General features: G+C 52.5%; 56 protein-coding genes and 1 pseudogene (1 of these 57 running past the window's edge). 29 read left to right on the top strand and 28 right to left on the bottom strand.

Annotated elements, in window-relative coordinates:
* Window positions 1-494 carry the 5' end (the start) of a SpoIID/LytB domain-containing protein gene (locus tag JW984_05720; protein ID MBN1572680.1) on the bottom strand. 727 nt of this gene lie to the left of the window's left edge, so 494 of the gene's 1,221 nt are visible here — the first part of the coding sequence; it begins with the start codon at window positions 492-494; its stop codon lies off the left edge, out of view.
* Window positions 495-790: 296 nt separating this feature from the next.
* Between JW984_05720 and JW984_05715 the strand changes: the two genes are divergently transcribed.
* The 3 genes from JW984_05715 to JW984_05705 all read left to right on the top strand — a co-directional run bounded on the left by JW984_05715 (window position 791) and on the right by JW984_05705 (window position 4,274).
* Window positions 791-1,228, top strand: a complete 438-nt coding sequence (locus tag JW984_05715) for a universal stress protein (GenBank protein MBN1572679.1) — start codon at window positions 791-793, stop codon at window positions 1,226-1,228.
* A 12-nt stretch (window positions 1,229-1,240) separates the two neighbouring features.
* Complete coding sequence (locus tag JW984_05710) at window positions 1,241-3,679, top strand: hypothetical protein (GenBank protein MBN1572678.1); 2,439 nt, start codon at window positions 1,241-1,243, stop codon at window positions 3,677-3,679.
* Between the two features lie 94 nt (window positions 3,680-3,773).
* The gene (locus tag JW984_05705) at window positions 3,774-4,274 is read left to right on the top strand and encodes a GNAT family N-acetyltransferase (GenBank protein ID MBN1572677.1); all 501 of its coding nucleotides are present in this window, start codon (window positions 3,774-3,776) and stop codon (window positions 4,272-4,274) included.
* A gap of 261 nt (window positions 4,275-4,535) precedes the next feature.
* On the opposite strand, the gene JW984_05700 is transcribed toward JW984_05705, so the two are convergent.
* Window positions 4,536-5,525 (bottom strand): helix-turn-helix domain-containing protein, encoded by a 990-nt coding sequence (locus JW984_05700; protein MBN1572676.1) that lies wholly within the window; start codon window positions 5,523-5,525, stop codon window positions 4,536-4,538.
* Window positions 5,526-5,555: 30 nt separating this feature from the next.
* Complete coding sequence (locus JW984_05695) at window positions 5,556-6,116, bottom strand: isoprenylcysteine carboxylmethyltransferase family protein (GenBank protein MBN1572675.1); 561 nt, start codon at window positions 6,114-6,116, stop codon at window positions 5,556-5,558.
* A 221-nt stretch (window positions 6,117-6,337) separates the two neighbouring features.
* Between JW984_05695 and JW984_05690 the strand changes: the two genes are divergently transcribed.
* Together JW984_05690 and JW984_05685 are read left to right on the top strand one after the other, a co-directional pair.
* Window positions 6,338-7,711, top strand: coding sequence for a CoA-binding protein (locus JW984_05690; protein MBN1572674.1), 1,374 nt, complete (start codon window positions 6,338-6,340; stop codon window positions 7,709-7,711).
* A 236-nt stretch (window positions 7,712-7,947) separates the two neighbouring features.
* Entirely contained in the window at window positions 7,948-9,186 is a 1,239-nt protein-coding gene (locus JW984_05685) for a DUF401 family protein (protein MBN1572673.1), read from the top strand.
* A 29-nt stretch (window positions 9,187-9,215) separates the two neighbouring features.
* Here JW984_05685 and JW984_05680 read toward each other — a convergent pair.
* From JW984_05680 to gltX, 3 genes and pseudogenes are all read right to left on the bottom strand, one after another.
* Window positions 9,216-9,955: pseudogene (locus JW984_05680) on the bottom strand (cytosolic protein).
* Between the two features lie 41 nt (window positions 9,956-9,996).
* Window positions 9,997-10,794: a site-specific DNA-methyltransferase gene (locus tag JW984_05675; protein ID MBN1572672.1), complete on the bottom strand. Its 798-nt coding sequence runs from the start codon at window positions 10,792-10,794 to the stop codon at window positions 9,997-9,999.
* Window positions 10,795-10,996: 202 nt separating this feature from the next.
* Window positions 10,997-12,415 (bottom strand): glutamate--tRNA ligase, encoded by a 1,419-nt coding sequence (gene gltX / locus JW984_05670; GenBank protein ID MBN1572671.1) that lies wholly within the window; start codon window positions 12,413-12,415, stop codon window positions 10,997-10,999.
* A 180-nt stretch (window positions 12,416-12,595) separates the two neighbouring features.
* Here gltX and JW984_05665 point away from each other — a divergent pair, with 180 nt between their 5' ends.
* The 5 genes from JW984_05665 to JW984_05645 all read left to right on the top strand — a co-directional run bounded on the left by JW984_05665 (window position 12,596) and on the right by JW984_05645 (window position 15,917).
* Window positions 12,596-12,817 (top strand): hypothetical protein, encoded by a 222-nt coding sequence (locus tag JW984_05665; protein MBN1572670.1) that lies wholly within the window; start codon window positions 12,596-12,598, stop codon window positions 12,815-12,817.
* Entirely contained in the window at window positions 12,801-13,130 is a 330-nt protein-coding gene (locus JW984_05660; protein ID MBN1572669.1) for a hypothetical protein, read from the top strand. Before JW984_05665 ends, JW984_05660 begins: the two co-directional genes overlap by 17 nt.
* Window positions 13,108-14,343 carry a terminase family protein gene (locus JW984_05655; protein MBN1572668.1) on the top strand — a complete coding sequence of 412 codons (1,236 nt, stop codon included), beginning with the start codon at window positions 13,108-13,110 and terminating at the stop codon, window positions 14,341-14,343. The genes JW984_05660 and JW984_05655 overlap by 23 nt, the downstream gene beginning before the upstream one ends.
* A gap of 76 nt (window positions 14,344-14,419) precedes the next feature.
* Window positions 14,420-14,623, top strand: coding sequence for a hypothetical protein (locus tag JW984_05650; protein MBN1572667.1), 204 nt, complete (start codon window positions 14,420-14,422; stop codon window positions 14,621-14,623).
* A 52-nt stretch (window positions 14,624-14,675) separates the two neighbouring features.
* Complete coding sequence (locus JW984_05645) at window positions 14,676-15,917, top strand: phage portal protein (protein MBN1572666.1); 1,242 nt, start codon at window positions 14,676-14,678, stop codon at window positions 15,915-15,917.
* A 101-nt stretch (window positions 15,918-16,018) separates the two neighbouring features.
* On the opposite strand, the gene JW984_05640 is transcribed toward JW984_05645, so the two are convergent.
* The 7 genes from JW984_05640 to JW984_05610 all read right to left on the bottom strand — a co-directional run bounded on the left by JW984_05640 (window position 16,019) and on the right by JW984_05610 (window position 23,359).
* Window positions 16,019-17,218 (bottom strand): PQQ-binding-like beta-propeller repeat protein, encoded by a 1,200-nt coding sequence (locus JW984_05640; protein ID MBN1572665.1) that lies wholly within the window; start codon window positions 17,216-17,218, stop codon window positions 16,019-16,021.
* Between the two features lie 9 nt (window positions 17,219-17,227).
* Window positions 17,228-18,283, bottom strand: a complete 1,056-nt coding sequence (locus JW984_05635; protein ID MBN1572664.1) for a DUF1611 domain-containing protein — start codon at window positions 18,281-18,283, stop codon at window positions 17,228-17,230.
* 60 nt (window positions 18,284-18,343) lie between these two features.
* Window positions 18,344-19,414 (bottom strand): PQQ-binding-like beta-propeller repeat protein, encoded by a 1,071-nt coding sequence (locus tag JW984_05630; GenBank protein MBN1572663.1) that lies wholly within the window; start codon window positions 19,412-19,414, stop codon window positions 18,344-18,346.
* A 264-nt stretch (window positions 19,415-19,678) separates the two neighbouring features.
* Window positions 19,679-20,614, bottom strand: a complete 936-nt coding sequence (locus tag JW984_05625) for an SPFH/Band 7/PHB domain protein (protein MBN1572662.1) — start codon at window positions 20,612-20,614, stop codon at window positions 19,679-19,681.
* Between the two features lie 39 nt (window positions 20,615-20,653).
* Window positions 20,654-21,106 (bottom strand): NfeD family protein, encoded by a 453-nt coding sequence (locus tag JW984_05620; GenBank protein ID MBN1572661.1) that lies wholly within the window; start codon window positions 21,104-21,106, stop codon window positions 20,654-20,656.
* A 63-nt stretch (window positions 21,107-21,169) separates the two neighbouring features.
* On the bottom strand, window positions 21,170-22,243 hold the full coding sequence (corA, locus tag JW984_05615) for a magnesium/cobalt transporter CorA (protein MBN1572660.1): 1,074 nt from the start codon (window positions 22,241-22,243) through the stop codon (window positions 21,170-21,172).
* A gap of 81 nt (window positions 22,244-22,324) precedes the next feature.
* The gene (locus JW984_05610; GenBank protein MBN1572659.1) at window positions 22,325-23,359 is read right to left on the bottom strand and encodes a WG repeat-containing protein; all 1,035 of its coding nucleotides are present in this window, start codon (window positions 23,357-23,359) and stop codon (window positions 22,325-22,327) included.
* 194 nt (window positions 23,360-23,553) lie between these two features.
* Between JW984_05610 and JW984_05605 the strand changes: the two genes are divergently transcribed.
* The 3 genes from JW984_05605 to JW984_05595 all read left to right on the top strand — a co-directional run bounded on the left by JW984_05605 (window position 23,554) and on the right by JW984_05595 (window position 26,599).
* Entirely contained in the window at window positions 23,554-24,756 is a 1,203-nt protein-coding gene (locus JW984_05605; GenBank protein ID MBN1572658.1) for an ornithine--oxo-acid transaminase, read from the top strand.
* Between the two features lie 214 nt (window positions 24,757-24,970).
* Complete coding sequence (locus JW984_05600; protein ID MBN1572657.1) at window positions 24,971-25,291, top strand: hypothetical protein; 321 nt, start codon at window positions 24,971-24,973, stop codon at window positions 25,289-25,291.
* Window positions 25,292-25,417: 126 nt separating this feature from the next.
* Window positions 25,418-26,599 (top strand): tetratricopeptide repeat protein, encoded by a 1,182-nt coding sequence (locus tag JW984_05595; GenBank protein MBN1572656.1) that lies wholly within the window; start codon window positions 25,418-25,420, stop codon window positions 26,597-26,599.
* Between the two features lie 23 nt (window positions 26,600-26,622).
* Here the strand turns inward: JW984_05595 and JW984_05590 are convergent, their stop codons facing one another.
* Window positions 26,623-27,606: a beta-fructosidase gene (locus JW984_05590; GenBank protein MBN1572655.1), complete on the bottom strand. Its 984-nt coding sequence runs from the start codon at window positions 27,604-27,606 to the stop codon at window positions 26,623-26,625.
* A 1-nt stretch (window position 27,607) separates the two neighbouring features.
* Window positions 27,608-28,186 (bottom strand): nitroreductase family protein, encoded by a 579-nt coding sequence (locus JW984_05585; protein ID MBN1572654.1) that lies wholly within the window; start codon window positions 28,184-28,186, stop codon window positions 27,608-27,610.
* Window positions 28,187-28,366: 180 nt separating this feature from the next.
* Between JW984_05585 and JW984_05580 the strand changes: the two genes are divergently transcribed.
* The 9 genes from JW984_05580 to JW984_05540 all read left to right on the top strand — a co-directional run bounded on the left by JW984_05580 (window position 28,367) and on the right by JW984_05540 (window position 33,844).
* Window positions 28,367-29,104 carry a hypothetical protein gene (locus tag JW984_05580; protein ID MBN1572653.1) on the top strand — a complete coding sequence of 246 codons (738 nt, stop codon included), beginning with the start codon at window positions 28,367-28,369 and terminating at the stop codon, window positions 29,102-29,104.
* 28 nt (window positions 29,105-29,132) lie between these two features.
* The gene (locus tag JW984_05575) at window positions 29,133-29,603 is read left to right on the top strand and encodes a hypothetical protein (protein ID MBN1572652.1); all 471 of its coding nucleotides are present in this window, start codon (window positions 29,133-29,135) and stop codon (window positions 29,601-29,603) included.
* 13 nt (window positions 29,604-29,616) lie between these two features.
* Window positions 29,617-30,603 (top strand): hypothetical protein, encoded by a 987-nt coding sequence (locus tag JW984_05570; protein ID MBN1572651.1) that lies wholly within the window; start codon window positions 29,617-29,619, stop codon window positions 30,601-30,603.
* Between the two features lie 61 nt (window positions 30,604-30,664).
* Window positions 30,665-30,985: a hypothetical protein gene (locus tag JW984_05565; GenBank protein ID MBN1572650.1), complete on the top strand. Its 321-nt coding sequence runs from the start codon at window positions 30,665-30,667 to the stop codon at window positions 30,983-30,985.
* A complete protein-coding gene (locus JW984_05560) occupies window positions 30,985-31,191 on the top strand; it encodes a hypothetical protein (GenBank protein MBN1572649.1) in 207 nt (68 codons plus the stop codon). Before JW984_05565 ends, JW984_05560 begins: the two co-directional genes overlap by 1 nt.
* A gap of 297 nt (window positions 31,192-31,488) precedes the next feature.
* Entirely contained in the window at window positions 31,489-32,091 is a 603-nt protein-coding gene (locus JW984_05555; GenBank protein MBN1572648.1) for a hypothetical protein, read from the top strand.
* Entirely contained in the window at window positions 32,088-32,960 is an 873-nt protein-coding gene (locus JW984_05550; protein MBN1572647.1) for a hypothetical protein, read from the top strand. The genes JW984_05555 and JW984_05550 overlap by 4 nt, the downstream gene beginning before the upstream one ends.
* Window positions 32,961-33,171: 211 nt before the next feature.
* The gene (locus JW984_05545) at window positions 33,172-33,411 is read left to right on the top strand and encodes a hypothetical protein (protein ID MBN1572646.1); all 240 of its coding nucleotides are present in this window, start codon (window positions 33,172-33,174) and stop codon (window positions 33,409-33,411) included.
* Between the two features lies 1 nt (window position 33,412).
* Complete coding sequence (locus JW984_05540) at window positions 33,413-33,844, top strand: hypothetical protein (GenBank protein ID MBN1572645.1); 432 nt, start codon at window positions 33,413-33,415, stop codon at window positions 33,842-33,844.
* A 326-nt stretch (window positions 33,845-34,170) separates the two neighbouring features.
* On the opposite strand, the gene JW984_05535 is transcribed toward JW984_05540, so the two are convergent.
* From JW984_05535 to JW984_05480, 12 genes are all read right to left on the bottom strand, one after another.
* Window positions 34,171-34,800 carry a hypothetical protein gene (locus JW984_05535; GenBank protein ID MBN1572644.1) on the bottom strand — a complete coding sequence of 210 codons (630 nt, stop codon included), beginning with the start codon at window positions 34,798-34,800 and terminating at the stop codon, window positions 34,171-34,173.
* Between the two features lie 158 nt (window positions 34,801-34,958).
* Window positions 34,959-36,194: a diaminopimelate decarboxylase gene (lysA, locus tag JW984_05530; GenBank protein ID MBN1572643.1), complete on the bottom strand. Its 1,236-nt coding sequence runs from the start codon at window positions 36,192-36,194 to the stop codon at window positions 34,959-34,961.
* On the bottom strand, window positions 36,191-36,658 hold the full coding sequence (locus JW984_05525) for a hypothetical protein (GenBank protein MBN1572642.1): 468 nt from the start codon (window positions 36,656-36,658) through the stop codon (window positions 36,191-36,193). The genes lysA and JW984_05525 overlap by 4 nt, the downstream gene beginning before the upstream one ends.
* A 363-nt stretch (window positions 36,659-37,021) precedes the next feature.
* Window positions 37,022-38,407: an argininosuccinate lyase gene (gene argH, locus JW984_05520; protein MBN1572641.1), complete on the bottom strand. Its 1,386-nt coding sequence runs from the start codon at window positions 38,405-38,407 to the stop codon at window positions 37,022-37,024.
* Window positions 38,408-38,710: 303 nt separating this feature from the next.
* Window positions 38,711-39,925, bottom strand: a complete 1,215-nt coding sequence (locus JW984_05515; protein ID MBN1572640.1) for an argininosuccinate synthase — start codon at window positions 39,923-39,925, stop codon at window positions 38,711-38,713.
* A complete protein-coding gene (gene argF, locus JW984_05510; GenBank protein MBN1572639.1) occupies window positions 39,915-40,871 on the bottom strand; it encodes an ornithine carbamoyltransferase in 957 nt (318 codons plus the stop codon). Before argF ends, JW984_05515 begins: the two co-directional genes overlap by 11 nt.
* Before the next feature lie 19 nt (window positions 40,872-40,890).
* Window positions 40,891-42,117 carry an aspartate aminotransferase family protein gene (locus JW984_05505; GenBank protein ID MBN1572638.1) on the bottom strand — a complete coding sequence of 409 codons (1,227 nt, stop codon included), beginning with the start codon at window positions 42,115-42,117 and terminating at the stop codon, window positions 40,891-40,893.
* Between the two features lie 148 nt (window positions 42,118-42,265).
* A complete protein-coding gene (gene argB / locus JW984_05500) occupies window positions 42,266-43,165 on the bottom strand; it encodes an acetylglutamate kinase (protein ID MBN1572637.1) in 900 nt (299 codons plus the stop codon).
* Between the two features lie 349 nt (window positions 43,166-43,514).
* Window positions 43,515-44,957, bottom strand: coding sequence for an ATP-dependent protease ATPase subunit HslU (gene hslU, locus JW984_05495; GenBank protein MBN1572636.1), 1,443 nt, complete (start codon window positions 44,955-44,957; stop codon window positions 43,515-43,517).
* Between the two features lie 305 nt (window positions 44,958-45,262).
* Window positions 45,263-45,847 (bottom strand): ATP-dependent protease subunit HslV, encoded by a 585-nt coding sequence (hslV, locus tag JW984_05490; protein ID MBN1572635.1) that lies wholly within the window; start codon window positions 45,845-45,847, stop codon window positions 45,263-45,265.
* A gap of 6 nt (window positions 45,848-45,853) precedes the next feature.
* Window positions 45,854-46,792, bottom strand: a complete 939-nt coding sequence (locus JW984_05485) for a tyrosine recombinase XerC (protein MBN1572634.1) — start codon at window positions 46,790-46,792, stop codon at window positions 45,854-45,856.
* Between the two features lie 256 nt (window positions 46,793-47,048).
* Window positions 47,049-49,640, bottom strand: a complete 2,592-nt coding sequence (locus tag JW984_05480) for an RND family transporter (GenBank protein ID MBN1572633.1) — start codon at window positions 49,638-49,640, stop codon at window positions 47,049-47,051.
* Between the two features lie 325 nt (window positions 49,641-49,965).
* Between JW984_05480 and JW984_05475 the strand changes: the two genes are divergently transcribed.
* The 3 genes from JW984_05475 (at window position 49,966) to JW984_05465 (ending at window position 53,406) form a co-directional block, all read left to right on the top strand.
* On the top strand, window positions 49,966-50,181 hold the full coding sequence (locus JW984_05475) for a DUF1858 domain-containing protein (protein ID MBN1572632.1): 216 nt from the start codon (window positions 49,966-49,968) through the stop codon (window positions 50,179-50,181).
* A 905-nt stretch (window positions 50,182-51,086) separates the two neighbouring features.
* Window positions 51,087-51,782 (top strand): glycosyltransferase family 2 protein, encoded by a 696-nt coding sequence (locus JW984_05470; protein MBN1572631.1) that lies wholly within the window; start codon window positions 51,087-51,089, stop codon window positions 51,780-51,782.
* Window positions 51,783-51,837: 55 nt separating this feature from the next.
* Window positions 51,838-53,406: a glycosyltransferase family 39 protein gene (locus JW984_05465; protein ID MBN1572630.1), complete on the top strand. Its 1,569-nt coding sequence runs from the start codon at window positions 51,838-51,840 to the stop codon at window positions 53,404-53,406.
* A gap of 339 nt (window positions 53,407-53,745) precedes the next feature.
* Here JW984_05465 and larE read toward each other — a convergent pair whose 3' ends face one another.
* Window positions 53,746-54,597 carry an ATP-dependent sacrificial sulfur transferase LarE gene (gene larE, locus JW984_05460; GenBank protein ID MBN1572629.1) on the bottom strand — a complete coding sequence of 284 codons (852 nt, stop codon included), beginning with the start codon at window positions 54,595-54,597 and terminating at the stop codon, window positions 53,746-53,748.
* Window positions 54,598-54,750: 153 nt separating this feature from the next.
* Between larE and JW984_05455 the strand changes: the two genes are divergently transcribed.
* The 4 genes from JW984_05455 to JW984_05440 all read left to right on the top strand — a co-directional run.
* Entirely contained in the window at window positions 54,751-55,296 is a 546-nt protein-coding gene (locus JW984_05455) for a redoxin domain-containing protein (GenBank protein MBN1572628.1), read from the top strand.
* 263 nt (window positions 55,297-55,559) lie between these two features.
* Window positions 55,560-56,171: a DedA family protein gene (locus JW984_05450; protein MBN1572627.1), complete on the top strand. Its 612-nt coding sequence runs from the start codon at window positions 55,560-55,562 to the stop codon at window positions 56,169-56,171.
* A gap of 19 nt (window positions 56,172-56,190) precedes the next feature.
* Window positions 56,191-57,219: a hypothetical protein gene (locus tag JW984_05445; protein ID MBN1572626.1), complete on the top strand. Its 1,029-nt coding sequence runs from the start codon at window positions 56,191-56,193 to the stop codon at window positions 57,217-57,219.
* Window positions 57,220-57,304: 85 nt separating this feature from the next.
* A partial coding sequence (locus JW984_05440) for a DUF3795 domain-containing protein (GenBank protein ID MBN1572625.1) occupies window positions 57,305-57,671 on the top strand: 367 nt, incomplete at its 3' end.

Raw genomic sequence — 57,671 nt, 5'->3', positions numbered from 1 at the left:
GGCTCCCGCGCGGAGATCTCGGAGGCCACCACCGAGTATAGGTAGTCCTCTACGGGAACGATGTTTATGACGGCGACCGTGACCCCGTCGTTGTAAATGCGAAGCCGCCCCCTGTAGCTGCGGGATTTCATTCCACCTCGGTCGGAGGCGATGGTCAGGGGCGCTCCGCCCTTCGACCTGATTTCGATCTCACCCGTCGTCTTGTGCTCCCCGTTTCCAAACTTCAAGGAAAGTCTTCCGCCTTCCGAAGCGGTGATAGGGAGCTTCTCGTTTTTGATTACAATCTCTCTTCTCTTAAAGGATACGGTTAGAGGGCCGTTTGAGGAAATGACCGCATCCCCCTCGATCCTCCCTTCGAGAATCCTGACCTTCAGCTCCCTCCCGCCGGGCTCGGCCCCGATAGTATCGATCCCCGCCCATACAGCGGAGACGACAAGAAGCAGGAAAATGAAAACCGCAATTCTCAGGCGTCCTTTGTTAATTCTCGCCTTCATGGTTTACCTTCAGCCGTGCAGAGTTTAGAGATCTTCTTAGTTCTCCGCTCTCGTATTAGTATTAAAGCGGATCGATCCAACGGTCAAGCCTCATACTATTCGATGAATAGTCAAGCTGTCAACAATTTATAGATCGGGGTGTTTTGGTTAAATCGCCGTCAAGCCCGTTAAATCTCCAAACACCTTTTATCTTGACCTTTTTATCTGGTGCTATATTATTATATACAAAGTAAAATCTATTGAGCGCTCATTTTACAATTTTAGCCGATTTATAATATCAAAAGGGGGAGTCAAAGATGTCCTTATATAAGAGAATCCTCGTTGCGGTAGACGGCTCGAGCTGCTCCAACAAGGCGGTCAAGCTCACCGTGGACATGTGCGGACAGTTCGGCGCAGAGATGCACACGATATTCGTAATTTCAGAGATCGTGGTCGACAACTTTAAGCGGCTGGGAAAGCTGGAGTCGAAGGAGGTTATAGAAAAGCTGAAGGGGGAGGGGAGGAAGTATTTCAGGGACGCCAAGGAGCAAGCCAAGGAGGCCGACGTTAAGGTCGTCGAGGTGTTGAAGGCCGGATTTCCGGCCGACGAGATCGTGACTTACGCAAAGAAGAGCAAGGTCGACCTGATTGTCATGGGGACGCACGGGAAGCGCGGCGCCACCCGCCCCCTCATCGGGAGCGTCGCGGACAGGGTCATTCACCTCGCACCGTGTCCCGTGATGGTGGTCCGTTAGGGAAAAACTCCGATGTCCCAACACCCCCTGATAAGACTCCTCTTAAAGAGGCTCTCGGCGGACGAGATTTTCAGTTTCTTTGAGGGGAGGGACGAGTATCCCATCCTGACGAAAAATATAGGACCGATGGTGGAAGAGAGGGGGGACGAGGGGGAGAGGGCCTTCGATCTTGCCGAAAAATACCTCAAGGATGCGGGCGTCTATTATTTGGAATATTATTACAAATTCACCTTTGACGCCGCCGAAGCCCTTGAGGACACACTGGCGGGCTACGATCCCGCCATACACCTAAGAGCCCGAAGAGTCGCATATTTTCTTTCCAAGTACCTTTTTTCCCACCCGGATCCCGAAAGACCCTTTTCCCCCGAAGGGAGAGGGGCGGATATTTTGGATAAGATAAAGGGGGCCAAGGGGGGCGTCCTTTACCTGCCGAGCTATAACTCCCATCTCGACAGCGTTGTGATAAACGTCTTTTTGGACTCACTGGGGCTGGGCCTTCCCTTTTCGGCCCTGGGGGACCTGTTAATCCCGAATCAGGAGATCGAGGAGGAGCTCAAAAATCTCAAGATAGTAAAGGTAACAAAGAAGCTCCTCTGGAGCCCGGCCAGAAAGGCCTACGAGGGAGTCCTCGCGGCATATCTGAGGGCGCTCCTCGAGATCGGGGCCTCCCTCGTGGTTCATGCGGAAGCCTCCCGCTACACCACCAGGAGCATCGACGGCTCCCTTCGGGCCGCGGTTCCGGACTGGATTGTGGAAGCCCTCTTGAAGACGGAGGGGGATGTCACCGTGGTTCCCCTCTCGCTTTCCCTCTCTCGAGTTCCGGAAGACCGCTCCCTCACCCACAGGAGCCCCTTGAGCGGATTTGTGACCTTAAGAGACAGGGCGGTGGATATCCCGGTGGGCGAGTATGTGAGGTTCGGGCGGGGATATTTCTCGAGGCTCTTGTCGGCCGTTTTCGATGGGATGGAGGGGGTCTACGGGAGGGCGTTTGTGACGATGGGGGAGCCGTTTAACGTTAAAGACCTCATAGGTGACCTGAAGGAGAGCGTGGCTCCGGGGGACGTCATAGGGAGGACGGTCCTCGAGGGGGTGGCGAAGAACAAGATGGTGCTCCCGACCCACCTGGTGGCGAAGTCCCTCTACGGCAGGGAGATCCTCTCGGTAAGGGAGCTGAAGCACTCCGCCGAGGAGGAGCTGGAACAGATAACGGAATTTTATCGGGAGAGGTACAAGAGGGACCCGTACCTCGATTCGACCTTCTCCTTGGGGATGGATAGGGTTATCGAGGAGGGGTTGAAGCCATTTTTGAAGAGAAAGATAGTCTCCTCCACGGCCGGATTCAGAAAGAGGTACTGGATAAGGGATTTGAAGCTGGGCCTCTTCTACGCAAATCAGGCCGACCACAGGGTATACCCCCTGAAGGCGGAGGAGAACGTGACCGTCATAAACGCCGGTGCCTTCGGATATACGCTTGCCGTTCATTTAGGGAGAAAATTCGACAATAATCCCGAGTACACAGATTACGGCCTGATCCTCTACGACGCAAGGCCCGGCCTTGTCGAGGCGATCGCGGAGGAGCGTCAGCACCCGACCTTCTTCAAGGGGTATACGCTTCCGAAGGTGGTTCACGTGGAGTCCGACCTGAAGTCTGCGGTGAGAAAGGCAGATCTCGTGCTGATCGTGACCCCGTCCCACTACTTCAGAAAGGCCATAACCGCCGTTTTGGACGCCAACCCCGACCCCTTCGATCTCCTGATCGCCACGAAGGGATTCGAGGTGGAGACGGCGCTCCTTCCCGTCGAGGTCGTCTGGGAGGAGCTGGAGAAGAGAGTCAGGAAGGACGACATAAGGCTTGCGGTGGTCTCCGGCGCGAACCTCGCCGATGAGATCATCAGCGGGCAGATAACCGCCACTCAGCTCGCCGCCGAAAACGAGGAGCTGGCGCTGAATCTCAAGGAGCTTTTGGAGACTCCCAACTTCATCGTTCACTTAAGCCGTGACCTCGTCGGCACGCAGCTCGCCGCCGCCATGAAGAACGTCTACGCCATCGCCTACGGCATCTCGGCGGGGTCGAAGGAGGTTTCCGTCAACTTCACCTCTACTCTCGTCACCAGAATATCTGCAGAGATAAAAACCCTCGCACTGGCAATGGGGGCGGACGAAGAAACTTTCGGCCCGGAGGGACAGGCGTGGATGGCCGACTTTCTGGCCACGGCCCAGGGGGGGAGGAACAGCCAGTTCGGGAGGTCACTGACCAAGTGGTCGGCACCCTTCGCCCTGAGGCGCTTCAAGGAGGAGAAGAAGAACGTGGAGGGCTACAGCGCTGTCGGGGCGGCGGTAAAGCTATCTGAGAAATACGATGTGAGGCTCCCCATCGTCGAGGTGCTGGCGGATATCCTCTACGAGGGGGGGGAGGTCGACCCGAGGCGGTTCTTGGAGAGCGGGAGGTAGCATGAATAATTTCGGGAATCGCTAAGTTGGCGGGCAATAAACCGGAAGACGAAGATTAATATTGAAATATGAAATAGGTGAAATGGGATGTAGTATGGGGCTTGAAAATTGCGAAATCCGGGGGGCGACGACAGATGACGTTTCCCTCATTACGTCGATCATCCGAAGGTCGTTTATAGACGTGGCGGACAGGTTCGGTCTGACCAAAGAAAACACCCCGACGCACCCGGCGTACATGACCGAGGAGAAGATAAGGGGGGCGATGGAAAAGGGGACCGCCTTTTTTATCTTGGAGGATGGGGATAACGCGATAGGTACCGTCGCCCTCGAGGAATCGGGGAAATCGCCGGGCGTCTTCTACGCCGAGAGGCTTTCCGTCCTTCCTGAATTCAGGAAAAGGGGCGCCGGGGGTCTCCTGCTCGGCCGCGCCGTCGATGAGGCGGTGGCGCTCGGGGCGCATCGGGTCGAGATCGGAATTATATCGGAGCAGGCCGAGCTTCAGCATTGGTACGAGGGGTGGGGCTTTCGGGTGAAGGGGAGAAAGAGGTTTGACCATCTGCCGTTTACGGTCACGTTCATGGAGATGGAGGTGTAGCTCGCGCCCTCTATGTTTTCTGGTTCTTCAAGGGTTTCGGTTAAAATTCGGGACGCAATCAACTTCTCACAAATCCTCGAATTCCTTTAAAACCGTTATCTTATCGGTGGGGGGAGGTCGGTGGGGGCGGTTGCCCCCTTATCGTCTATGAACAAAATTCTCCGCCCCGCCCGTCCGATATTAACTGCCCTGAAAGAGACTGGATACCCGTCACCCTTTCTTGCATTAAAGAGCAGCCCGTTTCATCACACCTGCCTTCAATTACACGGGAATGTCCTTCCCCTTGAAGAGCGCCACGGCAATTAGGGAGAACAGGGCGAAGTATCCCAACAGGATAAGGGGATTTGCCGCCGAGATCGAGCCGTGGATCAATATCTCGCCCGGCCTGTAGAAGTGGAAGAGGCTCAAGAACGGGAGATACTCCAGAAACGAGATCACCTTTATCAAAAGCTCCTCGTAGGCAAACATGGCAAACATTATCCCGATCGTGATGAAGAGGGTGTAGTTCTGCTGGGGGATAAAAACCGAGACGAGGAGCGAGACGGAGCCGAAGGCAAGGCAGAGGAGAAATCCGGAGAGGAAGGCGGCGGCGAGGATGTCGAGCCTCACCGGCATCCCGAGGATGACGAGCCCGATTATCGTGAAGGCGAACGTCAGGAGGGTCGCCAGCGCCAGTATAATCGCCGCGGCGATAAGCCTGATCAGGATTAACCCCGCCCTCGTTATCGGGCACGAAAGGAGGATGTCTATAGTGTTCTCCTCGATCTCCTTTGCGACGATCTTGGAGGCGATGATCGATGAGAAGACGCCGAAGTCTTGCCGAATCTTGCTTATCGCTTTACCCTTATTGCTGTCGATTTTACCAATATTGCCCTCGTAGAGGTTCCCCGTCCGGCGCCACCGGCTGGCGTTCATCTTGAAAAAATCCTTGAAGGCCCTGGCGAACGGAGCCGACCCGGAGAAGCCGCAGTCGAAGGCGATCTCGGTGATCGTCTTCTTAGGATTATTGATGAGCTGTACGGCCGCCTTCTCGACCCGGATCCTCTGTATGTGCCGGTTCAGGGTCTCGCCCATGATCGCCTTGAATATCCGGTGGAAGTGAAAGCGGGAGAAGTTAGCGACAGAGGCCAGCTTTTCGAGGGAGAGGTCCTTGTCGATATTAAGCTCGATGTAGTCGACAACGCGGTTTATCCGAGAGATGTACTCGTCTCGAAGGAATTTCGACCTGTCGTTGTCCTTGATTTTATCCATCCCCATAGCCTTCATAGATTAAATCGGGCCTCAGAAAAAGAGGAGATAGCGGGGAACCTCTTTCATGTATTTGCGGTATGAGTCGCCGTACGCCTCGAGGCAGAATCTCTCCTCCTCCAGGGTCGTTTTGTGCATCATTATCTGCACTATTACGGTGGCGGAAAGGATAATCCAGGAGGCTGCGGCGATCCCGATCCCGATCCATGCTACAAAGGAAAATACGTGGATCGGATTTCGGGAGATGCGGTACAGCCCATTTAAGGCGGGCTTGTCCATTGGCGCCTTGGCGAAATTAAACATCGAGACTACATAGGCGGCCATCCCGATAACGAAGACCGATAGCCCCGACCAGAACCAGACTGTGCCCGGCTTCACCGGCACAAATATCGCAAATACGATGGTCCCGAAAAAGAGGATCATCTGGATTGTCAAGAAAATCTTTTCAAATAGATTCTTTGACGGGTGCGTTGTCAGGCGCCTGGCGGCCTCCCTGGGGATTAACGCCATGACCGCCCCGTTGATCAAAAGGTACGCGGAGGAGAACCACCAGCCGTTTACAAGTCCCAGTCGAAGCTCCGGTATTAAATCCATAAGATACACCTCTTGTTTTTGTTTTGTTAGATAGTGTATAAATACCACTTAATCGATTTGGTATCAACGAAAAATTTTTGTCGTCTCTTTTCTATACAGTGAAAAATCTCAAAAAAATTATCACGTCCATCTTTCATTTCGATTCGATGTGTGATATACTATAACCTTTTATGTTGATCCGATATTGTGGATGTAATTGTTGAACAGGTTCAAGACTTGATATGAAAAGTTTTTTCGCCCCCGAGAGCGTTGCCGTGGTGGGGGCCACGGGAAACAAGATGAAGGGGGGCTACCATATTTTTAACAACCTTGTCTCCTACTACAACGACAGGGTATATCCGGTAAATCCAAACTACACCGAGATCGACGGCCACAAGGTCTACCCCTCCGTCTCGGAGCTTCCGGAAATCGTGGAACTCGTCATCATCTTCACACCGGCGGTAACCATTCCTGCGATCGTCGAGGAGAGCGCCTCTTTGGGCATAAAGCGGGTGCAGATCCAGGCGGCGGGCTTCGCCGAGACGGGAGACGATGGAAAGCTGCTCGCAGACCGGGTGATGAAGATCGCAAAAGAGAACGGCATTCGGATATGGGGCCCCAACTGCACCGGCTCCGTTAACTCCGACAATCTCTTCTTCGCCCCTTTCATGCCGGTTATGAACCTCGGCGAGAAATTGGTTAAAGGCAATGTCAGCATCGTAACCCAGACCGGGATGCTGGCGGCCGGCTTTTTGGTACAGGTCCTGGACAGCAACTACTTCGGCATAGACAAGGCGGCCGCCATCGGCAATAAGATGGACGTCGACGAGGTGGACATCCTGGAGTACCTGGCCGGGGAGGACACGACCGGGATCATCCTGATGTATCTGGAATCTATAAACCGGGGGAGGGAGTTCTTAGAGGTTGCGGAAAGGCTGAAGGGTAAAAAGGCGATCGTGCTTTTGAAGGGGGGTAGAAGCCCCGTGGCGGTAAACGCTGCCCTCTCCCACACCGGCTCCCTTGCGGGAGACGACGGGCTGATAGCAGGGGCGCTCAACCAGGCAGGCGTCGCCCGGGTGTGCGGCTTTATAGATATGATGAACGTGGGAAGGGCGCTGTCGCTACTGCCGACGTGGAACGGCGGGAAGAGGATCGGGATAATCACCATCAGCGGCGGCGCCGGGATCGTTACGGCAGACCTATTAAACGACAGGGGGATCGACGTGCCGGAGCTTACCCGTGAGACTACGGCAAGGCTCCAGGAGATATTCCCCCCGTGGATGCCCCCGAAAAATCCGGTGGATATCTGGCCCACCATGGAGATAAGGGGGATCAACGAGGCGTTGGAGATGGTGGTGCCCGTAGTTATGGCGGATGAAAATATCGATGCCGTGATACTCCTCCCCTTCGCCTCCCCGATAACGGAGAATATCGATACGGGGATTTTCGAAAGGGCGATGATGGAGACGAAAAAGCCCGTCTTGACCTGGATGTTCGGATTTATCCCCTCCTTTGAAAAGTTCAAGAGGAATTTCGAGGGGGCGGGGGTGCCGGTCTTCAAAGAGCTCAACCACATCGTCTCCGTCGTCTCTGCGCTGAGGGATTTGAACAGGTAAGGCGATATTATTTTATCATTCCCTTAGGAAACGGGAATCCAGTGAAATAGTATACTGTCATTCCCGCGCAAACGGGAATCCAGCCTGTCCCTGCGTATGCAGGGATTAATATTAATCTGGATTCCCAATCAGGTTGGGAATGACAGTATAATGGATTCCCAATGGCGTTGGGAATGACGATATAATGGATTCTCAATGATATTGGGAATGACAATATATGATGGAGTATTAACTGAATGGGAGTCTTAAGGTTTTCACTGGTGGCGTTTCTCTTGATCCTGTTGATCAAGAAGAAGTTCGATCTCGGGCTGTCTCTCATGATCGCGGCCGTCTGCCTGGGGCTCATGTACCAGATGGCGCCGGTAGATCTCGGCGTGGCACTGTTCAAATCTTCGATAAACGTCATGGGGCTTCTGCTTCTTACCGCCGTTATGATGATCATCTTCCTGTCGGAGCTGATGAAAAAGGCGGGGAGGATAAAGACCCTCGTATCGTCGCTAAGGTCGATGCTGGGGGACCCCAGGGGCGTGGTTACCCTGGTCCCGGCGATGATAGGACTTCTCCCGATAATCGGAGGCGCCATTATCTCGGCGCCTATGGTGGAGGAGGCCTCCGAGGAGCTGAAGCTCACCGCCCCCAGGAAGACCTTCCTCAACTACTGGTTCAGGCATCTCTGGGAGTATATCTTTCCTACCTACCCGGGCGTGATATTCTCGGCGGCGATCCTCGATATCGGCCTTCGGGACGTGGCGAAGGCGAACTTCCCCCTGACTATCGTGGCACTGGCCTCCGGCCTCTTCTTCGGCATGAGGGGGATCAAACACGATAAGGGATGGGACGGGGGGATAAGCGGAAAGCTAATATCCGACTTCATCATAAGCGCTCTTCCGCTGATTGTCGTCATCGCGGCCGTTCTCTCCATCAAGACCGAATCGGTCCTCGGCTCCCTCTTGGTCCTAAACATAAGCCTCGCGGTGGTCTTTACCTTCTCGGCCATCCTCTACCGTATCGGGCCGAAGGATATATGGGAGATAGTCAAGGCGAACTTCTCTATTAAGTTCGTCCTGATCGTGATCGGGATTTTGATCTTCAAGGGGATATTGGAGGCCACAGGCGCGGTTCAGGACATCTCATCAGACCTAAACACATTCGGCATCCCGGTATACCTCGTCCTTATCATCCTCCCCTTCATCATCGGGGTCTCCACCGGCCTCACGATGGCGTATGTGGGGATCACCTTTCCGATCCTCCTTCCCTTTTTCACGACGGGGGATTATGGGATGGTCGCCTTTATGCTGGCCTACGCCGGGGGTTACGCCGGTGTGATGTTGTCTCCCGTGCACATGTGCCTCGTCCTTACGGCGGAGTACTTCAAGGCGGACCTGGGGGCGGTCTACAGGGAGATAGTAAAGCCCGTGGCCGTTGTCTTGGGCTTTGCTTTGGCTACGTATCTGGTGGTTTTTTATGTGCTGTGAGGAGGAGGGGGGGGAGAAGAATTATAAAATCACGTCAGGTCGAGATTTCCGCTGTTGAACTCGACGAGTTTTTTCCAGTTGATCTCGCCGTTATCACAAAAATCCTTGATAAACTCCTCAGTGAATATATTTAAAACCCTATCCTTTTGCTTAACAAAGTCATCGTTATATTGCTTTGCCCTGTAACCCAGTGGCTCTACAATATCCGTATATAGGTTCTGGTTTTCGCTTATTAAATACCAGAAATTCTGGCCGACAACCTTCATATAACTCCTTACGAAACTTGTTTTTACTCGTCCGTAGCATATACCGAGAACGGCTTGAGTATTTATTTTTGTTTTGATTGCTTCAGAACTTGTAAAGCTTTTCTAAAATCTTCATCCTGTTTCCGATGTTGTGAGCTGTTTCCCCAATTGGACCCAGACTTTATGGAGACGAGATGATGAATATCATTATTGAAAAACTCCAAGTCCACACCGGTGGCGGCTGACTTCTGACCATCGCAGGTTTCACCTGCAATGAAAATAGCAAGTTCCTCAAGGAAGTCACCGAAAAGCTTTTCTTCGGAGGAGGATAGAAAGGCATCAAGAGTGCTTTTTATAAGTTCGGAAGCGATTCCGATATTCTTCGCTTTAAACAGGTAGGGATTTTTCTTCCTCAATATGCTTTTTAAGTTTAAAGATTGTAGCGATTTGATTTTGTTGTTGTGGAATATAACAATATTATCGTTAACAAATTCATTAACCTTTTCCAGAGAAAATTTTTTCATAGCAGTCTGCTCTGCTTCAATTCATTTTTGCCCAGCTCCTCCTAAGCCAGCCTGCAGTACTCCTCGTCGATATCGATCCCTATGTATGATCTCCCCAGCCTCTTTGCGGCGACCGCCGTGGAGCCGGAGCCCAGAAACGGGTCCAATACGACGTCGCCCACTTCAGTGAACAGCTTGATAAACCATTCGGGAAGGGCGTAAGGGAAGGTTGCGCTGTGGCTTCTGTTGGCGCACTCGGTGGCGAGGTGGAGGACGTTTGTGGGATAGGCCATCTCCCTCCCGACCCAATTGGAGATGTTCTTCCCGAAGCCGCTTTCCACCTTTGATTCATCCCTTGTTTTGTCCGTCTCGCTAAGATTGTTCAGTCTCGTCTTCGCCCAATCCCCCATGGGGACCATGACCTCTTCCTGAAACATCTTGAACTGCTTATTTTTGTTGAACTGGAGAAGTCTCTCCCAGGCGTCCCTGAAGCGGTTGGGCCATTTGCCGGGGAAACAGTTCTTCTTGTGCCAGATGTATTCCTCCGTCCAGAGCCATCCCTGCTTCCTCATCTTGAGGATGAGCTCGATCACGTAGGTGTGCCGTTCGCCGTTTGCGACACGCTCCTTGATATTCAAGATGAAGGTCCCCGTTTCGGTCAGCACCCTTAGGAAATCCTCCGACTTGGGCAGAAACCATTCCACATATCTGTCGGGATGAACGCCCCCGTAGGTGTTCCTCCTGCTGTCGGCGTAGGGGGGCGAGGTGACGATCAGATCGACGCTGTTGTCGGGAAAGGAGCGAAGGACTTCCTCGCAGTCACCGCAGATTATCGTGTTTCTTGGCAGGGTCGGCTTCATTGGTTATATATCCAACTATTTTTGGGCGAATTATTTTTGGCGTATTATAACATTAAAGACTCTGTTTCGGCAAGGGATTTAGATCAGAGGGGAAAGACAGTTATATCGTCCATGTTTTCTAATGTCATCAAATGGTTTTAATAGATCGTCTTTCACTTTACCGGCCCATAAATTGATGATATGCCTCCTCAATCACGATCCCCTACCTCCCCTCGCCATACTGTCCCTCGATATAGTCGACCGCCCTATTAATCCGCTTTACGACGCGCTCTTTTCCGATGACGTAAATTATCTCGTAGATGCCGGGGCTGACCGTGCCTCCGGTGAGCGCGACCCTGACCGGCTGGGCGACCTTCCCTAGCTTCAGCCCGGTTTCCTCTAAGAGCTTCGTGAAGACGCCCTCGATGTTGTCTGTGTTCCAATCCACCAGGGAGTCGAGCCTCCCCGTCAAGAGCCTGAACGGCTCAACTACTTCCACGGTTAAGAACTTTTTGGCCGCCGTCTCTTCGTACTCGATGTTGTCATTGAGGTAGAACTCGCTCATGGCCGCCATCTCAACGAGCGTCTTAGCCCGCTCCTGGAGGGTCTCTACGGCGGACGCCAGCCATGTAATATCATCGATCTTGTAGCCGGTCTTTTCTATGAAGGGGGTCAGCTCCCCCGCGAGCTTTTTGGGGTCGGCGGTTTTTATGTAGTGGGAGTTCAGCCACTCCATCTTCTCGAAATTAAATATCCCCGCAGATTTCCCGACGTTTGCGATATCGAACTTCTCGATAAGCTCATCTCTCGAAAATATCTCCTGGTCGCCGTGGCTCCAGCCGAGCCTTACGAGGTAGTTGACGACCGCTTCGGCGAGGTACCCGGCGTCCCTGTACTCGGTCACCGAGAGCGCCCCGTGCCTCTTGGAGAGCTTCTTCTGGTCAGAGCCAAAGATCATCGGGACGTGGGCGTACTTCGGAATCGTGAGTCCCAGCGCCTCGAACATGACGATCTGCCTCGGGGTGTTGTTTACGTGGTCGTCTCCCCTTATGACGTGGGTCATCCCCATGTCCGCATCGTCGATAACCACGGTGAGGTTGTATGTGGGCGTGCCGTTCGTCCTTCGGATGATCAGGTCGTCCAGCTCGCCGTTGTCAAAGCTTATCTTCCCCTTAATCAGGTCGTTGAACTCGGTAACGTCGGTCAGCGGAGTCTTGAATCTGATAACGTGCGGCTCGTTCCGCTCCGGGAACTCCTTGTCCCGGCACGTCCCGTCGTACTTAGGCTTCTCCCCGCGCTTCAGGGCCTCCTCCCGCTTTCGCTCCAGCTCCTCGACGGTGCAGTAGCAGCGGTAGGCGTTTCCCGTCTCGAGGAGTTTCTCGATCCCCTCACGGTAGCGGTCGTCCCGCTCGCTCTGGTAAAAGGGCCCCTCGTCCCAGTCGAGGCCGAGCCACTCCATGCTCCTCAGTATCGCGTCTCTGTACTCGTCCTTGGAGCGCTCCCGGTCGGTGTCCTCGATCCTCAAGATAAACTTCCCGTTTGTGTGTCTGGCGTAGAGCCAGTTGAACAGCGCGGTCCTCGCCCCGCCTATGTGGAGGTAGCCGGTGGGGGCGGGAGCGAATCTCGTCCTTGTCGAAGTCATTTAAATTTTTATCCTCTCCTCTTTTCAAAAGATATTTATCGGTAACACAGGGGCGCCGATTTGTCAACTTCGTTTCGCCCTCAAAAAAAATTTTTCCGAACCTTTTAGGCGTTCATAAAACTAATACCGGTAAAGATTTGAATGTAGAATTGCAGTAAAAAATCGAGGAGGGAAATGGAAATGAAGAACGCGGTTTTGTCGGAACAGGAGTTCACCATCGATTACGAGCGGGCGTTGATGACCCTGCCCGATCACCAGCTCTGGATATGGCTTATGTATCGACAGGGATACACACAGGAGTATATCGGGGCAAAGCTGGGGGTCACTCAGTCGGATGTAGCGTATCATTTGGGCAAGACATCTGTCTATCTGAGGAGATGGATAAATGACGAAGAGGAATGAAGAGAAGATGGTCAAAAGGGGAAAAAAGGGGGGTGAGAAAAGGGGAGATTTACACGAAGGCGATCTGTTGCCGGAGGATAAGGCCGTCTCCGGGAAAATGGACGAAAACGGGGCCGATATAAATGAAGACAACGACGATAACGGAAGGGGCGTCCTCAAGACCATCGTGAGGCAGGCGAAGAAGGGGGAGGCGAAACAGCAGGAGCTGTATCTCAAGTACATCGACGTATTCAGCAAGACCGGAAAAGATGAGGAGGACGAGGAGGTCGTTTACGAGACGGAGTTTGTAGATGACAAAGACAAAAAGAATTAAGCTCCTCCTTTATCCACCCCACCCGGGGCAGAAGGAGCTTCACGCATCCAGCGCCAGGTTTCGCGTGGCGGCCTGCGGGAGGCGCTGGGGAAAGACGGTCGCCGCAACGAACGAAATCGTGAAGCACGCCTGGGAGGCGCCGAGGACCCTCTGTTTCTGGGTGGCCCCGGTCTACAGGCAGAGCATGATCGCCTTTGACCTCGTCAGGAAGAGCCTGCCGAAGGGGGCGGTCGCAAAAATCCTTACAAGCGAGATGCGGGTTGCCTTAAGAAACGGCTCGGTTATTGAGTTCAGGTCGGCGGAGATCCCAAGAAACCTGAGGGGGTTCGGGATATATTTCCTCGTCCTGGACGAGTGCGCCTTTCTCCCGAAGCTGGTCTGGGAGGACGTCATGCGCCCCGCGCTCTCCGACAGGGAGGGGAGGGCGCTCTTCATCAGCACGCCGAAGGGGAGGAACTGGTTTTACAGCCTCTTCACGCGGGGAAGGGACGCCGAGGATACGAACTGGGAGTCGTTCACGTTTCCCACATCGGGAAATCCCTTCATCAAGGGGGAGGAGATCGAGGAGGCGAAAAAAGACCTCTCCGACCAGAGGTTTCGCCAGGAGTATCTCGCCGAGTTCATCGACGACGCCTCGATGGTCTTCCCGGGCGTGGGGGAGATAATCAGGGGCGGGCTCCAGGAGCCGGTCGCCAAGAGGAGCTACTTCGCCGGCCTCGATATAGCGAGGCACACCGATTACACCGTCCTGACGATCCTGAATTCCACCGGCTCCCTCGTCTACTTCGACAGGTTCAACAAGTGCTCCTGGAGTATGATAAAGGGGAGGGTCGTCGCCGCCCTCAAGAGGTACAACAACGCCGTCGTATGGGTCGACTCCACAGGCGTCGGCGACCCGTTTCTGGAAAACCTGAGGAGGAGCGGGATCGACGCCCGGGGCTACGCGTTCACCAGGCTCTCCAAAGGGCCTTTGATAGAGAACCTGATCCTCGGGATAGAGGAGGGGAGAATAATGATTCCCCACATCGAGGTCCTTGTGGATGAGCTTATGATGTTCGAGAAAAAGATTACCGAGACCGGATACGTTACCTACTCGGCCCCGTCCGGCCACCACGACGACTGCGTCGTATCGCTGGCCCTGGCGCTCTGGGGGATGAGGGGGATCCACGTCTCCCAGGCCGACTTCGACGGGTCAGGATTCAGGCGGTTTTAGGTATTTAATTTTAGGTGTTTGGTTTTAGTTGTTTGATAAAGGGAAATGTTGGTTATTGAACGGGAGGATATGAACCATGTTTGCCAAGGTGAAGTTTACGGACGGCGAGACGAGAACCTATGCTAAGGTGTGGAGGATCAAGATCGTCGGCGATTTTATCGTCATAAGGAGGATGGGGAGAAGGAGCGTGACGGTGCCCGGACGGGAGATCAGGTGGGTACAGCTCGGGAAGGAGAAGAGGATCGATCAGAAGGACTTTGTCAAGGGGGTCACCCTCTGATCGAGTCTGATCGATCTGATCAAAGGTAAAAACAATTTACGGGGAGTGAAAGATGAAAAGAGAGAATCAAAGGCTCCAGAGCGACTTTTACGAGGGGAACGCCGACGCCATCTTCAGGCACTTCATCGCCCGGCGGGTTTCAGGGGGCGTTCGCGCGGACGAGCGAATATCGATAAACGACTTCTACTTTCAGAACGACATCAGGGTCATTCAGGACACGAGGGTAAGCTTCATGCCGAAGACTTTCGACGTCTTTGTGTCGAGAAGGGAGGAGAGTGGGCCGAACGAGCCGATCACCAATAGGGTAAGGGAGTGGCTCGACTCCAGAAACTTCGGCGGCGGGAGGACTTTTTGGGAGGCCTTTCCGGGACTCTGTCTCACACAGGAGAATTGCGGCACCGTGTTCCTCAAGCTCTTTGTGAAAGACGGGGGGGTCTCGGTGCAGAAGATGTACTCCGACGACGTGGACGTGATTGTGGACGAGAAGAACTACCTCGATGTTTTGAAGTACGTCTTTTCGTGGGGGGAGAGGATCGATCTCGAGGGGGGCGGCAGCAGGGTTGTGAAGATGACAGAGGAGATCAACGATAAATCCTTCACCATAACCGCCGACGGGAGGCTGGTGAAGTCCGAGGAGCACCGCTTTGGGTTCGTGCCGGTGGTGAGGATTCTTCGGGAGGAGGTGGAGGGGAGCCCCTACGGTCGCTCCGGGATCGAGGATTTGATCGAGGCACAGCAGAACGTCAACATGGCGCTGACCAAGAGGGCATGGGCGACCAAGTACAACAGCTTCCGGGTCTGGGCGCCGAAGGAGGCGGGCTACATAGAGTCGGGGACGACGATCAGGATATCGCCCGGGGCGCTCTCCCCCATACCGATCGAGGCGGTGGGGGGGGACGTCGACCTCTCGGCGGTGGAGAGGGAGCTGGACGACGCGTTGGACCACCTCTACAGGCTTGGGAGCGTGTCGAGGCGGCTCAAGGACGACATGCTAAGGGCGTCGACTTCGGCGAAGGCGCTGAACTCGATGCTGGAGTGGCTGAAGCGCTACACCGAGAGGAAGCTCGTCTACATGAGGCGCGGCCTCGAGGAGATGATCCTGAAGTACCTCAAGATCGCATACAATAGGGACGACTTTAAGGTAACAATCAGCTTTCCCTCGCTCGACAGGGAGGACCCGGAGCACACGCTCAACCGCGCCCGGTTTTTGGCGGAGCGGGGGATGGAGGCCGAGGCGTTGAAAGAGATCGGCTTCGAGAAAGAAATTGCAGAAGAGGGGGCGGTAAAAAAGTAGATGCTGAAGGGGCGTCCGGCCTCCCGGGGGGTTTTTTTTGGGGGGGGTCGGGCGTCCTGGGATTGATTTTTTAACTAATCGATATAAACATTTTTAAAAAGCTACTTTTTTATTTTCAGGGCATATACATAACCATCCTCGGTTACGAAATAGATAACACCATCATCGACAATAATATTGGAAGTTATTGAATATTCTGTACTATACTTCCAGATTAACTCACCACTATTGGCATCTACAACATAAAGATTTTTATCCCTGCTTCCCACGTAGACAATACCATCAACTACAGAGAAAGAATAAAAAATAACTCCTCCCGTCTCAAAGCGCCATTTCAACTCGCCGGTATCGGCATCAATGGCATAAAGACAATTATCAAAACTCCCCACATAGGCCACACCATCAACCACAGTAGGAGTTGCAGCTATATAACTTCCAGTTTTAAAACGCCATTTCAACTCACCATTATTTGTATCAATAGCGAAAAAATATTTTCTTCCATCTTTGATGTAGAGAACATCATTATCAACAATGCTGGAGGAGACATTAAAACTGCCCATTTTAACGTACCACCTTTGTTCACCGCCGTATGTGTCTATTGCATAAAGATAACCATCCAAACTCCCTACATAGACAACGCCTTTAACTACAGAAGGGAAAACACTTAAAGGTTTTCGTACCTTGAATCTCCTTTTTAATTCACGGTTATTAGCGTCAATGACAAATAGATGATTTTCACTTACAATGTATAACACGCCATCAACAACTGCTGGAGTGGAAGAAGTTATTGCATCTTCTGTCTTAAAGTACCACAATGACTCACCACTATTAGCATCCACAGCATAAAGGTAATAATTCGCACCTATAATATAGATTATACCGTTAACTATTGCAGGTGAATAGTAATGCATTCCAGAAACTCCCAAACAAAAACGCCACTTCAGCTTACCACTTGTAGCATTTATGGCATAAAGGTAGTGTTTAACTTGTGCCCCACGTCTTGATCCTACTACATAGACCACATCATTAACCACCTTGGGGGAGTCGAATGAAATCTCATCTTCATAAAATTCCCACTTTAACTTACCTGTTTCTTTATCTATAGCGTAAATATAGTACGGACTGTTTCCCACATAGATTACGCCATTCATTACTACAGGATAACAATTAATAAATAAACTGGCGACTTTATTACGCCACTTTAATTTGACGGGACTTTTTATATTTGTGATTCTGTCACATCCAAAAAATAGTGGTGTAACCAAAGATAGCGCAATTACTGCTAAAAGTAACTTCTTCATCTCAGCTCCTCACCCAACCATCTTGACTATCGCCCGAATCAACCCCTCAACGCCCTCCGGGCTTCTGACCGGGTCGAAGGCAGGGAGGTCGGTGGCGGCGTGAAGCTCCCTCAAGACTCCGTCTATCTCCTCGTCTGTGTACTCCCCGCCCTTGACAGATACGCCGATTACCGGGCAGTCGAGGAGAAACTCTATGCACCTTATCTCATCCGTAACGGAGGGGAAGTATTCGATAGGGGCGCTCAGGATTGCGGCGTCCGGAGCCGACGCCTCGGCGATGGTTACGGCCACCACGCCGCCGCACCTGCCGGGGGCGGTAAGCGGGTCGGCCCGAAAGCCGGACTGGGAGGAGACCAGGATGACGTCCGGCTTCAGGGTCTTGTCCAGGTGGATAAGGGCGTTTTTTATCGCGGGGGCGGAGCGCCACATCGGCATGACGTGGGGAACCATCATGTAGTCGGCGCCGGTCAGAAGGCCGTACGGCTCCGTGGCGAGCTCGGCTGCTTTTATCCCCGCATTGTTGAGGCGTGCGCGGACGAGCTTTGTTGTGGTGAACTTCCCGCAGCGCCTCCCGGTCCCTAAGAGCGTCACGACCTTTGCCTTAATTTTTAGGTCCGGGTACGGCCCGAAGATGTCCACCTCGCCCATCGCCCGGGCGTGGTCGGACGCGCTCCAGTATTTCACGCCCTTTTCCGATATGGCCTTGTGCAATTCCGGCTCCGTATCGATGGTGGGGAGCTTTGCCATGTTGTAGATGTTCTTTCCCTTTTTGACCGCCGCGAGGAGAATATCGCGCCACAGCCTGTAGTCGTCCTTAGCTTCAAAGACCTCCCGCGTCCATAGGAACGTGTCGGAGTCGGTGTCAAGCGCCTCGTCCACATTATCGGTGAAGACGAGGTTCGGATTCAGGTCGGTGAAGCGCTTCCTTTCTTCCATCGGCAGGTCGAACTCGGCGAGGAGCACCGTCTCGATGACGACCCTGGAGTATTTCAGCAGGTTGTAGAGGGCCTTGTCGCTACCCGGCCGGTAGACCAGAACGGCCCTTTTCGGCTCAAAATGATTCACAATAAATTTCCTTCGATGACAAATATTTTCTATTTTAAAGCAGCGCCTTTCCAAAAAGCATCACTGCAGATCCAACGCGTAGAAGTATCCGTCTCCGCTTCCGAAATATATCACGCCGTCCGCAATCGCCGGTGATGAGTTGACCACGCCTCCGGTCTCGAACTGCCACTTCAATCCGCCGTTTTTAAGCTTCACGGCAAAGAGGTGATGATAATAGCTCCCGAAGTAGACCACCCCATTAAGCACGGCGGGGATCGTATTTATCGGCATACTGCTGAGCGTCTCCCCCGCATAGTACTTCCACTTGAGCCTTCCGGTCTCGATATCGAGGGCGTAGCAGTAGTTGTCGTCCCCGCCGAAGATTATCGTGTCGCCCGAGATGACCGGGGCCGTGCTTGGGCCGGTGCTGTTTGAGAAAAAATCGGTGAACTCCCACTTGACGGCCAGCGTATCGATCTTTACCGCGAAGACCGAGCTGAACCCGCCGAAGTAAACAATCCCGTCTTTTGCAACGGCAAATGTGGAGACGTACCTTTCGAGGGGGAGCTTCCAGAGCGCCTCCCCCGTCGACGGGTCGAGGGCGTAGAGGCAGTTATCGAGTCCCGCCACGTAGAGGACGCCGTCGGAGACCGACAGGGTATCCGGAAGCCACTTCCCCCTTTCCAGGTCGAAAAGCTTTCTGCCGGTGGCTACTTCAAGGGCGTAGACGTCGCCTGCGGAGGACTGGAAGAAGAGGGCGTCGCCCGAGACGGCGGGGGAGAAGAGCTGCTCGGCGCCCGTTTCGAACTTCCATAGGACTTCCCCGGACCTTGCGTTAACCGCGTAAAAATCGCCGAAGGTGCAGCCGAAGAAGAGAATGCTGTATTTCATGACGGGAGATGAAACTACCGGCCCCGAGACTTTGATGGTCCACCTTTCGGCTCCCGTAAGTCGGTCAAGGGCGTAGAAGCGCTCGTCCCAGCCGCCGAAATAGACGGTGTCGTTATCGACAACGGGGGACGATGTGATGATGCTGTCGGTCTTGTACTTCCAGAGGAGCTTTGGGCGGTTTGTCGTGACGAGGACATATGTTGCGACAACGGCGATACAGAGCGCGGCGGTAACGGCGATGAAGAGTTTCTTTTTTGACATTATGTCAAGTCCTCATCACATTTTGTGGATTGAAAAATAAGTCTACCATATCTCTGCTCAACCCTTTGCCGGATGTTTACTCCTGATTCAGGCGTTCTTAAAAAACCTCTATCCAATGCAATTGCGGACGGAGGCTGTTTATAAAAAGGAGCGAAGCAATCTCCAATTGATTGCATGAGGGTCGAGATTGCTTCGTCGCTCGTGTTAATATTAAATGTTTCCTCGCAATGACACTCTTATTATGCTCTGTTTTTTCTGCGATTCTTAAGGTGTCGGCTTCTGGGGCGGCTTGGGCCTGGGCGGGGTCGGTGTCTTGGCCCCTTCCTTTTTATCCCCAAAGAGATCCGCTATACCCCCGATGCTCCCCATGATTCCGGTCGCCTCGTAGGGGAGAAATATCTTTGTGGCGTTCCCCTCAGCAATGTTCCCCAGCGTCTCGAGATACTTCACGGCGATGAGGTCGTTTGTGGGGCCGCCCTTGTGGATGGCCGAAAAGACCGTCTCGATCGCCTCCCCCTCTCCCTGGGCTATTGCCACCTTCTTGTATTTTTCGGCGTCGGCCACCTTCATTATCGCCTCCGCCTCTCCCTCGGCCTTGAGAACGGCCGACTTCTTGTGACCCTCGGCCTCGAGGATCATGGCGCGCCTGTCCCGCTCCGCCTTCATCTGGCGGTGCATCGCGTCCGTTACGTCCTGGGGCGGCTCTATTCTCTGGAGCTCCACCCTGGTAACCTTCGTCCCCCACTTGTCTGTGGCGTCGTCCAGTATCTCCCGAAGCTTCGTGTTGATGAGCTCCCTCGATGTAAGCGACTCGTCAAGCGCCAGGTCGCCCACGAGGTTTCTCAGGTTTGTCTGGGCGAGCTTTGTGGCCGCGGTGTAGAAATGCGCCACGTTGTAGGTCACTTTTACCGGGTCGGTCACCTCGTAGTAGACGACCGCGTCCACCGAGACGGCGACGTTGTCCTTAGTAATGACGTCCTGGGGCGGCACGTCCACCACCTGTTCCCTCATATCGACCTTTCTCAGTAGCTCGAGAAACGGCACGACGATGGTAAGTCCGCTTCCGACCGTGCGCTGGTATTTACCGAGACGCTCTACGAGCCCCTTCTCCCAGGGCCTGACGATCCTCAGGCCCATTGCAATTATTATAATTGCGAAGATCGAGCCGAAAAAGAAAAGAACTCCAAATAGTGCTCCCATTAATCTTTCCTCCTGTTTGAATACTATTCTATTTTTTCATTACTGTTTTTTGTGAACTTTTACTATAAGGTGAACGCCCTCGACCCCGGTGACCACGATCCTCTCGCCTGTCGGGATGTTGTCGTCAGTGGCGCTGTCGGCCCTCCACTCGTCCTTGTCGATCCTGACCTTGCCGGTGTTCTTGAAGTTGTCGATCTCTTCCAGCACCACCCCCGTCTTCCCGATCAACCTGTCCGCCCCGGTACCTGGGGGCTGCTCTTTGGTGATCTTGTCGGCCAGTCTCCTCGTCGACATAAAAAGGACGATGGAGACGGCCGCAAAAGTCCCGAGCTGCCAGGCGATGCCAAATCCCAGAAAGGCCATTACGGCCGCCGCTGCGGCGCCGATCCCGAACCACATCAGGAAGAAACCGGCCGTGAAAACCTCCCCGATGATAAACGCCATGGCGATGATCGCCCACATAAGCCAGAATTTATCCAGAATAAAATCCACTGATACCCCCTTGATATAAAATCAGTTCAAAAAACAAATCCGAAAATATTTAGGTACGGTCAGCTATATCCACCCCTTTTTTCTGAAGTAACGGAGCATACCGAGGGCGACCAGAATACACACGCCCCACACGGAGAAGTAGCCCAGTTTGCATTTAAGCTCCGGCATGTATTCGAAGTTCATTCCGTAAATGCCGGCGATGAACGAAAGGGGCATGAAGATCGTGGCTATGATGGTCAGGACCTTCATGATCTCGTTCATCTTGTTGCTGACGCTCGACATGTAAATCTCCATCATCCCGGTGAGCATCTCGCTGAAGCTCTGGGTTATCTCGAGTATCTGAAGGGTGTGGTCGTAGACGTCTCTGATGAAGACCGCGGTCGATTTGCTTATGTATTTCGCCCCTCCCGCCTCGAATTTGCTCAAGATAGCCCTGAGCGGCCAGATAGACTTGTAGAGGAGCGATGTGTCGATCTTCAATCTATTGATCTCGTTCAATATATTCATGTCCGGATTTCTGATAAGCTCCCTCTCGAGGTACTCGACCTTTTCGGCGATCCCCTGAAGTATCAGATAGTAGCCGTCCACCACCGTGTCGATTATCGAATATGTCAGATAGTCGGCACCCATCTTCCTTATGAATCCCTTGTTGCTCTTGATCCTGTCGATGAGGGGGCTCAAGGGATCGTAGTTGTTTTCCTGGAATGTGACGACAAATCCCTTCCCGAATATGAGGCTCAGCTGCTCCTCTATTATCTCGTCGCCGTCTCCCGAAAAGTAGATCGCCTTGATGATGATCAGCGTGTGGTCTTCGAAGTCCTCCAGCTTCACCCGCTGGCCGGTGTTCATCACGTCCTCCAGCGTCAGGGAGTGGAATCTGAACCGGTCGCTCAGCTCCTCCATGATATTTTCATCATGGAGGCCGGAGACGTTGATCCACGTCGTCGTCGGCTTATCCCTGTATTTGAAGCACTCCTCGATCGTTGTATCGTCAAGAATGGAGTAGTCGTCTTTATCGTAATCGATGATCGATATCTTGGTCCTCTCGACCTTCTTTTCGCCAGTGTGTATCAGAGACCCGGGGGGCGACCCCGACTTGTGGGCTACCTTTTTCAATATATTAGACATTCTCTGCATGGCCCGCACCCGATTTGTTTATTTATTTTTATTTTAAGCGGACAGTCCAAACTGAAATACACCTTCGCTACCTCCCCCCCCCTACCTAACCGGATTCTTAATAAACCCCCACAGCACGCCGTCGGTAGTCACGGGGGCCAGCCCCTCCCTGAACGGCCCGGCTCCCTTGTAGCGGGGCGCGATAACGAAGGTCCCCTTCTTGTTGATGAAGCCGTACTTGTCGGAGAGCTTCACCCGCGCCAGCCCCTCGCGAAAATCCCTCGCCTCCTGAAATTTTGCCTCGATCTTGACCTTGCCCTTCTTGTCTATGTATCCCCACTTGCCCAGCGTTCCGGTGCTGATAAAGACCGGCGCCAGCCCCTCGGAGAAGTTCCCGACTTTGTAGTACTTCGGCTCGACGACGTACCTTCCCACTTCATCGATAAAGCCCCACTTTTTATTGATCCTGACCGCCGCAAGCCCCTCTTTGAACTCCCCAGCCTCGTCGTACTTGGGCTGGATGAGCGTCATCCCCTTGTCGTTTATGTATCCCCACTTTTTATTGTTCCGGTTGACGGCGGCGAGTCCCTCGGAGAAGTCGCCGGAGTCGTAATAGACGGGCATGACGGCGACAGCGCCATCTTTCGTGATATATCCCCACCTCCCCTTTTCGGCCGCCCGGGCAAGCCCCTCGTGGAAGTCCCTTGTTCCCTGGATTTCCGGCTTGATCACGTATTCGCCCGTCTTGTCGATGAAGCCGTACTTCCCGTCGACCTTGACGTTGGAAAGCCCCTCGCTGAAGGGCCATGCGCCGTCGAACTTAGGCTCGATGACTATCTTCCCGGTTTTGTCGATGAAGCCCCGCTTCCCTTCGACAACGACCATCGCCAGCCCCTCTGAGAATATCCCCGCGCCCTCGAATTGCGGCTCGACCACCATCTTTCCCGTTTTGTCGATGAATCCCGTTTTGCCTTTTACCTTTATCATCGCCATCCCGTCCGAGAAGTCGTCGACGTCGCTTAACGACGGCTTTATAGCCACCTCCGGCTCCACCGGGTACTTCCCTTGGCAGGACGTGATAGAGATTATGAGTATGGATATGAAACATAGTGCGGACGTTAAATTTCTCCTTTTCATCGGTAGCTCCTTAATCGTTTATTTGTTTTTATAAGAATATCACAGGGCGGGGTGCCGGTCAAGATAGTTGATTGGGCCTGTTGGATAAATTAAAACCCATATCTTATTGACTTGACTTTACGGCGGCACTTAATTAGTATCATCAATAAAAATCGTGTGATGCGTATGATGACCAAGGATAGATGGAAGGATGAATGGACACAAAGTACTATATTGACCTCGAAAACCGATTCGGAGCGATGAACTACAAGCCCCTCGACGTAGTCCTCACAAGGGGTGAGGGGATATGGGTGTGGGACGTCGACGGGAAGAAGTATATGGACTGCCTCGCCGCCTATTCCGCCGTGAACCAGGGGCACTGCCACCCGAAGATCATGAAGGCGATGGTCGAACAGGCCCAGAGGCTGACGCTGACCTCAAGGGCGTTCAGGAACGACCAGCTGGGCCTCCTCTACGAGGAGCTGTGCAGGCTGACCAACTCCCACATGGCGCTTCCGATGAACAGCGGCGCGGAGGCGGTGGAGACGGCGATCAAGGCGGTCAGGAAGTGGGGGTACAAGACCAAGGGAATCCCCGAGGACAAGGCGGAGGTGATTGTCTGCAGGAACAACTTCCACGGGAGGACGATCACGATCATCGGCTTTTCGACGGACAGGGGAAGCAGGGACGGCTTCGGGCCGTTCACGCCCGGATTCGTGACTATCCCCTTCGGCGATGCCGATGCCTTGAGATCCGCGGTCGGCCCGAACACGGTGGCCTTCCTGGTGGAGCCGATCCAGGGGGAGGCGGGGGTGATAATCCCGCCGAAGGGCTACCTCAGGGAGGTGAGGCAAATCTGCACGGAGAGGGGGATTACGCTTATCACCGACGAGATACAGACCGGCCTGGGCCGCACCGGAAAGCTGTTGGCCGAGGAGCACGACGGGATCGAGGCGGACGTGACGCTGATAGGAAAGGCGCTCTCCGGGGGGTTCTACCCGATCTCGGTCATCCTTTCCAACGAGGAGGTCCTGGGCGTCTTCATGCCGGGGGAGCACGGCAGTACCTTTGGCGGCAACCCCCTGGCGTGCGCCATCGCCAGGACGGCGCTCAAGGTCCTGGAGGAGGAGGAGATGATAGAGAACTCCGCCGTCATGGGGGAGTACCTGAAGGCGGGGCTGATGGACGTAAAGAGCCCCCACGTCAGGGAGATCCGGGGGAGGGGGCTCTTCATCGGCGTGGAGCTTCACCCGGACGCCGGCGGCGCCAGGCGCTTCACCGAGGCGCTGATGAAAGAAGGGGTTTTGGCAAAAGAGACGCATAAGAACGTGATCCGCTTTGCGCCGCCCTTGATAATCAAGAGGGACGAGGTGGACTGGGCGCTGGAGAGGATTAATAAGGTGTTGAGGGAGGCGTAGGGGGATGGTTTTGGTCTTTAATAGGTGCGTAAATTTCCCTATTGACTTATTATTTGTTGCAGTGTATGTTTGTCTTTGTTGGGAATTGAATGGTTGGGATTAATTCGATATTAAAATATTTGATCTATTGGTCATATTAATTTATACTGTTTACTTGAATAATAGTAAAATGTGCTAGATTGCTATTGAATAGCTTTTTAAAAGTGGAATAGTCGTGTTTGATTTTATACCCATTCTTTTTAGAATATTATCAGAGGAATTTGGGCCTACTATAGCAGTTCTTATAATAATTATCCTTTTATTATCAATTATATTGTTCATAATCGTTATAAAAGATCAATTTGAAAAAAGAGCTTTGCGTAAAACAATAGATAAAAAAGAAGAAATAATTGCAAGGAAAGATAGAATTATTGAATCAATGCTTATAGAGAAAGATAAAATGCAACTCAAGCATTTAGATAGATTTTATGAGCGAGAATTAAAGAAGCCAGAAATACTTGAAAAAGTTAAGCAAAAAAAGAGAAGTAAAAAATAACACTATTTTTGGTAAATTCAAAAAATGTCAACTTTTTATAGCATATTGCTACTAATACTTGGAGCACTAGTAGCTTTTCTATTTACTCATATATTCTATCGGATATCTTTGCGACATCAAAGAGAAGTGCTTGAGAAATTATCTAAAGAACTTAAAGAATATTTTAATGAGACTAAGATTTCTTTAGATCCTAATAAATACGAGGTTTTGAATCTTGAAGAAATGAACAAGGTTAAGAAACTTGAGAAGTTACTTGAAGAACAGACAACCCCCCCAAAAACAAGTTTATTAATTAATCTTGGAGATATAGAGTATTTTCAGGGAAATATGTCCAAATCAATAACATACTATACCGAAGCTCTTGAACAAGCTGAATTTTCAGGAGACAAAAAGACTCAAATCATCTGCTTTGGAAAAATGGGAAAAATTTACTTGACGAGTGGATATCAAGATAAAGCATTTGAATACTTTAGTAAAGAACTTGAGTTAAGTAGAGAGATTGGTTACAGAGAAGGTGAAGCTAAATCCCTTGGGAATATTGGTATTGTCTATAAAGATAGAGGAGATTTAGACACAGCGTTAGAATATTACAACAATGCCCTTTTAATACATAAAGAGAATGGAGATAAGCGGGGAGAAGCTAATGACCTCACAAATATTGGAAATGTATATATTTCAAAGGGTACAAAAGTTGATCTTAATAAAGCTATGAATTACCAAGAAAAAGCTTTAAAAGTTTTTAAAGAGATTAGTGACAAAAGGGGAGAAGCTATTGCCCTAGGAAGTATCGGAAATATCTACTATTTAAAGGAAGAAAAAGTGAAAGCGCTTGAATATTATAAAAAAAATCTCCAAATCAATATAGAGATAGGGCATAAGCAAGGAGAAGTTATTGCCCTTGGAAATATAGGGAATATTTATAAAGATAAAGGGGATTTAGATAATGCAATGAAGTACTATAATGACGCCCTTTTAGTTCACAGGGATATAGGATATAGGAAAGGTGAAGGTATAGCACTAGGTAATATCGGTCTTATTTACGGAGCAAAGGGAGAAATGGATGAGGCGTTGAAGTACTTCAATGAAGCTCTTGTAATAAACAAGGATATTGGTAACATAGAGGGAGAGGCAACTACTCTTGGTAATATCGGACTCGCTTACAAAGAAAAAAAGGATTTCAAAAAGGCTCAAGAATACCTCCGTGAGGCGCTTGAAATTTTAGACAAATATGGTATGGATTATGGAAAGGACTATTTCCAAAACGCGATCAAGGAGATAAAAGAAAGTTCAAAGGCGAAAAAAAATTAGTATAACTTTATAATTACCCCCCCCTACACCCCAATCCCCGAAAAATCGCGGTCGGTGCTCCTAAGGCCGGTCGTGACGCCGCTCTTCACGAACCCCCCATCCTTCAGGTCAAAGCCGACGACGACCCCCCCGAGCTCCGGGATCACCCTTGCGGCGTATACGCCGGAGGAGTAGCCGAGGACGACCTCCGGTTGTTGTTCCTCGACCGCTTCCGCCGGGTCTCCCACGCTCACCGCGTGGAGGCCGCCTTTGCCCCCCGTCCCCGGCGCGTGGTCGTATACGTCCTTCATCGAGTAGACGAGCGTCAGCTTCCCATCCTTATCAATGTAGGCCTGGGGGACCTCCAGTTCGTCATAGATACCGGGAGCTGATGTCGGGTATATGGGCGGCATCGCCTCCCATTGGGTCAAGGAACCACGCTTCGCCTTGAGCAGCCCCACGGCTCCCTTCCTCCCAACCTCCAGCGCCTTCGCCTTCGCCGCGATTATCATCCATGTCTCGCCCCCGTGCCTGAAGACGAACGGGTCGCGCCACGCCTGTATCGTGGTGTCGCCGTCAACATGCGCCGTCTCGTAGTATCTCGCGTCGGGGGCTATCCTGAAATCGGGTATCCGCTCCCAGCTTATGAAATCGGCCGATAGCGCCGCGCCCACGTTCTGCGTCAGGAAGTCCCCCTCGCTCTCCTCCCTCGCGTCCCTCGACGTGTAGAACATGAGATAGCCGTTTTTTACCCTGACCACGTCCCCCGTCCAGATCGACGTGTTGTCCCACGAGCCGCTATCGGCCGTGAAGACATCGTCATTCACCCAGTCGAACTTCTCGAAGTCCGCCGTTTTTGCGTAGCCGACCACGGAGTGGAAGTGGTGCTGGTCGGTTTTCGCCAGCTCCCTCTCGGCGTTGAGGTATAGGACGTGGAAGATCCTTTTCCCTGCGTCGTAGTGGTACCAGAAGTCCCAGGTGAAGCGGCCTGGGTGAACCGCGTGGGATATACTCTCTTTATCCGCCATATCAAAATCCGTTCAAGTGCAATATTGTTTTCAGCGGCCGCTTCGGGACGTTGTGGACGCCCTTGTCGTCCCTGTAATAGCGAAGGCTACCGTCCACGGGCTCGACTATCTTCGCCTCCTCGGCCGGGCGCCCCAGCGCAATGGCTGAGTCGATCACGTATTTGTCGGGGACGTTGAGGAGGCGTCTCACCGCATCCCGGTCCACGCTCCACATAAGGACGCCGCCCAGGCCCCGGGCTAAAGCCCCCAGGAGGATGTTCTCGGCCGCCGCCCCCACGTCCCGCTCGAAGTTCTTTTTCATCACGTCGGTATTGGCGAGGATCACGATGTAGGCGGCCGGGCGCTCGTCGAAAGTCGGCCTCTGATCCTCGGGTAAAAAGAGGGCGAGCTTGACGTTATTAAACATCTCGTCGACCGTCTTGACCTCGTCGACCACGATGAACTCCAGCGCCTGGTAGTTGAGCGTCGAGGGCGCAAGCCGGGCGTAGTCGACAAACTCAATCAGGATCTCCCGGTCGACCCTATCCCGCGTAAACCTCCTGATCGTCCTCCGCTTTAAGATCGCGTCAATAACGTCCATGTTCTTCTCATCCTCCTAAAAAAACCTGTTCAATGCTATCTAATATTGGCCAATATTATCCTAAGGAGTAAATATTTGTCCACAAAAATTCATACGTTTTGAAAATTCATATATTTAATATCGGCCGTCAAATCCCCATAGAATGTAGATAAATTATAACGTTCAAGGAGGATAAAGACGATGGATGATTTTATCAAAGAAGGGCCGGAGATGGGCCCGGACTTGGGGGAGGCGGGGGACGACCTCCCGCAGACCGGTGGAGAGGAGACGGCTGAGGCCGTCTCCCCCGAAGGCGATGAGAGCGACTTTGGCGCCCGGTACGTGAAGGAGCTGAGGGAGGAGAACAGGAAGAGACGCCTCGAAAATCAGAGACTCAGGGCGGAGATGGACGCCCTGAACATAAGCCTCAAGTCGCTCAAGGATGCGCTCTCCCGGTACTTCGACTTCGATGACTCGGCCGGCCTCGATGAGATAAAGAGGGCGGCCGAGGAGGGCCTGAAGGCTGCAGAGGAGGCGCTTGTCTACAGCGCCTTCGCATCGGAGGCGACAAGGGCGGGGTTGAGCGCGGAGATATTGCCCGACGCCTTCAAGCTCGCGGAGCTCGACGGGGTTGTGGTCGACCTCGAATCGAGGGAGGTTACAGGGGCGGCGGACGCCGTCAAGAGCCTCCTGGAGAAAAAGGCGTACCTTCTTTCGGTCAGGAGTACTGCCGTGCAGAACATTGGCAGCGAGACGAATCCCTTGAAGGGGCGTATCCAGTACTCCAGCGAGATCGAGGAGCTCGCCGGCGAACTGGGGGTTACCGCCGAGTTTGCGGAGGAGCTCTCCAGGCAGAGATCGGAGAGGACGGGCGAAAGGGTTGGACTCTCCCAGATATGGAGACGTCCGAAGAAGACGAGGCGAACCGGCCTTGTCTAAAAACCGTAAAAAGGAGGATTTATAAAAAATGTCAACCTATATGAAATACGGCTACAGCTACGGGCCGAGGGTTGTGATAACGGCGAAGGTGTCCGACACCGGGACAATCGACGATGGGGACATCGTGGTTCTGGACGCCGTGGGAGGTGACGAGGGCTCCGGCTACGTCAAGAAGTGGTCGGCGGCGTCCGACCCGATTGTGGGGGTGGCGCTGGAGAAGGTCGACATCGCACCGTCGGCCGACGGAGACGAGTCGATCCAGGTCGCGTTGGCACTTCCGGGGAGCGTCTTTGTCTACCCTGCCACAGGAATCACCCAGGGAGCCTGCTACCAGTGCTGCGACATCGACGGCGCCCAGTCGATCGACTTCGACGCCGACACATACCAGAACGCCTGGATCGTCGAGGTGGACGAAGGAGCGGGGCTCGCCTACGTTATGTTCAAGGGGCCGTTTACCGACGTCGGGGCAGCAACTCCCGTAGACTACGGCGTCGCCTAAAGGAGGTAACAAGATGGGAATTATGGTATCGAGTAACTTTCCAGAGCTTTTAACCCAGGACCTTTACGAGTGGTACTTCGAGGCGTACGACAATGAGGAGACGATATACGACAGGATAGCGGAGATCGTGCCGGTCGATACGGGGGACGGGACCAAGGGAACCGAGGTCATCGGCGTCTCCAAGCTGAAGGAGGTCCCGGACGGGCAGGAGATACCCCTGACCGAGCCGGCGGAGGGATACACCTGGCACATCAGGTTTAAGACGTTCAAGGATCAGATCGCCGTCACCGACGACATGATCGCCGACATGAAGGAGGGAAAGCTCAACTCCGACCTGATGGAGTTCGCCAGAGGGTGGGGGGAGGGCGTGAGGAACACCGAGGAAGAGGCGGTGTCGGCGCTCTTCAACAAGGGGGCCTTGACCGCCGGCGACGGGGAGACGTTTAACGGCTCGTTCACCAACAACGACGACCCCTACCCGAAGCACATCTACGACGGGAAGCCCTTCTTCGGGACGGGGGCCACGTACGGCCACCCGTTCAAGCTGAAGCCCACGGTCAAGCTAAATAACCTGACCGAGTCGTTGGAGATTTCCTACGCCAACGTCCAGACGGTCTTTTCCGCCATGACGGTGACCAACGCCCTCAACGAGCGGGGCGAGAGGATCAAGATCGAGCCTAACGTAATCATCACCAACCCGAAGAACCGCTTCCAGCTCGACCAGATAGTCCAGTCCCAATACGAGATCGACAAGTACGGCAACAAGAATGTCTTAGAGGGGATGTTCGACCTGGTCTACTGGCGCTACATCGAGGACGAGGACGCCTGGTTCATGGGCAAGGCGAAGAAGGGGATCAAGTTCTACGACAGGCTGCCGGCGAAGATCACGGTCTACCGGGACGAAAAGACCGACACCTGGTTTGCGAAGATCAAGAGGCGCTTCGGCGTCGGCGTTGTGCAGTGGCGATACTGGTACGGATGCAACCTCTCGACGAGCTGATATTGAAATTGATTTTGGGCGGGGGGAGGCATCCCCCCGCCCGCTTTTGGGATATCGGGGGTTGCCAAAAAAAGGAAAGGAGGGAGACATGGCGATAATTACGGGGATAGAGATGTCGGCGAACAGCTACTTCCAGGATCAGTCCGGCACCGCCCTCACGACGTCCTTCGTGAAGCAGGAGTTCGGCTTCCAGTCGTTCTGCATTGCGCTTGCGAACGACGCGACGGGCGCCTACATCGAGTACTCGTTCGACGGCGCGGCCGTCCACGGGAGGGTGAAGGACACCGATAGCCAGCCGAAGGTGATGGCGTTCAGGCGGCAGGGGTCGATCTGGCTTCGGGGCGAGAGCGGCGCCGAGCCCTACAGGCTGGAGGTGTACTGATGGCTTTTACACACGAGCAGCTCGTCGCGGTGGAGACTGAGATCGCAAACCTGAAGGCGGTGAGCTTTCGCGCGGGGGAGATATCGGTCGACCAGGAGAAGACGCTGAATTCCTTGATAAAGCTTCGCGACGTGATGAAGGCCGAGCTCGCAAAGGGGGGCGGGATAGCGATGGGCAGGTCGAAGATCGAGGGGATCGACGAGTGAGGTGAAAATATCAACGAGGCGATGAGGCTATGAGTCAACCGGTCGATCGATCTCGATCGATCTCAACAAATCTATCTATAACAAACGAACGCCTGCCCCGGCCCGCAATTGATTACAAAAATCGGTTGTGGGTGGGGCGGGCGGATTTACATTAAATAGCTGATGGTTTTTTGAAAACATGCCGGATATTTCACAAAAGGGATTAAACAGTGAAAGTCATAAAAGAAAGATATAGAAACGGGCCTGAAAAAGGAGTAGAATGGGTATTAACGACCCACATCAAGAGGAAATTTTTCGATGAAAAGCAGGCGGTCTGATGAACGGGGGTATTCATTCTACCTCCTTTTCCCCATTGCTGTCATCATCCTGCTGTTTCCATTTCTTGCCGGCCTCTGCCCCATCGTTCGATTTACCGAAGAAGAGATCGACATCTTTGTCCACCAAGACCATATAGAGATGAGAGGAGCATATATTTACTCCAATCCATTACCCTTTCCGGTCATGCAGGGAATGAGCATCCCGCTCCCCGTCGACCTGGACCATCCCCATCCTGTACTCTTGAGTGCTTGTGAAATCTATCCCGAAAGCAGGGATATCCCGATCAGGTACATTTTGGGAAAACACCGCTTCGATCTGAAGTTCAAGCCAAGGGGGGAGGTAAGGGTCCTGGTTCGATATTGCCAGCACGCCCCGAAGAGGGACGCCCGCTATATCCTCACCACGACGGGAGCCTGGAGACACCCCCTTGACAGGGGTATGTATAGATTGTTTCCCGGGACTGTGAAGATTATTTCATCCAATTACACACTTGAAGGAGAAGCGTCCGATTCTCTGTTTTTTAGTCAAACCAACTTCATGCCGAAAAGCGACTGGCGCTTTTCCTGGGAGGTTAAACCATGAGAATTTTTAAAACAGCTTTTGCGGTTTTTCTTTTTACGCCGCTGTTTATGTTACTTCAGGCAACCAGTGCCTTTGCCAACCAGCCCCCGGGACCGCAGACCATTCTCGCCACCGTCATAATCCTTCCCGTCATGGCGCTGTTCACTCTTCTGGGCGGGGGGTATGCGATAATGAAGCTGCAAAGGGAGAAACCCAAAAAATGGAGACTTCTTCCCATTCTCGCCGCCGTCCTTGCCGTTATTATTTCTACGATAAACATTGGTCTTGGAGTCCTGGTTGTGATTATCTTCGGGGTTATAGCCATAGCGAGAGGGTTAAGAATGATTTTCTGGGGAACAAGGCGCCTCTTGTCAAAGAGCGTCCCGGAATATCTGAAGGGCGCGGTTCACTGGCGCCTGTTGACGTCGGGTCTTCTCCTTATCCTTATTACCCTGTTTGTTTCCGGCATGGGTCTGGCCCTTGCTTCTCGGTGGCCGGCGGATGGATACAAGGAAATGAAGCTGAAGGAGTTCACGGCATATCACATTGCCTACTCACGGCTTCACAACACCGAGGACGGAAGACCGTTATATCCGAAGGTTGCGAAAGACAGCGATGTCTATAAAGATTTCTTCAGCTTCAATCAGGATATCCGCTTGGAATACGATGATGACGGAGAGCACTTCACGATCTATATGCTCGCAAACAATCTCCCAATCTTCCCGTACAATTACATGACATCGGTGGGGACATACAGGGCCGACGAGTCAGGAAAGATTCGGATGATCTCGACGCATAGGAGGGACGAGATCTGTCCCGCGGACGCCCCCGTCGTCATGGAGGTCGGGGAGGAGGAGATCGATGAGGCTGCGGAAAGATGGTTCAAATGAATTTTGATTTATTTCTGCTGATTGCAAACGCCCGCATCGGCGCGGCGGCTTGATGTTGGGCTGGGGGGTAGGGTGGGCAATACTTTTAGCTTTACATTGACGTAACATTAATGGTATATTTCATTATATATTGAAGTAATATTATTAATAGAATAGGAGGAAAAAAGTTATCGTGTAAGCCTATCACGGGTTTATATTGAAGGAGGGGAAAATGTGTGAAGCACTAAAAATAGAAATGGAAACTTATGAGAAAAACAAAGAGGAGCTTATTGGAAAAGCCGAGGGAAAATTTGTTTTAATCAAAAATGATGAAGTCGTAGGAATCTATGAAAATAGAATGGATGCAATTAAACAAGGTTATGAAAAATATGGGCATGAAGCTTTTTTAGTAAAACAGATTTTCCGGATTGAAACACCATCTAATTTTGTTTCAAATCTTTTAGGGATTTAAAATGACCCCCTCGTTTACTCTACAACTTCCAAATTTACAAACACAAGGACCTATTGTTGAGGTTAGAATTGCTGTAGGGAAAATCATTGAGGATACACTGAAGAAGGGAAAGAAGAAAATACCTGACCCATTTAACGCAACAGCTATGATTGATACTGGCGCAAGCTCAACTGTTATTCGGGAAGATATTGTTGATCATCTCAATTTGAAGACGATAGGGTATATTTATGTAAACACTCCATCGTCAACTAATGTTTTGTGTTATGAGTATCTAATTAGGGTTTTATTTCCAAATAATGTTATAGCAGAAGTCATTGCAATAGCAGCACCTCTAAAAAACCAGCATATCCAATGCTTAATAGGTAGAGATTTGCTTTCGCATAGTGTTTTTATCTATACTGGATATATAAATACATTTACCTTGAGTTTTTAATCAATATAGTAAAAAAGACAGAATAAAACTACTATCATTTAACGAAAAAAGGCAGAAGATGTTATAAGAATTTATCACTTTAAACAATATCAAGACTAACATCTTTTGATTAATAAGTTCCCCCCCCCTCAACCCTCCCTCAGAATAAAAATCCTTGTAACTCACCCGCTCTCTTTTGAGGTGCGGCACGCCGCCGGTTATAAAAATCGGTTGCGGACGGGGCGGGTGGGAAAAACATGTATCCATGTTAAGTTTTTTAGAGGATTAGGATGTTATGTGATTATGCAAAATCATTCGTAACTATCCTGTTGGGAATTTCCGAAAAATCATTTTTCAATAATTACTTTCCCTCCTAATTTTTGTCCACGTTTTGCTTTTGCCCACCAAATAATAGGCTTCTTTTCAATTATTTTACCTTCCTCATTTTTCGTTTCTTGGGTTCCCACTAAAAATTGAGTTATGTAACGTTTTCGATTCATTAATTGATATGAAAGAAAATTACATAATCTAGATGTATCTATTCTATTTAGACAGAAATAAGATTGCTTACCCTTTCCATCTTCTATGCAGAAGTATACATTGCTATTCAAAATAGTATTATAGAATTGTGGAGGTAAAAAGAAGTTGCCGAATTCAACATTCCCAGTATTGCTAATTTCATTTGGTTTTATATACTTATGGTTAGCTTCATATAAATAAACTTCACCATTGTTATCTCTGAAAAGCAACCAAGCTTTATGAATGTGTATTAACCCCTCATAATATTTTCTTATTTCAATTGTAGGGACGAAAAAAGCTAGATCTCTTATTTTGGGGGTAATAAAAGGAACTAGAAATCCATCTACTATTCTATATTCTCTCCTAAACTCTTTGTATAGTTTTTTTGCAGCTAATGGTAATCCAAATAGTATTCCTAAACCAAAAGCGATTTTGATCACAAATTCCCAAATTTCCACAAATTCCCAAATTTCCATTTCTATTTAAAGGTTTTATTTAAAATGAAATCAGTAATTATCTTGCGATATTCATACTATTTCAAGTGTAATTTTATAATACACATAGATCTTCTGGCTAAAATACCTTTTGTGATATTCAGTTTATTTGTCCCCCCCCCTCAATCCTCCCTCAGAATCAAATCCTTGTAGCTCTCCCGTTTCCTGACGAGGTGCGGCACTTTGCCGTCGATCAAAAGCTCCGCGGCGCGGGGGCGGGAGTTGTAGTTTGACGCCATCGAGAAGCTGTAGGCGCCGGCGCTCATTACGGCCAGCAGGTCGCCGCGCTTGGCGTCGGCTATCTCGCGGTTCTTGGCGATGAAATCGGCCGACTCGCAGATCGGCCCCACCACGTCGGCGGTGATCTTGCTGTTGTTGCTTTTTATCACGGGTTTTATCTCGTGGAAGGAGTCGTACATCGCCGGGCGCATCAGGTCGTTCATCCCGGCGTCCACGACGACGAAGTTCTTCCCGTTCCGCTTGGTGTAGAGGACCCTTGTCACCATTATGCCGGCGTTCCCGACGATCACCCGCCCCGGTTCGAGGATGAAGGCGACGTTGAGGTCTTCGGCGCTCTTTTTTATCGCCGCCGCGTACTGGGAGGGATCGGGGGGGGACTCGTTTTGATAGGTGATGCCCAGCCCCCCGCCGATGTCGAACCAGCGGATATTGAAGCCCCTCTCGCGAAGCTTGAAGACCAGCTCTTTAAGGCGCTCGAGGGCGTCCACGAAGGGAGCGATCTCCGTTATCTGGGAGCCGATGTGGCAGTCCACGCCGATGACCTCGATGTTGGGGAGCCTCCCCGCCTCCTCGTAGTCATCGATAACCTTTTTGATGTCGATGCCGAACTTGTTTTCCTTGAGTCCCGTGGATATCTTCGGGTGCGTCATGGGATCCACGTCCGGATTTACGCGAAGGGATATCCTCGCCCTTTTCCTGATCGTTCCCGCGATCTCGTTTATGACGCCCAGCTCCTCGAACGACTCGACGTTGAACATCAGGATGTCGGCTTTTAGCGCCTCCCTGATCTCGTCGGTCGTCTTTCCGACGCCGCTGTAGACGATCTTCTTCGGGTCGCCGCCGGCCTTTAAGGCTCTAAAGAGCTCGCCGCCGGAGACGATGTCGAACCCTGCGCCCATCTTCGCGAAGAGCCTCAGGACGCCGAGGTTGGAGTTAGCCTTCATAGCAAAGCAGATCAGGTGCTCGATGCCGGAAAAGGCGTTGTCGAAGACCCTGAAGTGGTGCCTCAGGGTCTTGGCGCTGTATATGTAGAGGGGCGTCCCGAATTTTTCTGCGAGCCTGGTTATCGGGATATCCTCGGCGTGAAGCACATCATTGACGTAGTTGAAATAGTTCACTCGGCTCTCCTGAAGTATACGTCGACCGTGTTGGAGTAGCCGCTGTGGTAGCCGGCGGTGTTGTAGGATACGACCACGTAGGTGTATGAGATGTTCGGGAGGAGAGTGAGGTCTTCGATGTAGATCCTGTCCTTCTCAACCTTCGCCTTTCCGGGGACGGCAAGCGTAAAGTCGAATATCTCCTCGAACTTCTTGGTGCAGGGTGGGCAGTCGATTTCCTCGTCCGGGACGTCCTTTCTGAAAACCTTGAAGCCGGAGAGGTCGGTCAGCTGAGTCCCGTCACTGTTCTTGTCCGGGATCGTCCACCTGAGGATGACGCCTCCCTCGACCAGCTTTACCTTCAGGTCCTTGATTTTTTCCGGCACGACGTACTCGGGCGGGAGGGGCGGCCCCTTGACTCCGCAGGACGCGATGAAGATTAACAGTGCGGCTAATATTAAAAGTCTTTGAAATAGTCTATACATATCCAATACCTCCTTGGTCATTATGTAGGTTGATTCTGATTATCTATATATTGATTGTCCGTCTTTAATTCAAGGGTCTGTAAAAACTGATTATTTCAGGCCAATAATATCACAGTTTGAGCAAGTTGAAAACGGTTGAAATAAAGTCGGGATGCCCCGCAATTCTAAATTGTTATATCGATATATCGACATATCGACTTTCGCCTCCCTCGGCCCCCGTATCAATTATCTCTTTACTTCAATTGCAGTTATAATTCAAGCCCGTGTTGAATTTCAAGTTTGTATGTCATTCCCTCGCGCCGAGAAGCAACCTTGATCTGCCGCTATCACTTAAGCTTGATAAATACCTGCCTCGAATTAATACTACTCCTTCCCCTTTTCAAGCTTGCGCAGTGTCTTGATGGTCTCCACCACCCGCTCTCTTGCCGTGCCGCCTACGATGTTCCTCGACGATATGGACGATTCCACCTTGACCGCATCGATGATGTCGTCGTCGAACCTGGGGGAGAACTCCCGCCAGTCGGAGACGCTCAGGTCAAAGAGGGTTTTCCCCCTCGATTCCGCATCAGCCACGATCTTCCCCACGATCCCGTGAGCCTCCCTGAAGCTGACCCCCTTTCTTACGAGGTAGTCGGCGGCGTCGGTGGCGGTGATGAATCCGCCGGTCAGGGCCTCTTTCATTTTATCGCCGTTGAACCGAACGGCGGAGAGGAGCCCTTCCATGATCGACAGGGAGGCGTTCAGCGTGTCGACGGCGTCGAAGAGGGCCTCCTTGTCCTCCTGCATGTCCCGCATGTAGGCGAGCGGCAGCCCCTTCATCGTGGTGAGAAGGGAGACGAGGTTGCCGATCACCCTTCCCGTCTTTCCTCTCACCAGCTCCGGGACGTCCGGGTTTTTCTTTTGGGGCATGATGGAGGAGCCGGTGGCGTAGCGGTCGGGGAGCGTTACGAAGCCGTACTCGGCGCTGGAAAACAACACCAGCTCCTCGGCGAGGCGGGAGAGGTGCATCATGGCAATCGAGGCCGAGGCGAGGTAGTCCAGGATGTAGTCCCTGTCGCTCACGGCGTCCACGCTGTTTGTCGATATCCGGGAGAATCCGAGGAGCTTTGCCGTGTATTCCCGGTCGAGTCGGTAGGGGACGCCGGCCAGCGCCCCGGAGCCGAGGGGCATCACGTCGGCGGCCGTCAAAACGTTTTTGAATCTCAAGGAGTCTCTGTGAAACATCTCCCAGTACGCGAGGAGGTGGTGGGAGAGCAAAATCGGCTGCGCCCGCTGGAGGTGGGTGTAACCGGGCATCACGACCTCGATGTTTTTATCGGCGAGGTCTATGATCGTAATCCTGATTTCTTTGAGGAGATCGATCGCCCTTCTCGCCTCCATCTTTACGAAGAGCCGGGTGTCCACGGCCACCTGGTCGTTTCTGCTCCTGGCGGTGTGGATAAGCCCCCCCACGTCTTCGCCCAGCCTCTTTATCAGGGCCGCCTCTATGTTCATGTGGACATCCTCGAGGGCGTTTTTGAAGCGAAATTTCTCTTTACCGATCTCTTTAGCGATTCTTTCAAGCTCTGAGATAAGGTCATTAGCCTCCTCTTTGCTTATCAATCCCGCCCTCTCGAGGGTCTTCGCGTGGGCTATGCTCCCTCCAATATCGTATGGGGCAAGGCGCGCGTCGAATGATATGGAGGAGGTAAACGCCTCCACCTCTCCGCTCGTATCGTCTTTGAACCTGCCCCCCCACGGTTTTTTCATCGGAGATTACCCTGAAAAAATTATCCTAATTCTCTATCTGAAAGCTTCGAGATGTAAAAAGATACTGTTTTACATTTGAGTTTCTGAAAGAGGAAAATGTATTTTTAGTCTAAAATACCATGACACCATATGACTTGATAGTGTTCGACCGCCTCCAGAGGTTTAATGAAAAATATCTTCCCCAACTTTTTTCTATTTTAGCAGGATCTTTAAAGAATTTTACGATAGGTCTCGATCGCCAAAGTCGACGGCCCTAAAGAGCCGCCCACTATAAAATTCGAGATTCTGCTATCCCCCTAAAAATTAGCCCTTGCCACTCTGCAGCATCGCTCTTATCCTCATTCTCAAGGCGTTGAGCCTGATGAATCCGGTGGCGTCCTTCTGGCTGTAAACCGAGTCCTTGTCGAATGTGGCGAATCCGCCGTGGTATAGGGACGTCTCAGATTTTCTCCCCGTCACGGTCACGTTCCCCTTGTAGAGATCGAGCCTTACTTTGCCCGTCACGTCCTCCTGCGTATCGTCGATCAGGCCCTGGAGGAGCTCCCGCTCCGGCGAAAACCAGTACCCGTTGTAGATGAGGTTCGAGTATTTCGGGATCAGGGAGTCCCTCAGGTGCATGACCTCCCTGTCCATGGTGATCGACTCGACGGCCCTGTGGGCGACCTGGAGTATGGTCCCGCCGGGGGTTTCGTAAACGCCCCTCGACTTCATCCCGACGTAGCGGTTCTCCACCATGTCCACCCTCCCGACCCCGTTTTCACCCCCGATCTCGTTGAGCTTGGTAAGCAGTGCGGCGGGGGTGTAACTCCTTCCGTCTATCGCCACGGGATTTCCCGCATCGTAGTCTATCTCTATAGTGGTTACTTTGTCCGGGGCGTCGGCCGGAGACTTCGTCAGCTTAAACATCTCCGCCGGGGGCGGCTTCCACGGGTCTTCGAGGATTCCCCCCTCGAAGCTCATGTGAAAGAGGTTCCTGTCGGTGCTGTAGGGCTTTTCCGCAGTGGCGACGATCGGTATCTTGTGTTTTTCGGAATATTCCATCAGCTCCACCCTCGACTTGAACTCCCACTCCCGCCAGGGGGAGATGATCTGGATGTCCGGCTTCAGGGTGAGGTAGGCCATCTCGAACCTCACCTGGTCGTTTCCCTTGCCGGTGCAGCCGTGGCAGACCATCCCGGCCCCCTCGGCTATGGCTATCTCGATCTGGCGCTTGGCGATGAGGGGTCTCGCTATCGAAGTTCCCAGGAGGTAGGTCCCCTCGTAGACTGCGTTTGCCCGAAGCATCGGGTAGACGTAGTCCGATACGAACTCCTCCTTGAGGTCATCGACGTAGACCTTGTCCGCGCCGGTTTTGAGCGCCTTTTCCTTGAGACCCTCGAGCTCCTCTTTCCCCTGTCCCACGTCCGCCGCAAAGGCGATTATGTATGCGCCGTAGTTCTCCTTTATCCACTTCAGAATGACCGAGGTATCCAGACCCCCGGAATATGCAACAACAACCTTCTTTGTATTATCCGCCACCCGACGCCTCCTGTCGTTGGTTCAATATATCCATAATCGCCTTCTGGACGTGAAGGCGGTTTTCCGCCTGTACGTATACGATAGAGCGCTCCCCGTCCATCACATCATCTGTTATTTCCTCGCCCCGGTGCGCCGGCAGACAGTGCATTACGACACAGCTTTCGGGGGCCGACTTCAGAAGCTCCCCGTTCACCTGATAAATTTTGAGCATATCAAGCTTTCTCTCCCTTAGGGACGGGTCGTCCCCCATGCTCATCCATGTGTCGGTGTATATTACGTCGGCGTCTTTGACGCCGGCTAAAGGATTCTCCTCGATCTTTATTTTTCCCCCGGACTTTTTAATCCCCTCCTTCAATATGACCTCATCCGGCATCAGCTCCTCTGGGCAGGAGACGGTAAACTCAAAGCCCAAGAGGGCTGCGGCGTTGATCCACGAGTTGGTCAGGTTGTTCCCGTCCCCGACGTATGTCACCTTGAGATTGTCCAGGCTCCAGTCCCTCGTCTCGGCGATGGTGAAGAGGTCGCTCATCACCTGGCAGGGGTGGGTGAGGTCGGTGAGGCCGTTGATTACGGGAACAGAGCTCTCGGCCGCGAGCTCCTCCACCATATCCTGTGAGAACGCCCTTATCATCACCATGTCGACGTACCTGGAGAGGACACGGGCGGTGTCTTTAACGGTTTCCCCCCGGGAGATCTGGATGTCCCCGGAGCTGAGGTAAATCGGCTGGCCGCCGAGCTGGTATATCCCCGTCTCGAAGGAGACCCTGGTCCTCGTGGAGGGCTTCTCGAAGATCATCGCCAGCGTCCTTCCCTCCATCGGCTTGTACCTGATCCGGTTTTTCTGCCTCTTCTTGAGGTCCTTGGCCCTCTCGATTATTTCGAGCGCCTCCTCCCTCGAAAGGTAGGAGAGCCTCAAAAAATCCTTTCCCCTCTCTCCCGTTTTCATTTATACAACCCGCATTTGATTACGCAATTTTTGACAATACATCGTCGAGGGCTGTGACCACCTCGTCGACGTGGCTCTTCTCTATGATCAGGGGGGGCGTGAACCTGAGCACCCGGCCCTGGACGAGGTTGATCAGTATCTTCTTTTCCCTCATCTCGTCGACTATCGCCACAGCAGTCTCTTTGTCGGCAAGCTCAAGCTCCATCCCGATGAGGAGTCCCTTTCCCCTGACCTCCTTTACGAAGTCGAACTTGTCGGCGAGCCCCCCAAGCTTTTTCATGAAGTAGTCCCCCACCTCTCTGCAGTTCTCTAAAATCCGCTCCTCCAGGGTGGTCGTGATGACCGCCTCGGCGGCGGCCGAGACGAAGGGATTGCCGCCGAAGGTGGAGGCGTGGTCGCCGGGGGAGAAGAGGTCGGCGCCCTTCTTGCCGACTACGAGCGCCCCCATGGGGAATCCCCCGGCAAGCCCCTTCGCCAGGACCATGGCGTCAGGCTCAATCCCGAACGCCTCGTAGGCGAAGAGGGTCCCCGTCCTCCCCATGCCGGTCTGTATCTCGTCCAGAATCATCAGGATGTTCTCGCAGTTTGTTATCTCCCTTACCCCAGCGAGGTAGTAATCCGGGGGCACGACAACGCCCCCCTCCCCCTGAATCGGCTCCAGGATCACCGCGGCGCTGTTTTCCGTTATCGCCTCCTCAAGCGCCTGGAGGTTGCCGTAGGGGACGTAGTTGAATCCGGGCGTCATGGGGCCGAACCCCTTCTGGATCTTGGTCTGGGCCGTGGCCGCCATCGCTCCCATAGTACGCCCGTGAAAAGAGCCGTCGGCGGTGATTATCTCGATGGCGTCCTCCCCCTTCTCCCTGATCCCGAACCTCCGGGCGAGCTTTATGGCCGCCTCTATCGCCTCGGCCCCGCTGTTTGCGAAAAAGCATTTTGCGCCGAAGGAGGAGTCGCAGATGAGATCGGCGACAACCGCCTGCCTCGGTATGCGGTATAGGTTAGAGACGTGGACGAGCCTCTCCGCCTGCTCCTTAACGGCCTCAACCACCTTCGGGTGGGAGTGACCCAGATTCATCACGGCGATCCCCGCGACGAAATCGAGGTATCTCTCCCCCTCCACATCCCAGAGGTAGGGGCCCTCCCCCCTCTCCATCTCGATCGGGGCAGGGCTGTAGGTGTTCATCAGGTGGCCGTAGTCGTACTTGAGGCTCGATTCGGAGTTCCTTTTAGCTTCGTCTTTCAACATAATTTTAATTCGGCCATTTTATCAGACACGGGCTTCACTGTTTTATTGCCAAGCTTTCGCTTTATCCGGTGTCATGTTTTCACATTTTCGTTCGTCAGGCGTTTTAAATCGATAAATATCATATCTTTCTGCTTTTGCCCCGAATCATCTATCCCGGCACGATCTCGGTACCGATCCCGCCGTCGGTAAAGAGCTCCAGAAGGACCGAGTGGTGAATCCTGCCGTCGATGATGTGGGTCTTCTTGACCCCCTTCTCGAGGGCGCTTATGCAGCACTCCACCTTAGGTATCATACCGCCGGTTATCTCTCCCTTGTCTATCATCTCGCTCGCCTCCTTCGCGGTGATGGAGCTCACGAGAGAGCCGTTGACGATGACCCCCTCTACGTCCGTGAGCAAGATCAGCTTTTCCGCCTTCAGCTCCTCGGCCACGGTTCCTGCGACGAGGTCGGCGTTGATGTTTAAGGTCTCGCCGTTTTCGTCGGCGGCGACGGGGGCTATCACCGGGATGAAGTTCTCCCGATCGAGGGTGGCGAGCACGCCCGTGTTTACCGCCGTCACCTCCCCGACCCTACCCAGATCGATAATCTCCGGAGGGAGTGCGCCGTTTTTTTGATCGGCGTCCCTCGGTTTTTCCTTCAAGACGAGCTTTCTACCCCGGATGAGGTTTGCGTCCTTCCCTGAGAGGCCCACAGCGTTTCCACCCTGACCGTTTATCAGCCCCACTATCTCCTGATTGACCCGGCCGACCAGGACCATCTCCACCACGTCCATCGTCTCCCGGTCGGTGACGCGCATCCCGTTGACGAAGGTCGATTCCTTTCCGAACTGCTTAAGGACCTTCCCGATCTGGGGCCCGCCGCCGTGGACGATAACCGGGTTTATCCCGATATATTTCATGAGGATAACGACGCGGGCGAAGTCTTTCTTCAGGCCCTCGTCCACCATGGCGTGGCCGCCGTACTTTATAACGATGGTCTTGTTGAAGAACTCCCTGATATATGGGAGGGCTTCTATGAGTATCTCCGCCAGCTCCCTTGCCTTTTTCATGGGGGTGCCGAAAATATAAAGGTTTAGTTAGATTTTACCGGTTAAAAAATCGATATTATATACGGAAAGATAGAAAAAATCCACCTAAAATTAATTCGAGGGGGAAAAAGTGGGGTGAGTATTTTTAGAAGGTGAATTCCCTTGCATGAGGCGGAGGTCTCCGGTATGTTCCTTCCGCCCCTCGAAACGGGCTTGAATAAAAGGACGTTTCTTCGGGGCGAAATTGACCAAATAGGATTTTGCACCGCTCCCGCTCATGACGAATCCCCTAAATCAATTTGGGATCGGGGTAACGAAATCACGCCTCGGCCGCGAGCGATCGATGCCGAACGGCAGTCGATCTTTCAGCCTACAGGATATACTTGCTCAAATCCTGGTCCTCGATGATGTCCTTCAGCTTCTCCTGAACGTACTCCCTGTCGATCTTTATCTTTTTCTTGGAAAGCTCAGGCGCCTTGAAGGAGACCTCGTCCAGGAGCTTTTCGAGGATCGTGTGGAGCCTCCTGGCGCCGATGTTTTCGCTCCTCTCGTTCACCTGCGCCGCCATTCGGGCGATCTCGTCTATAGCGTCGTCGTTGAACTGGAGGGTCACCGACTCCGTCTCCATTAGGGCCATATACTGGGTGATCAGGGCGTTCTTAGGCTCGGTGAGTATCTTGACGAAGTCGTTTTTGTCAAGAGAATCAAGCTCGACCCTTAAGGGGAACCTCCCCTGAAGCTCAGGAATAAGGTCGGAGGGCTTCGATACATGAAAGGCCCCTGCGGCGATGAAGAGGATATGATCGGTCTTGACTATCCCGTACTTGGTGTTTATCGACGACCCCTCGACGATGGGGAGGATGTCCCGCTGGACCCCCTCCCTCGATACGTCCGGGCCGTGGGCGCTCTCCCTCCCGGCTATCTTGTCTATCTCGTCCAGGAAGATGATCCCCGACTCCTCCACCTTTTTTACGGCAAGGCCCACTACCTTGTCCATATCTACGAGCCTCTGGGCCTCCTCGGCGGCGATGATGTTCTGGGCCTCCTTTACCTTAACCTTCTTCTTCTTGGTTTTCCCGGGGAAGAGGTTTCCGAACATGTCCTTGATGTTTATGTCCATCTCCTCGATGCCGGAGGCGGAAAATATCTCCACCATCGGGATATTCCGCTCGCGGGTCTCCAGCTCCAGCTGGCGGTCGTCCAGCTTTCCCTCTCTCAGGAGTTTTTTGAGCTTCTCGCGCGTCTTTTCGTAGCTGTTCGCGTCGCCGGAGCCGAGCTGGGGGGGCTGGGTTTCCTCTCCCACTAATTCAAACCTGCCGGCTTCGGCGTCCTCGGTGTCGTCGTCGCCGGAATCCGGCGGGGTGAAGCCCAGATCGGGCTTCCCCTCGGGCGCCCTCCTCTTGGGCAGCAGAATGTCGAGGATCTTCTCCTCGGCCAGCTCTTCCGCCTTCACCTTCACCTTTTCCATCTCCTCGGCCCTGACCATGTTGACGGCGAGCTCGACCAGGTCCCTGATCATCGACTCCACGTCCCTGCCGACGTATCCCACTTCTGTGAACTTGGAGGCCTCGACCTTCAGGAATGGCGCCTGGGAGAGCTTGGCGAGCCTCCTGGCAATCTCGGTCTTTCCCACCCCGGTGGGGCCGATCATGATGATGTTCTTCGGCGCAATCTCGTCCCTCAGTTCCTCCGGGACGCGCATCCTGCGCCAGCGGTTCCTCAACGCTATTGCAACGGCCCTCTTCGCCTTATTCTGGCCTATGATGTATCTGTCAAGCTCCGAGACTATCTCCCGGGGCGTAAAGGTCTGCATTGGTCTCTCCTGTGATAAAGGTCTGCTTTAAAGAGTTTAGAAATTTCTTCTCATTGATTTTTTTAGTTCTGTCATTCCCAATTCGATTGGGAATCTATTCTGTCATTCCCAGCTTGACTGGGAATCCAGTGAATATCAATCTGGATTCCCGCTTGCGCGGGAATGACAAATAATTGCTTTTCTGTACTGTCATTCCCCACTTGACTTGGGGTTTATACTGTCATTCCCAGCTTGACTGGGAATCCAGTGAATATCAAACTGGATCCCCGCTTTCCAAGGGGATGGCATTTTCCCCGTCTATAGAATTACAACACCTCGATCTGGATGTTGTCGTTGGTGTAGATGCATATCCCGGCGGCGATCTTCAGCGACTCGGCTGCGATCTCCTCCGCCGAGAGCTTCGAGTGCTTGATCAGCGCCCTGGCGGCGGCCTGGGCATACCCCCCGCCGGATCCGATGGCGATCACCTCATCGTCCGGTTCCAGGACGTCCCCGCCCCCGGAGATGACGAGCGATGTCTCCTTGTCCGCAACGACGAGTAGGGCCTCGAGCCGCCTAAGGTACTTGTCCATTCTCCAGTCCTTGGTGAGCTCCACGGCGCTCCTGACGAGGTTTCCGCTGTACTGCTCGAGCTTGCTCTCGAAGCGCTCGAAGAGGGTGAAGGCGTCGGCGGTGGAGCCGGCGAATCCGGCGATTATCTTCCCGCCGTAGAGGCGTCTCAGCTTCTTTGCCCCCCCCTTGGCAATCGACTCCCCCATCGTCACCTGGCCGTCGCCCGCAATGGCCACCTTGCCGTCCTTCCTTACGGCCACGATCGTCGTGGACCTGATCCTGTTTTCCGGCTCTCCTTTTTCCCCTGTGATGGCAGGGTCTCTGTAAATGTCTCTCATATACGTTCAGCTCCTTTTTGACCTCGGATGGGCCTTGTCGTAGACCTCCATCAGCCTGTCTATCGTGACGTGGGTGTACTTCTGGGTCGCGCCGATCGACTCGTGTCCCAGAAGCTCCTGGATATCCCTCAGGCCCGCCCCCATCTCGAGGAGGTGGGTGGCGAAGGCATGCCTCAGCTTGTGGGGGCTGACGTTCAGCGTCAGGGATCCCAAGAGGATATATTTTTTGACGATCCGGTTTACGCTCCTTGCCGTCAATCTGCCGCCGCGCATGTTCAGGAACAGGGCCTTGTCGTCGATCCGCTTTTTTGCGTCTCCGAAGTTGTCTCCGCTCCTGACTCCCAGGTATTCTTTCAATGACGACAGCGCCGGGGCCCCCGCCGGCACGATCCGCTCCTTTTTCCCCTTGCCCGACACCTTGAGGACCGACTCCGTAAAGTCCACGTCCAAAAGATTAAGCCCAACAAGCTCACTCACCCTTATGCCGGTGGAGTAGAGCAATTCGAGCAACGCCCTGTCGCGCCTGTCCGAGGGCGCCTCCCCCCCGGCGGACTCTATGAGCCTGAAGACATCGTCGACGGTCAGGTAATCGACGAGCTTCGTCTCCCCCTTCGGGTAGGACACGACGGCGGCGGGGCTTCTCTCGATAAAACCCCTCTTCAGTAGGAAGCGGTAAAACGTCCTCAGGCTGGAAAGCTTCCTCGATACGGAGCTTCGCTCCCTTTTCCCGATGATCGAGCCGAGGTACGACCGGACATCGTCCGGGGAGGCGTTAAGCAGCTTCCCCCCGCATTTATCTTTCCCCTCGCCCCTGGTTATAAAATCCTCGAACTGGCGGATGTCTTTCACGTAACTCCTGATCGTGTGGGGCGACGCCCCCCTCTCGAGAGACAGGTACTCGGAGAAGAGATCAATGGGGTTTTTCTTACCGTTTCGCTCATTCATCGAGTCCATGGACAAGGCTAACACATAATATAGCCATTATCAATTGAAATTTCAAGGTGGAGATCAAGATAAATGGTTCAAGACGGGAAAAAGTGGACTCTACCGAACGACCCACCCGGTCTGCAAGGCGGGTTCAACGAACCGACTCGGTTGGAAATAACGGCCCCTGTAGGATTTCAGTGCAGGCAATAACGAAAAGTAGTATATTATGAACAATAGTGGTAGGGGGGAGCAGTAGGAGTGGGGGATTAACCAGCTACCTTCCCGCGTCGAGCTTGAAGATGGAGACAAGGGCGGGGATGATGATCAGGGTCGCCGATGCGCTTATGATCATCGTCGCGGAGACCAGCCAGCCCACGTTCATGATCGGCTTGAAGTTTGAAAGGACGAGAATGATGAAGCCGGCCGCCACGGCAACGGCGTTGAAGACGAGGGCGCGCCCGGTATTGTGGATGGTCTCGAAGAGGGCGTCGTTTACGTCGAGCCCCTTTGCCGTCTCTATCCTGTACCTCGATACAAAGTGGATCGAGTAATCTATCCCTATTCCTAACCCCATCGACGCGATCATCGCGGTGGCCACATCGAGGTTTACATCGAAAATCCTCATAAGGGTGAAGTTGGAGAATATCGTGAAGATTAGGGGAAGCATGGAAAAAGAGGCGGCCTTGATTGACCTGAAGACTAAAACCAGCATCAGGAAGACTACGATAAGGGAGGTCGCGAGGCTGATGATCTGGCTCTTTATGATGTAGTGGGAGATCACCACTACCATGTGACCGGTGCCCGTAAGGTGGACCTCCTCGCCATCGCCGAAATTCTCGTCGATGAATTCCCCCGCCATCTTCTGGAGGTGCATGATGTCCCGGGAATAGGAGGATTTCAGCTGCATGACCAGGTTCACCTTTCGGTACTCGAAGTCGACAACTTTTTCCATGTCCTCGCCCCCTGAGTTCTCGTAAAGGAGGAGGTACTGGGCGTTCATGTCCCGCCCGCTGATGACCTCTTTTACCGTTTTTCCGTCCTCTCCCTCTACGGTTATCTCCTCGGTCGGATTAGGGAGTCTGTTCATCTTAGGATCGTTGTCGTTCATGACGTAGTTCATCCTTCTTAAGAAATCGGTTATGGAGCTCGTCGATCCGACAAGTTCGTCTGAAGCGAGATAATCTTGGAGCCTCTCGACCCTCATTAAAAAATCGGGGTCCTTGATGCCGTCCGGCGCCCCGGAATCGATAATGATGTTGAGGCTTGTGCTTCCCGGAAACTTCTCGTTTATCAGCTCATCCGCGATGACGATCTCGCTTCTCTTCTTGAAGTCGTTCATGAATCCGTAGCCGACCTCCACCCTTGTGGCCACGAAGATCACCGCGATGAAGGCGGGGATCATCAAGGCGAAGATTAAGCGGCGCCTGTTGATCGATACCCGCCCCAATGTATCCAAAAAGCTTGTAAGGGGAGTTGTGCTGTGGTTCCTGTCAACGGCCATGCCGAGCTTCGGCGGAGTCTTCAATATCATCATCATGGCGGGGATGAAAATCAGAGAAAAGATCATGGCGGCTAAGATGCCGAAGGCGGTAAACGCGCCGAACTCCCGGATGGGGCTCAGGCTCGACGTCACAAGAGACCCGAACCCGGCCATGCTGGTGAGCGAAGTCATAATCACGGGAGACGATATTTCCTCCATGGTGTCCACCATCGCATCCCGCTTTTTGCCCCCCCCGGAGAGCCTCCCGTAGAATTCGGTGATGATGTGTATCCCGTCGGCGCACCCTATGGCCACGAGTATTACCGGCAGGGTGGTGGATATGATAGAGATCGAATAGCCGAGGATCGCCATGAGCCCCATCGTCCATATCGTGCTGATCAGCACGACGAGCAAAGGGGTTACCATCCCCCTCAGGTTCCTGAAGACTACAAATAGTATCACCATTATCAGCAGGATGACGGCGGGGATCAGAAGAGACATGTCGTCCTTCATGTAGCTCGCCTCGCGGCCCAATATCATGGGAGTTCCTGAGACGTAGTACTCTTCGGGCCCGCCCAGCTTGACAGCCATATCCTTTAGGGCCTTGTAGATGGCTATGGTCCTCTCTTCGTGGCTGGTGAACGTGAGGTTGGTAAAGATGATCGTGGCCGTTTCGTCTTCCGAGACGATCTTTTTGGCGAGCATATCGTTGCCGAGAATCTTGTCCCTCAAAAGCTTAATATCATTAAACGTCTCAGGGACATCCTCCATAATCGGGCCGGTGTCAAGCACGCCGCCTATGCTTTCGATGTTCTCGACCGTGGAAAGGCTCATCACTTCCTTGAAGGGCTCGAGGCCGATCCTGATACCCTCAAGCTCCTCAATGAGCCCCTCGTCGGGGTCGTCTTCCGCCCTGAGAATCCTGAGGGCGTTCTTGACAGGGCCAATGTCCGATTTCGTTAGGCCGCCTTCAGGGACCTTCGACAGAAGCTCCTTCACCTCGCCGTCCGTCTCTTCGATAAGCTCCTCGATCGTCTCCAAATCCTTTTCGTCAACAACGATCAGCTTCTCCATCATCTCGGTGAGGGCTTCGATCTTCCCGAGGGAGGTTTCGTTGTAGATCGTGCCCGGAGACACAACGGCAACGATCGCCGCGTCGGACCTGCCGAACAGCTCCTCGACCTCCTCCCAGTAGATGACGGCCGGGTCGTCCTGGGGCAGCATCTTCCAGGGGTCGGGATCTATCTTGAGCCTGAAGATGTTGATCGCAAAGAAAACCGTTATCAAAGAGACAAGGCCGATGACGATCATGGGGTGGTCGGTCACGAGGACCGCCAGGCGCCTGTAAAGCGCGTGTCTCTTTTTGATAAGCTGGCCCTTTTCCACTCGACGAATACCTCTGAGTCTCCAATAAATAAAGAGGGAGCCGCTGCATTATCGGGGCGATCTCCCCTGGGGACGGTCGTTTTGACCGATCAATTTTAAAGCCCCTTTATATAGAGTCTATTGTACAAAGTCAAGTCGAAACAGGGCTTTTTGGCCCCTTTTTGAAAATATCTTTACAAAATAAATCGTGTATAAAATGTGCGGCCTCCTTTTCTCTAATTTTATCCACAAAAAGTGAAAAGAGCCCAACAAATTACTTGACAAAAACAGTAGACCATTATAACTTATACATAAAGGAACTTTCTTTAAAAAGGAGTTGATTTCAATGGGAAACACGGAAAAGAAAATAACGTCGGATATGACTATATTCGAGGTCTTGAAGAAGTACCCGGAAACCGAGGAGGTAATCAAGAAGCATTTCCAGGGCGGGTGCTTTGCATGTCCTGCATCGAGGATGGAGTCGATAGGGGAGGGGGCCGCGGTGCACGGCCTCGACGTGGATTTCATCCTGGACGAGCTGAACAAGAGCGCATCCGCTTAAAGCGGGGTTGGCTAAATGTTTGTTTGGGGGATCGGTGATACGCGGGATTGGATGATGGGGGGGGAGGCTGAATGTTTGTTGGGGGGGGCGGGGGTAATTTGTGGGGCTGAATGATGAAGGGTCTGCCGATTGTTTATTATGGGGGATGGCCAATTGAGTGTTGTGGGCCGCCGGTGATATGTAGGGTTGGCTGATGGGGGTTTATTCGATTGTCTGTTTAAGGGGGGGGGGAGCCAAATTTCTGTTTGGGCCGCAGGTGATATGTAGGATTAGGTGAGGGGAGTCGGGCGGTTGTCTGTTGAGGCCGCCGGTGATACGCAGGATTGGCCGATGGGGGGTTGGTCGGTTGTCTGTTGGGGGCCGTAGGAGGTGTATAAAGTTGGGTTTTGAGGGGTCGGCCGATTGTCGATTTAGGTAGTTGATGATATTTAGGGTTGGATGATGGGGGGTAGGCTGATTGTCTGTTGGAGGAGGCGGGTGGTTTTAAGTTGGAGATTTCTGAACCTCCGAGTGGCTTTTAGATACCGGGGATTGCTCGACCGGGGGCCGTAGTTGGCCGATCAACAAAAGAATTGCGGAAGGGCTTGCCTTTCCAACAAGCCACAATGAAAATTATTTGACTTTTAGGGGCGTATTGCGATGCGCCCTTTTTTTATCTTTCTCCTATTTAGGGATTTACATATTCTATGTTTTTTTTTATCATGTATAACAATAATATGTGACCTGAATCAGCGAGGGCGGATTTCCCGCAGCAAAACCGGCGGGACACCTCTTCTTTTTTCTATTGGCCGGGGGCCGACCGATTGCCGATTGAGATTGAGATTGAGATAAGGGCTGGAGGGACTTCTTAATAGATTAAGATATCGAGATATAGAGATGTCGATCAAAAAAGTGGGGGAGATAAGATAAAGCTATCCGTAATCATTCCGGCCTATAACGAGGTCAAAACCATCGACGAGATAGTGGCCAGGGTCGAGGGGAGTCCCTTGGAAAAGGAGATCATAATCGTGGAGGATTGCTCCACGGACGGGACCAGGGATCGGGTAAGGGAGATCGCCAAAAGGAAAAATATCAAGAAAAATATCAAGGCCATATATCACGACAGGAATAAGGGGAAGGGCGCCGCTCTCCGGACGGGATTTGAATCCGCGACCGGCGATATAGTTATAATCCAGGACGCCGACCTCGAGCTGAATCCCGAGGAGTACCCAAGCCTCATAACCCCCATTCTCGACGGGAGGGCGGATGTCGTCTACGGCTCCCGATTCCTCGAAGGCGGCCGCAAGGGCCTCCCTCCTGTAAAATACGTGGCGAATCTCTTTTTGACCCGCCTCTCCAATATGCTCAACAACATAAAACTGACGGACATGGAGACCTGTTATAAGGTTTTCAGGAGGGAGGTTCTGGATCAAATTACGATCAGTTCGGACCGCTTCGGGTTTGAACCGGAGTTTACCGCAAAGGTCGCGAGGGCCGGATTCGAGATCTACGAGGTCCCGATAAGCTATTGTGCCAGGAGCAATTCCGAGGGGAAAAAGATCTCCTGGTGGGACGGTGTAAAGGCGGTCTTCCTGATCTTCTGGTTTCGGTTTTTCGACTGATCGGCCGTCAACCTGATAAGGCTGTCCGTTTCCCGTATCGTTTTGGGATTTTTGTATGACAAATCGTGTCGATGACTGCAAGAAGAAATTAAAGGGCCTGGTCGAATCCCTGAATCGCTTCTATCTCTCGAAGAGGCTCCCCTGGTATATTATCGGTCTGGGGATATTCTTTCGCCTCTATCAATATCTCTGCAACAGGTCTCTCTGGAGGGACGAGGCAAAGCTCTCGCTGCTGATATTGGACAGTCGATTGAGCGATTTTCTCGGGCCGGTTTCAAAGCCCCCTCCGCCAGGTTTTTTGGTAATCGAAAAGGCAAGCACGATCCTGTTCGGAAGCAGCGAATATGCGCTGAGGCTCTTTCCGCTGATCTCGGGGATAATCGCGCTGTTCGCCTTTTATTATGTGATAAAGAGGCTCCTCGATAAAAGGATAGTCCCCGTCGCCCTCCTCCTCTTCTGCTGTACCTATTCCCTTATCTACTTCTCCACGGAGCTCAAGCAATATTCAAGCGACGTCGCCGCAGCCCTTATCCTCTACTCGTTGGCCTTCTACCTTTACGAGAGAAAGTTCGATCTGATCGGGACCATACTTATCGCACTTGTCGGCGCGGTATTCATATGGTTCTCCCATCCCTCGGTCTTTATCCTGGGCGGCATAGGGCTGACATTCACGGTGTCGTCCCTTCTCAAAAAGGAATGGAAGAGCTTCTCTCGGGTCACTGCCGCCTCCTTGGTATGGCTCACCAGCTTTGCCGCAGTATATTTTTTCATCCTGAGACATCTCACCTCAAACGAGCTCCTCCAGTCGTATTGGAGCAAGCACCACTTTGCGCCCCTCGTGCCCGCCTCGATCTCCGATCTCAAATGGTATGCCGATAACCTGATGGGCATCTTTGAAAACAAGGACCTGATGAATCTTGCGAATCCGATTCTATGGGCCGTCGTCTCCCTCGTCGGCTGTTTATCGCTTATTTTGAAAAATAGGGAAGGCCTCTTCCTCTTGATCACGCCGATTTTCCTTACGTTGATCGCTTCAAGCCTCCATAGGTATCCCTTTTACGGAAGGCTCCTCCTCTTCATCACCCCGGCGATAGTGATATTTCTCTCCGTGGGGTTGTGGGAGATCTTTGAGTTAAAAAGGGGCAAACCAATAACAACTGTCGTATCAACTATTATAGGAGTGTTTCTAATAGGGCTTCTTTTCTTCTCTTCCTTTTTCGTCGGGGAGGACTATTTCTTCAAGCCCATTACGAGGGAGGAGATCAAGCCCGTCTTGGTATATATCAAGGAGCATCAAAGGGAGGGGGATATAGTCTATGTCTATTACGGCGCATTTGACCAATTTTTGTATTACGCAAAGAGATATGATTTTGATATAAATCGATGCTACACCGATGCCAAGATTCGGGAAAATCCGCCGCGCTATAGTTTTAATCTTAATACCATATTGGGACATGAAAGGGTCTGGATTCTATTCTCGCACGTTTTTGACAAGAAGAAGCTGGAAGAGGTGGAAAGCATTAAATCAGTCCTTATAGAAGGCTACGGCGGCAGGGTGCTCGATTTTCATGAAGAGGTCGGCTCCTTCGTCTATCTCTTTGAATTCAGCAATAGTGGGAAATAGGTTATCGGTTTCCTTATAAAAAAATCGTGAGACGCTCATCCGCCGGATTTTAGGGCCGCCGATAATATTAAGGCGGGGGTTTCCGGCAATCCAAGAGGCCGGATAACAGGGGGATTTGGCAAAAAAGCCTGAGCGTATCGGTTCAATTTCCACCGACAATTCGGCGTTTGACAGTGCCGCCCGGCGCCCGGCACACAGGCACCCTCCCCCTAAGTTCCCGCTTACGCGGGAATGATACACGACGGGCGGCGCAGACAAACTTGCACAATCATAATGACGTGCCCCTGTGGGGTTTGTCCGCGATTAACTGCTCTGCGGCTTAATTTTGCGGTGGGGGATTCAAGGCTTATCCGAGTCCGGCCCTTCAAGCCCCTCGTTCATCCTCCCTGAGCGATACCCGCCGAGGTCAACGGTCACGGACGAAAATCCCAGGCGCCTTATCTCGGAGTATATCCGATCCCTCAAATCGGGAGACAAAAGCCTCTCTATCTCCGATTCGCCCACCTCGATCTTAGCCGTTTTCGGCGGGCCACCGAGGTGCCTGACCCTTACCGTCTTAAACCCGTGACTCATTAATACAAGCTCCGCCTTTTTGACGCCGTCGATCTTCTCCAAGGTGATCTCATCATTGTAGGGGAACCTCGTGGCGAGACACGCCATGGGCGGCCTTTCGGTCCCTGGGATATTTAGCGATCTCGACATCTCCCTGATCATCTCCTTTCCGATCCCAAGCTCAAGAAAGGGGGACTCGATCTTCAGCTCCGAAAGCGCCCTCATCCCCGGCCGGTAGTCATCGGTATCGTCGGCGTTGGTTCCGTCCAGGACGTGCTCTATGCCGAGCTCCCTGGCCGCCCCCAATATGATCCTGAAGATCTCCCTCTTACAGTGGTAGCATCTGTCGGTTAGATTTTTCCTGATGTGGTCCATTTCAAAAGGATTGAAGTCTATGACGTAGTGGGGGACGCCGATCCTCTCGGCCTCGCGGATCGCGGCTTCGATCTCGAAATCGTGTATGAGGGGGCTTTTTATCGAGAGGGCGAATGTACCCTCAGGAAGGGCACTCTTTGCGATGTTGACCAGAAGGGTCGAATCGACCCCACCGGAGTGGGCGATAAGGACCCGATTTAGTGACTTAATACAGTCGGTCAGGGCCTTTGGGCCGGTATTTGCGTCGAAACAATCTTTTTTCATAATCTTACGGAGTAGCTATTAAAACATTATATCAAATTAATACGAATCTTGTAAAAAAAAAGATGGTCAATTTTGAAACCGTATGATATAAATATCAACCAGTACTAAAACTGTATTTGGGAGGAAGCTTTAGGGGAAGAAGGAGAAAAAACTATGAGAATAAGATCGAGTTTAAAGCCGCGCAGGCGATTCATCTTGATGATGACATTTTTTATTGTCGCTGTTTTTTTTGCGTGTGAGGGTGAGCCTCCTGCAAATGCGACGGTTATACCTAAAAAGGGAGCGATAGCCCCAGATTTTACCCTGGTGACGCTTGACGGTAAGAACGTTACCCTGTCGGATTACAGGGGAAAGGTCGTTTTCCTGAATTTCTGGGCCACATGGTGTAAGCCGTGCACGAGTGAGATGCCGGCGATGGAAAATCTCCACAAGGCTATGAAAAACCAAGATTTTGCGATGTTGGCCGTCAGCATAGACATGAAGTCGACATATCAAGTGAAAAGCTTTGTTAATAGGGGAGGGTACAGCTTTCCCGTCATGCACGACGTCAGCAAGGACGTTGCGAAGAGCTACTTTATTGATGGCATTCCCACGACCTTCATCATAGATAAGAAAGGCGTTATAGAGGCCCGTCTGGTCGGCGGAAGGGCGTGGGATTCCTACGAGGTTGTGGAATACTTTAAAAAAATATCGAAGTGATCCTTTAAAAGGGAACCAAAGTGTTTTAGGGCGGTTCGAATCGACGCATATTGTCGGTCTGTATCGAAATAATGAGGGGTGCCAGCGGCGGGGGTTATCATCGGAGATTCCGGCAGAAGTTTCTTGTCGACTGCCGGGGGACGGCTGCTTATTTACAATGTATCTAAATACGAGTAATAACGCCCCCTTAAAGCAGGGGAAAAGTTCAAAGGGTCATTTCATTTAGCTCTCGGATGGATTTTACAGAATTTTTTATGCAGATAATGAAAACGAAGACCGTGTCCGTCGTCTTCGTTTTTATCTTCTTTGCCTCCTCCGCCGAATATTTCTTTCCCCCGTTCCCGGGAGATACCATCCTTCTTTTCGGCGCCTTCCTTGTGGGAAGAAATTTTCTCCCCCTCCACTGGGTGTTTATCAGCGCAACCCTCGGGAGCTTCGCCGGCTCAATGGCCCTTTACGCCTTTGGGGCGACGAAGGGGAGGAAGTATTTCCTCAAGAAAAACTTCAAGTTTTTCTCCGCATCGAGGGTACAGGCCCTCGAAAACGCCTTCAGACGCAAGTGGGGCGGGGCGATAATCGTCCTGAATCGCTTCACGCCGGGATTTCGCTCCTTCTTCTTCGTGGCGGCCGGAATAGCCAAGATGCCGGCGATAAAGGTCGCCGTCTACAGCCTGACGAGCGTGATTGTCTGGAACTGCGGAATCATGTTCATCGGCTATCGGGCGGGACTCAAGTGGGAGGAGCTTAAATACTACCTCGAAGTCTACTCGTATACGATCTTTACGATTCTATCCATTATTACCGCTCTTTACATCATCTTCTTGTTTGTCAAGAAGGTAATCAAGAGGAGGAAAAGAAGTTCGGGGAAAGAATAATTTTTTAAGGAAACAGGATATGGAGTTCAAAAAGATTGTAAAGGATGCCGAATTCTATGATCCCTTCAACGAGTTCAAGCTGACCAAGAGGCCGACCGAGATCCGCACCGATCCCCTCTTTGGAAGGAGCATAAGGATCATATATTTTCCTGTGACGCTGCCCCCGCCGCCCGACCAGAGGCCTATAGCCGATGCCACGAAGCCCTTCTGTCCCTTCTGCAGGCCGGCGGTCTTTGAAAAGACGCCCAGGTTCGTCGAGGAGCTGGTCCCAGAAGGGAGGATAGAGGTCGGAAGCTCGGTTCTCTTCCCAAACGCCTTTCCTTACGACGCCTTCAGCGTAGTGGGGGTAGTGGGCGAGGAGCACTTCGTTCCGATGGACTCCTTCACTCCCGAACTTTTTTCGGACGCATTTTCGGCCGCCTGTAATTTCATGGAAAGGGTCTACAAAAAATACCCGGAATATCGCCACCACTCGATCAACATGAACTACATGCCCACGGCCGGGGGGAGCATAATCCACCCCCACATACAGATAATTGCAGGGGACATACCCACCAACTACCAGCGGGAGCTTTCCGAGAGGGCGACGGGCTACACAAAAAGGCACAACAGGAACTATTTCGAGGACTTGGTAAGGGAAGAGGAGAGGCTCGGCGAGAGGTTCATTGCGAGGGACGAGGGAATCGTGTTTCTCGCCTCCTTCGCCCCTATGGGAATCACGGAGTTTCTCGCAATCTTCGAGGGAGGCGAGGATATGATGGCGGTTAGAGGAAAAGTCAGGGAGAAGTTTGCGGCGATGGGATCAGGCATCGTGTCCGTTTTAAAATACCTTCATTCGCTGAACTTCGCGAGCTTCAATATGTCGATCTATTTTGCGGAGCCGGGAAATCCCGGCTACCCGACCCACCTCAGGATCGTCCCGAGGACCCAGCTCCCCCCAATGGGCGCCAGCGACGTGAACTACTTCGAGATGCTCCACCACGAGGTGCTGACCATTATAAAGCCGGAGGAAGCGGCCGAGGGGGCAAGGGCGGTGTTCGGGGCTTAGGGCTTTTGATTTTTGTCGAGCGCCGAGATCCGCCCGCATTTGGTCGTTTTATAGATAAGCCGATCTTTATAAGTAAGAGAAAAGGATGGAATATCAGGAAATAGTAAAACATATCGCCCCGTGCGGGCTCAACTGCAGGAAATGCCTGGCGCACGTGGAGGGCGACATCAGGCGCCTGAGCATTTCGCTTGCGGACTCTCTGGGGCCGAATTTCGGCGAGTATGTCGGGCGATTGTCGGCGTTTACGCCCGCCCTCAAGAACTATGACGCGTTTCGGGAGCTCCTGGAATATTTTGCAAAAGGCTCGTGCCGCTCATGTCGGGAGGACGATTGCGCCTTTTTCGCGTGTCCGGTAAAGGACTGCGTAAGAGAAAAGGGGGTCGATTTTTGTTTCCAGTGCGACCGGTTCCCCTGCGAAGACCCGGGCCTCTCGGAGAGGCTCACGAAAAGAT

This window comes from Candidatus Zymogenus saltonus (genome assembly GCA_016929395.1).
GTDB classification, from domain to species: domain Bacteria; phylum Desulfobacterota; class Zymogenia; order Zymogenales; family Zymogenaceae; genus Zymogenus; species Zymogenus saltonus.
Note: the sequence above shows the minus strand (reverse complement) of the source record. Positions and strands in the feature narration are given on the sequence as shown.

What these genes read in the sequence shown, in the direction of transcription:
- JW984_05660 (MBN1572669.1), top strand. Translation starts at nt 12,801, where the DNA reads ATGACGAAGAGGAATGAAGAGAAGATGGTCAAAAGGGGAAAAAAGGGG.
- JW984_05610 (MBN1572659.1), bottom strand. Translation starts at nt 23,359, where the DNA reads ATGAAAAGGAGAAATTTAACGTCCGCACTATGTTTCATATCCATACTC.
- JW984_05605 (MBN1572658.1), top strand. Translation starts at nt 23,554, where the DNA reads ATGGACACAAAGTACTATATTGACCTCGAAAACCGATTCGGAGCGATG.
- JW984_05465 (MBN1572630.1), top strand. Translation starts at nt 51,838, where the DNA reads ATGACAAATCGTGTCGATGACTGCAAGAAGAAATTAAAGGGCCTGGTC.
- JW984_05710 (MBN1572678.1), top strand. Translation starts at nt 1,241, where the DNA reads ATGTCCCAACACCCCCTGATAAGACTCCTCTTAAAGAGGCTCTCGGCG.
- JW984_05570 (MBN1572651.1), top strand. Translation starts at nt 29,617, where the DNA reads ATGGGAATTATGGTATCGAGTAACTTTCCAGAGCTTTTAACCCAGGAC.
- JW984_05485 (MBN1572634.1), bottom strand. Translation starts at nt 46,792, where the DNA reads ATGAATGAGCGAAACGGTAAGAAAAACCCCATTGATCTCTTCTCCGAG.
- gltX (MBN1572671.1), bottom strand. Translation starts at nt 12,415, where the DNA reads ATGACTTCGACAAGGACGAGATTCGCTCCCGCCCCCACCGGCTACCTC.
- JW984_05705 (MBN1572677.1), top strand. Translation starts at nt 3,774, where the DNA reads ATGGGGCTTGAAAATTGCGAAATCCGGGGGGCGACGACAGATGACGTT.
- JW984_05630 (MBN1572663.1), bottom strand. Translation starts at nt 19,414, where the DNA reads ATGTCAAAAAAGAAACTCTTCATCGCCGTTACCGCCGCGCTCTGTATC.
- JW984_05540 (MBN1572645.1), top strand. Translation starts at nt 33,413, where the DNA reads ATGACCCCCTCGTTTACTCTACAACTTCCAAATTTACAAACACAAGGA.
- JW984_05560 (MBN1572649.1), top strand. Translation starts at nt 30,985, where the DNA reads ATGGCTTTTACACACGAGCAGCTCGTCGCGGTGGAGACTGAGATCGCA.
- JW984_05475 (MBN1572632.1), top strand. Translation starts at nt 49,966, where the DNA reads ATGGGAAACACGGAAAAGAAAATAACGTCGGATATGACTATATTCGAG.
- corA (MBN1572660.1), bottom strand. Translation starts at nt 22,243, where the DNA reads ATGCAGAGAATGTCTAATATATTGAAAAAGGTAGCCCACAAGTCGGGG.
- JW984_05625 (MBN1572662.1), bottom strand. Translation starts at nt 20,614, where the DNA reads ATGGGAGCACTATTTGGAGTTCTTTTCTTTTTCGGCTCGATCTTCGCA.
- JW984_05545 (MBN1572646.1), top strand. Translation starts at nt 33,172, where the DNA reads ATGTGTGAAGCACTAAAAATAGAAATGGAAACTTATGAGAAAAACAAA.
- JW984_05450 (MBN1572627.1), top strand. Translation starts at nt 55,560, where the DNA reads ATGAAAACGAAGACCGTGTCCGTCGTCTTCGTTTTTATCTTCTTTGCC.
- JW984_05640 (MBN1572665.1), bottom strand. Translation starts at nt 17,218, where the DNA reads ATGAAGAAGTTACTTTTAGCAGTAATTGCGCTATCTTTGGTTACACCA.
- JW984_05715 (MBN1572679.1), top strand. Translation starts at nt 791, where the DNA reads ATGTCCTTATATAAGAGAATCCTCGTTGCGGTAGACGGCTCGAGCTGC.
- JW984_05555 (MBN1572648.1), top strand. Translation starts at nt 31,489, where the DNA reads ATGAAAAGCAGGCGGTCTGATGAACGGGGGTATTCATTCTACCTCCTT.
- argF (MBN1572639.1), bottom strand. Translation starts at nt 40,871, where the DNA reads ATGAAAACGGGAGAGAGGGGAAAGGATTTTTTGAGGCTCTCCTACCTT.
- JW984_05675 (MBN1572672.1), bottom strand. Translation starts at nt 10,794, where the DNA reads ATGAAGCCGACCCTGCCAAGAAACACGATAATCTGCGGTGACTGCGAG.
- JW984_05700 (MBN1572676.1), bottom strand. Translation starts at nt 5,525, where the DNA reads ATGGATAAAATCAAGGACAACGACAGGTCGAAATTCCTTCGAGACGAG.
- JW984_05645 (MBN1572666.1), top strand. Translation starts at nt 14,676, where the DNA reads ATGAAAAGAGAGAATCAAAGGCTCCAGAGCGACTTTTACGAGGGGAAC.
- JW984_05685 (MBN1572673.1), top strand. Translation starts at nt 7,948, where the DNA reads ATGGGAGTCTTAAGGTTTTCACTGGTGGCGTTTCTCTTGATCCTGTTG.
- JW984_05585 (MBN1572654.1), bottom strand. Translation starts at nt 28,186, where the DNA reads ATGGACGTTATTGACGCGATCTTAAAGCGGAGGACGATCAGGAGGTTT.
- hslU (MBN1572636.1), bottom strand. Translation starts at nt 44,957, where the DNA reads ATGCAGACCTTTACGCCCCGGGAGATAGTCTCGGAGCTTGACAGATAC.
- JW984_05590 (MBN1572655.1), bottom strand. Translation starts at nt 27,606, where the DNA reads ATGGCGGATAAAGAGAGTATATCCCACGCGGTTCACCCAGGCCGCTTC.
- larE (MBN1572629.1), bottom strand. Translation starts at nt 54,597, where the DNA reads ATGAAAAAAGATTGTTTCGACGCAAATACCGGCCCAAAGGCCCTGACC.
- JW984_05695 (MBN1572675.1), bottom strand. Translation starts at nt 6,116, where the DNA reads ATGGATTTAATACCGGAGCTTCGACTGGGACTTGTAAACGGCTGGTGG.
- JW984_05655 (MBN1572668.1), top strand. Translation starts at nt 13,108, where the DNA reads ATGACAAAGACAAAAAGAATTAAGCTCCTCCTTTATCCACCCCACCCG.
- JW984_05575 (MBN1572652.1), top strand. Translation starts at nt 29,133, where the DNA reads ATGTCAACCTATATGAAATACGGCTACAGCTACGGGCCGAGGGTTGTG.
- JW984_05505 (MBN1572638.1), bottom strand. Translation starts at nt 42,117, where the DNA reads ATGTTGAAAGACGAAGCTAAAAGGAACTCCGAATCGAGCCTCAAGTAC.
- JW984_05455 (MBN1572628.1), top strand. Translation starts at nt 54,751, where the DNA reads ATGAGAATAAGATCGAGTTTAAAGCCGCGCAGGCGATTCATCTTGATG.
- JW984_05550 (MBN1572647.1), top strand. Translation starts at nt 32,088, where the DNA reads ATGAGAATTTTTAAAACAGCTTTTGCGGTTTTTCTTTTTACGCCGCTG.
- JW984_05525 (MBN1572642.1), bottom strand. Translation starts at nt 36,658, where the DNA reads ATGTATAGACTATTTCAAAGACTTTTAATATTAGCCGCACTGTTAATC.
- JW984_05650 (MBN1572667.1), top strand. Translation starts at nt 14,420, where the DNA reads ATGTTTGCCAAGGTGAAGTTTACGGACGGCGAGACGAGAACCTATGCT.
- hslV (MBN1572635.1), bottom strand. Translation starts at nt 45,847, where the DNA reads ATGAGAGACATTTACAGAGACCCTGCCATCACAGGGGAAAAAGGAGAG.
- JW984_05665 (MBN1572670.1), top strand. Translation starts at nt 12,596, where the DNA reads ATGAAGAACGCGGTTTTGTCGGAACAGGAGTTCACCATCGATTACGAG.
- argB (MBN1572637.1), bottom strand. Translation starts at nt 43,165, where the DNA reads ATGAAAAAGGCAAGGGAGCTGGCGGAGATACTCATAGAAGCCCTCCCA.
- JW984_05445 (MBN1572626.1), top strand. Translation starts at nt 56,191, where the DNA reads ATGGAGTTCAAAAAGATTGTAAAGGATGCCGAATTCTATGATCCCTTC.
- JW984_05690 (MBN1572674.1), top strand. Translation starts at nt 6,338, where the DNA reads ATGAAAAGTTTTTTCGCCCCCGAGAGCGTTGCCGTGGTGGGGGCCACG.
- argH (MBN1572641.1), bottom strand. Translation starts at nt 38,407, where the DNA reads ATGAAAAAACCGTGGGGGGGCAGGTTCAAAGACGATACGAGCGGAGAG.
- JW984_05580 (MBN1572653.1), top strand. Translation starts at nt 28,367, where the DNA reads ATGGATGATTTTATCAAAGAAGGGCCGGAGATGGGCCCGGACTTGGGG.